Here is a 57,671-nt window from a genome sequence, read left to right on the forward strand (position 1 = left end):
CAGGCCAGTGGTCTTTAGAAGAGAAGCAGAACGATCTGGAAAGGTCGGCCATAGTGGGTGATAGTCCCGTATGCGTAGTGCTTTTAAAGATCCTTGAGTAGGGCGGGGCACGTGAAACCCTGTCTGAACATGGGGGGACCACCCTCCAAGCCTAAATACTCCCTGGTGACCGATAGTGAACAAGTACCGTGAGGGAAAGGTGAAAAGCACCCCGACGAGGGGAGTGAAATAGACCTGAAACCGGATGCCTACAAGCAGTCGGAGCCTCTTATGGGGTGACGGCGTACCTTTTGTATAATGGGTCAGCGAGTTTCTGTTTGCAGCGAGCTTAAGCCGATAGGTGTAGGCGTAGCGAAAGCGAGTCTGAATAGGGCGCATAGTTGCTGGCAGAAGACCCGAAACCGAGTGATCTAGCCATGGCCAGGCTGAAGGTGCGGTAACACGCACTGGAGGGCCGAACCCACGCCTGTTGAAAAAGTCGGGGATGAGCTGTGGCTAGGGGTGAAAGGCCAATCAAACTCGGAGATAGCTGGTTCTCCGCGAAATCTATTGAGGTAGACCGTCAGGTGTTGACCCCGGGGGGTAGAGCACTGGATGGGCTAGGGGGGCCCAAAGCCTTACCAAACCCAACCAAACTCCGAATACCCGGAAGTTTAGCCTGGCAGACAGACAGTGGGTGCTAAGGTCCATTGTCGAGAGGGAAACAGCCCAGACCACCAGCTAAGGCCCCTAAATCGTGGCTAAGTGGGAAAGGATGTGGGGATTCCATAACAACCAGGAGGTTGGCTTAGAAGCAGCCATCCTTTAAAGAAAGCGTAATAGCTCACTGGTCTAATAGAAACCCTGCGCCGAAAATGTAACGGGGCTCAAGCCACGTGCCGAAGCTGTGGGTGCATACTATGTATGCGCGGTAGCGGAGCGTTCCGTAGGTCTGTGAAGGAAGCGGGGTGACCCCTTCTGGAGATATCGGAAGTGCGAATGCTGACATGAGTAGCGACAAACAGTGCGAGAAACACTGTCGCCGAAAGTCCAAGGGTTCCTGCGCAAGGTTAATCCACGCAGGGTTAGTCGGCCCCTAAGGCGAGGGCGAAAGCCGTAGTCGATGGGAATCAGGTGAATATTCCTGAACCTGCCAGAAGTGACGAATGCGATATGTTGTTGGTCCTTAACGGATTGGACCGGCTTTTGGAGCATTCCAGGAAATAGCTCTGGCGTATAGACCGTACCCTAAACCGACACAGGTGGACTGGTAGAGCATACCAAGGCGCTTGAGAGAACGATGCTGAAGGAACTAGGCAAATTACTCGTGTAACTTCGGGATAAGCGAGACCCACATTTGGGCAACCATTTGTGGGTGGCACAGACCAGGGGGTAGCGACTGTTTAGTAAAAACACAGGACTCTGCGAAGTCGAAAGACGACGTATAGGGTCTGACGCCTGCCCGGTGCCGGAAGGTTAAGAGGAGGTGTGAGAGCACTGAATTGAAGCCCCGGTAAACGGCGGCCGTAACTATAACGGTCCTAAGGTAGCGAAATTCCTTGTCGGGTAAGTTCCGACCTGCACGAATGGCGTAACGACTTCCCCGCTGTCTCCAGCATCGGCTCAGCGAAATTGAATTCCCCGTGAAGATGCGGGGTATCCGCGGTCAGACGGAAAGACCCTATGAACCTTTACTGTAGCTTTACAGTGGCATCAGAGACATTCTGTGTAGGATAGGTGGGAGGCTTTGAAGCAGGGGCGCCAGTTCCTGTGGAGCCATCCTTGAAATACCACCCTGAATTTTTCTGATGTCTAACCGCGGCCAGTAAGCCTGGTCCGGGACCCTGTATGGTGGGCAGTTTGACTGGGGCGGTCGCCTCCCAAAGTGTAACGGAGGCGCGCGATGGTGGGCTCAGGCCGGTCGGAAACCGGCTGTTGAGTGCAATGGCATAAGCCCGCCTGACTGCGAGAGTGACAGCTCGAGCAGAGACGAAAGTCGGCCATAGTGATCCGGTGGTCCCGCGTGGAAGGGCCATCGCTCAACGGATAAAAGGTACTCTAGGGATAACAGGCTGATCTCCCCCAAGAGTCCACATCGACGGGGAGGTTTGGCACCTCGATGTCGGCTCATCACATCCTGGGGCTGGAGCAGGTCCCAAGGGTTCGGCTGTTCGCCGATTAAAGTGGTACGTGAGCTGGGTTTAGAACGTCGTGAGACAGTTCGGTCCCTATCTGCCGTGGATGTTGGAGATTTGAGAGGATTTGTCCCTAGTACGAGAGGACCGGGATGAACATACCTCTGGTGCACCGGTTGTCGCGCCAGCGGCACAGCCGGGTAGCTAAGTATGGACGGGATAACCGCTGAAAGCATCTAAGCGGGAAACCCACCTCAAAACTAGATCTCCCTGAGGGTCGTGGTAGACCACCACGTTAATAGGCCAGATGTGAAAGCGTGGTAACACGTGCAGCTAACTGGTCCTAATCACCCAATAGGCTCACTCTCACACTATCCTTACGGATAGCCCGTGCACAGAAATCATCCATAACCACGTCACACGCAAAACACCAAAACGCACCAACCGCATCCACACACCCTTATAGGGTAGTCTGGATGACCTGGTGGCCATGGCGGGGAGAGTTCCACCCGATCCCATCCCGAACTCGGCCGTGAAAACCCCCAGCGCCTATGATACTGCGGCTTAAGCCGCGGGAAAGTCGGTCGCCGCCAGGTCTTCCAGTCTACCCTCACAAAACTAAGCCAAAACAAAATCAGCACTCTCTCAACCGCGGGGTGGAGCAGCCCGGTAGCTCGTCAGGCTCATAACCTGAAGGCCGCAGGTTCAAATCCTGCCCCCGCAACCATCTGAACTTGCGATGCGAACGCATCACGAACCCCAGTCCCGAAACGGGCTGGGGTTTTCGTTTGTCCGCTGCCCGACGCCATCGTCAGGATGCCGGCAAGATCGCCCTGGACATCGATCTGTAAACCCTTGTCGGATGGCGTGAGGATGATCGCCTCGATCAGCGAGCGGATCACCTCGGCCGCCTCCTGACGTTTCTCGTCCAGCTCGGAATGCAGCATGTCGTGCAGGCGCGCGAGTTGCCGGTGGTAGAACTCCGCCATCTGGGGATGGAGCAGGGGCGGCGGCGCTTCGGCGGTGGTGAGGAACTCCTTGAGTTCCGCCTTGCGGGCTTCGAGCTTCGATCCGCGTTCTTTGACCGTTTCGATCGAGATCGCTTCCGAAAGGTAGAGGTCCATCAGGCGCTGGATATCGCGCTCGACCCGCTTCAGTTCTGATTCCGCTGCGCCGATGTCGGCTGACGCCTCCATGCGCAGGCGGTTCATCTCGTCCGTGAACGCGGTGCAGAACTCGGCGAACAGGTCCGGGTCCATGAGGTGGTGACGCAGGGCGTCGAGGACGCGTCGTTCCAGTTCCTCGCGGCGGATATTGGTCCGGTTGCCGCAGGTGCCTTTGTTACGTGCCGTCGAGCAGCCGAGTAATGTGCCGGAGATCATGGAATAGCCGCCTCCGCAACAGCCGCATTTGCTCAGGCCGGAGAAGAGATAGCGTGGGCGGCGTTTCTCTCGGAAATGGTCGGGTGATGATGTGTCGCTTGTGTTCCGGCTGGCGCTGACGCTGGCCTGCCGCGCCTTGACCGCGTCCCACAGATCCTGATCGACGATCCGCAGTTCCGGCACATCCTGGATCACCCATTCGGTTTCCGGGTTGGGGCGGGCCTGGCGTTTGCCCGTATCAGGATCCTTGATGAAGCGCTGGCGGTTCCACACCAATTTTCCGATATACATCTCGTTATTAAGGATGCCGGTGCCGCGCGCCCGGTTGCCGGTGATGGTCGAGAAGCCCCACGCACCACTGCCCGGTGCCGGGATGCCTTCGTCGTTGAGACGGAAGGCGATGGCGCGCGGCCCCAGTCCGGCCGCGAAGTCGCGGAAGATGCGACGGACCACCTCGGCCTCCACCACGTTGATGCTCCGGTCTCCCCGGATCGGCTCCCCATTGGCGTCGAGCCTGCGCACTACGTCGTAGCCGTAGGCGTTACCGCCGCCGGACTTGCCCAGTTCCACGCGCCCCCGCAAACCGCGATGGGTCTTCTCGGCCAGGTCTTTCAGGAACAGGGCGTTCATCGTGCCCTTGAGGCCGACGTGAAGGTGGGACACCTCGCCCTCGGAGAGGGTGACGATCCGCACGCCGGCATAGTTCATGCGCTTGAAGACGCCGGCGATATCTTCCTGGTCGCGGGACAGGCGGTCCATCGCTTCGGCCAGCACGATCGCAAAACGCCCGCGCTGTGCATCGGCGATCAGCGCCTGGATGCCAGGCCGCATTAAAGACGCGCCCGAAATGGCGTGGTCTGTATAGTCCTCGACGATGCTCCAGCCCTGTTTCTCCGCGTGGGTGCGGCAGACCCGAAGCTGATCGGCGATCGAGGCGTCGCGCTGGTTGTCGGAGGAATAGCGGGCGTAGAGCGCGACCTTCATGACGAGGCTTCCCTTACGGTCCGGAGCGGCGGCGCTGCTCCTGTTGCTGAGACCGGAACCAGTCCCGTGCCGCGCGGCTTGCCATGAGGCGGACCAGCGCAATCAGGCGCGGGTCGGGGGCATTGGGGCGGATGACAAGCCGTAATTCGGGCTCGGGCGGCCGATACGCCGGGGCAATGGACTGGCTGGGTTTGTCCGTCATCGTGGCTCTCTTCCGCGCATATGGCAAGGAAAACAGAGACACGATCCAGACAGATGATTGTTATTTCAATGAAAAATGGTAATACGGGAGGGCGTACCCGAGCGTGCTCCAGCGTGCGGAATCGTAGTCATGGGTAGTCCCGGATAGACGCGCGTCGCACAAATACTGGTGTATGGCGGCGTTACGAAAGGGAAGGGGGAGTCATGAACGATATGGGAAAGCCGTGCTTTCGGCGGTAAGGACTTGCTACCGATTCTGTGTCCGCAGCCACGATGGCTGGCTCCATGTCATGTCGGCTATCGTCCGCATCTCAGACATATGGTGCCCCCAATGGCTTTCCGCTTAGCGGACAAGAGTGGTTGCGGAAGGGTTAAGCAACGCAGCAAGCGCTCTTGTTCTAATGTTCCTGTGTGACTAACATCAGCCTACAATCACTTTTTTTGGTATTAGAACGAAGAAACGATATAATACTCTACAAAACCTGTGGGGACTTTTGTCTATCGACGACGATATTTGGAGCCAAGCGCCTAGCTTAAGTTTCGAGAACGAAGCTGCGGTTGAGACCCGCCTCGTCGTGCCGTTACTGCGTGCCCTTGGCCATAACGAGACGGACCATATAGTTCCCAAGTACCCAGTGATTTTCCAAGAGGGGCGGAAAGGGCGCAGGCCTGAAGCAGACTTCATCGTGTTTGCCGAGCGACCGCACTCGCGCGCCACTTCCCTCATAACCGTAGAAGCGAAGCATCCGAACGAAGAGCTTTCGGGAGGAAAGGAGCAGGGCGAATCATATGCCGCCAACATCCGCACGCCGCTCCTGATTATTACGAACGGGCGATGTATCCAAATCTGGCAATACCAGCCGACTTACGAGAGTGAACTAGTCCTAAACTGCTCGGTCACCGAACTCCCAGCACTGCGGGGTAAGATCGAAGCGCTTCTAGCTAGGGAGGCAGTCCTCGCTCACATACGAACGATGAGGCACAAGTCTTTCGGGGTTTGGGCCCGAGATCTCGGGGCATATGAGCGGGCGGAGTTCGAAAGAGGGGACGGTGCTGGAATCGCGATTTCGCGGAGGTTGAAGAACATGGATTCGGGTTCGTGCGAATTCGCCTCGACTGATCTTCTGACAAACTACCCCGATGGTGCAGCGCTCTTCGCAGCGTCAGGCTACGGTAAGACGACCTTAGCACGTGAATTGCGTCGACAAGCCTTGGAAAGGCGATGGTCCGGCGAGAGCAGCAAACTTCCAGTTGAGGTTTTTCTGCCTGATCTGGTGTCCCACCGAGAGAGCCTGGAAATCTTCCTTTATACAAGGGTGGCCGCGCACTGCCCTCAAATTAGCCTTTCCGCGTTCAGGGATTGCTTGCGCGAAGATGGGATTGTTCTCCTTGCAGATGGCTTTGACCGCGTCCCAGCCGAGCATCAGTCAGTTACCGAAAGCGCGCTTATCACATTTCGACGTGATTTCCCAAAGACACAGCTTTTTTTATTCACACGCGCGATTTCGCGCCCAGAGCGTTTGGCGCTGTCCAGCGTGGAACTTCTAGAGCTGAATGGAGACGAGCAACATGCTTTAGTCGAGCGCTTCTTGCTTGCAGAGAAGCGCACCGGCGCGTCGTTCTGGTATCGTGCATCGAGTATGCTGCGGGAGCTGTGTAGCCACCCACTTATTCTGCAACTGACCCTTCTGCTTTACAAGGAACAAGGTCAGCTACCGAGCCAAATTGAACCCCTGTTTCAGGCTTGGCTCGACCGCTTACTGCCGAGATCACTTCCACTTGCGCGCCGGACAGAACTTAAGAGATTGCTAACCTCTTTCGCGAACGCGACCGTCAACGGGCCACTTTCAGAAGATGCTGCGGTCGAACTCGTTCGGAGTGAGGGTTTCTCAGACAGTCTCTTGCAATCACTTCTCGACGCTGACGCCCTGACACAGAGAGGGGCGACGGTGGAACTCCAACACGAAGCGCTAGCCGATTACCTTCGGGCCCTTGATATAGTTAAACATACATTAGCCGATGTGACATTAAGACTAAAAAAGCTTCCTTTACTAGAAGGATCGCAACTGCCCGCTCTTCTGATGGCGGTCGCCAAGAGCGCAGAAATGCAGCACCTTATATGGAGAGAAGTTGTATCCGCCGACATCACTGCGGCAATGGGAGCATTACGGTATCGTGCGGACCTCACTCCGGATTCCAACGCGGCCGATCCTGCGGGACTCTCTCGAGACTGCCTTTCTGAAATCTTGCAAGGGATAGAGCTGCCTTTAGAGGTTTACGTCCCTCGTCTGGCGTCCCGGATCCAGTTTGATCTCGTGGGATCTGATACACAACGCTTGGGCATCATTGGAACCATTGAACCGAAGAGTGGCCATTTAAGCTATTCGTTTGTAGCATGTGGTCAAGGCGAAGACCAAGTTAAGGTTGGTCAAGCCGTTAATGCCAACTCTAGCTACGGTATGCATCTTACCGCAATGGGGTTAAGGCTCGACAGTGGCCGCCTCATTGGCATGAGCCACATTCGGGATGGTCTACTCACATTGGTAAAGGGGCGTCGCCTCGACGGCGGCATTGTTTGGGCGGAGGAAAGGACCCTCGGTCGATTGCGGCATCTCGTTCGCAATTATGACTTCCCCTACATTTCAGGAATGAGTCTTGAGCAAGCAAGAGATCTTCTTATCCAGAGTGCTGGAAGTTGGGTTGCGCCTGGCGCATTTCGAGCGGGTCAAACATTTGCAATTGACGACCTCGTGGCCGAGATCGAGTTTTTAATCACGGAAGGGCGAACGCACCTTAATCCCTGGTGGGGCACATGCGACGCTTTTGATTTGGGTAATCCAGAGGGCCGAACTCGACTGAGCGAACTTCTGGATACGTATTACCGGCGAATGCAGCTCGCGTACAGAGAAATTGTGGAAACCAGTTTCCCGCTACTTGCGTACAAACTTCCACTTTACCAAGTCATGCCGGTTCGGTACGAAATTGAGATCGAATCTCATAACCGGCGAGGTTATCCGTCCCAAACGCTTCATTGGCGGTGGATGCCTGTGGACACGTTTGACCAGATCGGTGCCACAGTTACCTTTCCCTCAAAAATATCTGACATGCGGTCGGCAGTTGCATTGAACGATTATCTACAACGCATCGACGAGGAACTCGCCCGATTAGGACGGCATGTTTCTAATCTGCGATACACGTGCGGAGAGGAGAGGCTCCCTAATTTTGTCCATGGCTTTTCAACATTCGGTGCAGCGGTGGATGAGACATTGGTTGTGCATGCTACCTCCGCTCAAATTGAAGAGGATCTGAAATTTTTATTTAGTGAATTACCCACGAGCGACCAAGAAGCTCTGGACCGTATCGGGATTGGAGGTGACTTACTCTTTTGAGTATGTCTATCAGAAAACAGATATACAGATTTTCTAGCTAAAAAGGGGCCAGACAGGCGGCAGACGCCTTCATACCAACCGTTCAGTCAGACGTCGTAGCTTCACGAGTTCCGCAATGGTGTCAGACGGGCGAAGACGTTGTCTCGCCATTCCTCAATTTTTGGAAGGAGGTGCGATAGTTCCGGCGCCTGCCCCTCCAACAAGACGGCTAACAGATTGGAGCAGGTATATTCTGCCCAAGGTGTGATTGCCTCGATCTGTTTAAGCGTTTTCAGGGCACTTCCCCTCAAATCAGCGTAGTCCGATTTGTTGATCGTCTCAATCCATTCTTCTATGTGCTTCCAGTAGTTCGCCCCCGCGTTGATCGCGGTGGCCAGCGACAATCCGCTTTTCGTCATTGGCGGTGCGTCAAACGCTTCCGCCATCCTGATACCGAGTCCTGTTCGCGTCGCCGTTATGTAGCGTTGGATGGCCACAAAGCCGTGTCCGATAAAGTATTCGGCACTGTCGCAGAGGCCATCCGTCTCGGGGTCCTGAGACGCAGCAATAGCCGCATTAAGTCGGGTCAGCTCAAGGTCGAGAAGGCGCAAATGTCTCCCGAGTAGAGAAAAATCCCCGTCGGCATAGCCGTCATCACTCTTAATAATCGTCGTAATGCTCATAACCGACCTCGGCCCGATATGCAGCCTCTCGTTCAGCCTTCAGTTGCTCTAGTGAAACGTCGATTTTATTAAAGTCGATGCTATACATTGGTAGTTGCCAGAGGTTGTAAAATGCGTGAACGTGACTTTCATTAGCCTGTTCTGTGACAAGTCCCTCCTTGTCCAGCCGTGCTGCAAGTCGGTGAGTCAGATTGCGCGCTTCCGAGTACCCTTGACTGTCGACAAAATTGACCGCCCTCCAAACGTCAGCCGTCGCCTGCACCCCCGCGCGCGAGAACAAGCCGAGGGCGCTGAGCGCCTCTGTCAGCAGCAAGGATATAGGTTTCGTCCCTATCATTACTTCTGACCATTGATGTGGATCACTCCATTGCGGCTTTCCGTCCTCGTAAACCTCTATGTCCGCATACATCGCGCTTTCGCGGCTGTAGAGCGCCCAATTTGGCATTATGTACTCGTTCATTCTCCCTTCGAGATAATGCCTCTGACGCTTCGTATCGACATATTCCTGTAGCTGGGTGACATTGACAGGCTTCCAGCTTTGGGCCTCGGCGTAGATCAGACGCGCAAGATGATCATAAAAGACCTTCTTGACGATGCGCCCAATCCGGCTGCTCAAGTGAGTAGATGGGCATCGCACTAAGTCGAGCAAAATGAGCGTCTTGGCCGCCTCTTCCTCCGCAAAGCATTCCAACACGCGAGCCTCACGCGGGGACCGATCAAGTTGGCGAGAAGCGTTCCAAAAACCTTGAGCGCTTTTGAGGATGATAGGCAAGCCTTCCGCGATGAAGTCGAGCCGTGCACTATATGACATCGTGCATAGGGCATGGGCTTGCCGATTACCATAAGAAGCTTTGATCATCGTAGGACCATATCAGGTTACAGAACTTCCACGTAACCTATTGCGCGCCTTTATGAATGCGCCGTGGAGCACCGGGGTAGTTAAATTGCGGACGTTCTTCTTTTCTGATCCTTCAAGTGAAAAGCGAGCAGATTACATTTCAGGACGTTGCTTTCTGTATCGAAGATGGATCGATCTGAGGCAGCGCGGTGGGTAAAATACGCTGGTGATAGGTTTCCGACATGAAGTCGATGAAGGCCGCGGCCGCGCTGACTGCGAGGCGAGCGTGCCGTGGCTCTAGACCTCGGTGCTTGCCGTCGCGACCATGGCCAGAACCGTAGAGGCTGCGAATTTCGGCCAAATATTGGGTGATTGTTGTCAAATTACGAAGTAGAAGACGGATCGTCTCGGCCCCCTTGGCTTCTTCCGAGATACCTTCCGGAACGAGTCGTAGCTCTTTTGTGAGAAGTTTTGTGAGTTCGGGTAAGCTCGCGGTCTTGGTGAATGGAACTTGCTGTCGAGTAAGGATCGACTTACAGCAGCTTTCAACCAAGTCTTTTGCAGTGCCTATAGCTAATGCTGGGTCAGCTTCGAACGCCACAACAAGACGTTCAATCTCTTTCTGCATCCAGCCTGCGTCAAGGGCATCGGCGACAGTTCTGGCACGGGAGACTGCTAATTGTCCCGCAAGCCCGGCTCTACGAGCAACGAAGAGCGGCCTACTTGCGATGCGTTCCTCCTCGACCAAGGACCAACCGTCCTGTCGGAGTTGGTCATTATATTGTGTAATTAGCCTTATCGACGCATCCTTGTCAGGTCGGACGACCGGATGGACAGTTTCGCAAAGGAAGCGCAAAAATACATCATCCGGGCCGCCTTGAAGACCTAAACGCACATCGTCATAGATCCAATTCTCGGACCAATCACAGTTGTTAACGCGATGCTGATAGATGTCGCCAGCCGCGTCTTTGTATCGGGAGTCGTAGGACGGCAACGCCTGTAGATCATAGATGCGTGCGAGGAAATCGACTTCGTCGAGGTTACCGCACCATCTGACTTTCTCAATCCGGAGGCCGTCGATAATGTTCAGCCGGGTTTGTCGTCTAATTCGAACACTGGGCTTAGCGGCAGCACCCGGCTCAGCAAGGCGTGGGACGATCTTGGCCCTATACCAATCTTCGCTATAGGGCTCCAGAACGGCTTTAAGGCGCTGGGTGATTTGCTCCTCGACGCCAGTCTTAGCGGCGCCAAGGAGCGCGTAGTCGGCAGCATCGATGGCAAGGTAAACAGTCCACGACTCGGTCCCACCGTTCCAGTTGTCGAACCCGGTCCGCTCAATGCGCGGCGCGGCCGAGCGCAACAGATCCGCGGCTTGGTTCATTCGTTCGGCGGCAAGCAGTTCTTCGACCGTTGCGAGATAACGGGCGGGGCTCTCAATCAAATCTTGCATATATCAAGTCTAAAGCATCGCGCTTTGAGTTTAAAGGAAATAGTATCTCATTGAATTCACTTCAATTTATATATCTTTTGGCCCCAGACCTAGCTGGTAGAAAAGGCCCTTACGCCGATGTCCGATATCTAACTCATTTGCCATACAGCGGACAATCTGCTCACCCCCCATAGCAGCCAACCCGAAACATAGAGTGTCGAAAAAAGCTAATGGCTCCGCCCTCGCGCCGACAAGGGTGCGCGTCAGCGCGCTGACGCCGTCCGATGGGGTGTCCCCGATCTTCCTGCGCTACGCTCCGTGCAGACCGGGAGATACACCGCGCACATCTTCCAGCGTCAGAGACGGAGTATTGGACATCGTCTTGCTTCCTCCATGACACCGCTCGAAGCGAAAGAGACGATGCTCTGCTGTTCTGTTTTGCGCTGGCAAACAGCGTGACGGCGCTGTCAGCGTCTTATGCTCTTACAGTGGCGGCAAGGATCATTGCTGGTCTTGCAGCGGGCGTTGCATGGCCTGTCGTGATCGGGTTCGCAGTCAGGATCAGCGACGGCAGGAATGTCGGGCGGGCCGTTGCAATGACGCTTGTGGGGAGCACGGTTGCGATGGTCGCGGGCTTGCCTCTCGGGACCATGATGGGGGGAGTATTGGGCTGGCGTGTCAGTTACGCGTTGCTGTCGGCTGTGGCGCTCGGCATTGTCGCATGGGTGCTGGCTATTCTTCCGTCTGTGTCCGGTCTGGAGGAAGAGCAGGCGTCTTCCATAAAACATGTCGCACGTATTCCGGGAATGCGGCAGGTGTTGCTGGTGACGCTGTTGGGCATCATCGCGCATTATGCTCTTTACACCTATATCGCACCTTTTGCCGGAATGCTGAGTTTGACGCATGGAACGACCGAGCCTGACCGCCGGCTTTCTCAATGTCAGCCACGATCTGCTTCAGCTGGCTTTCCCGGCGCGCACCGAGGACAACTTTTGCCCCCTTTGCTGCCAGTAACTTTGCCGCTGCTTCGCCAATCCCTGAGGAAGCGCCCGTGATGAGGACGACTTTATCTTTAACCATTTATGGTAACCCAAATGCGACGCCTGTGCTGATCCTTGCCGTGACACCGGGCATGCAATCCATGTCCCACCTGTATGATCTGGTGGTGACATCGGCGACAGCCAGCACCACAACCTCAACCGGTGCGACGGCATTCAGGAACCAGATTGCCAATTCTCTGGCGGGCGGGGCGAATGCTTCAACCGGTTCGGCTGTAGCGACCGGGGCGGAAACGCTGGTGCCACTGTCCGTCGTGGCTCGCATTGCCCCCAGTCTCGACCCGGTGGCGGTCACCCATATCGGCTATGCCAGTTCCGCCTCGCTGGCGCTGGAGCTGGCTCCCGGCGTCAGCCTGTCACAGGCACAATCCGTTATCGATCAGGAATGGCGAAATCTGCATCTGCCGGAGACCATAAACGGTGAACTGCAGAGTGATGAGGGTGACGTCGGCAAAAGCACCCATGACAGCGAGATCCTGATCGTCGGCGCTGTGCTGGCCGTCTATCTGACATTGGGCATGCTGTATGAAAGCATGTGGCACCCGCTGACCATTCTCTCCACCATTCCCTCGGCCGGGATCGGGGCGGTGATGGCACTGAACCTGTTCGGCCTGCCGTTCTCGGGCATGGCGGTCATTGCCATGCTGCTGCTGACCGGCATCTCGCTCAAGAACGCCATCCTGCTGGTGGATTTCGCCATCCACGCCGAGCGCGAACGCGGTATGACGCCACGGGACGCCATCCGCGAGGCGTGTCTGCTGCGTCTGCGCCCGATTGTCATGACCACCTTTGCCGCCGCTCTTGGCGCACTGCCTCTGGTGCTGATGGGCGGCTATGGCATGGAACTGCGCTAGCCGCTGGGCATTGCGCTGATCGGTGGCCTGCTCGTCAGCCAGGTCCAGACCATGTTCACGACCCCGGCTCTCTATCTGCTGGTGGGGCGATTGTCGCGGGAGAAACATGGTAAAAGCGTTTGATGGCAGTAAGGCGGGGATTTGAGACAGTCCGGTATTGGGCAGGCAGCATGAGACAGCCGACATCCTTACAACCAGATTGCTTCGCGCCTCAAGATTCCCTGCATCCAATAGGCGAGCCTGAAAGCCGCCATCGTCCATATATTGCGTAAGAAGGCAGACTATCACTACAGTAACTTCGGTTATCCATCTTGCGCTATGAATATTTATAAATCAGTAAAGATCATACAGGGAAGCAGAGCGTTCAAATGAAAATACTTAATATCTCCGATACACTCCCAGGAGACATAATTCTTTCGTCATCGAAGACACCTTCTTCGTTTGCTATCCGAACGCTCACAGGTAATTTAAAAGCATCACACGCCTTGATAGTTATAAATCCAGTAATATGGTTCGAGGCAGTAAAGCCAAATATTCGATACAAAATCATTGAACCCGTAATGGCAAGAGGTCAGTGTGGAGTTTTTATTGGATCACACCCCGGTAATGGTGAAAAATATTATGTATATAGATCAAGGAGTATTAATGGAACGTCAAAATATATTGATTTTGACGAAATTGCTCTAAATCTAATAAGGATGTTATCGATTTTTTACCTGCTCAATTACGCGGAACCAGAGCATTTTTTACCTCTTCTCAAATGGGGAATAGGCAATTTAAGCCCAATTAGAGCACTCGCTGAAGCGGCTCGACAATCTAAGACATCAGAATTCGATGGTGTTTTCTGTTCTTGGCTCGTGGCTCTCTGTTACGAGAATTTAGGCTTAGATTTTTTTCGAGAAGCCCCGCAGACTATCAGTCCTGCGACTATTGCGCGATCCGTTGAATTTGAATGTATCGGGGAATGTCAAAATAACGCTACCGTGCTCAATACAAACGAAAATATGAAAAGACTATTGCGCATTACGAGTGACGCACGCAATACACTGGCACATATCGATAGACACATGAGCTCAGTGAAGGATACCATTTCTTCTCTTCACAGTATTTTGTCGCATAGTTCCGATCAAACACTGACATATAATTTTAACAATGAATATAATTCTTTTCAACACGAATTATCATATAGTAATCTTATGAGAGCCCATTTTGACAATATAAAAGATTTCACAAGAAAAATGATCGAGCAGATATACCCGGAAAGCTACGAATGTATCTACAATACGCTCGGTTACGTTCCGAATCATTACAAATTTGATCGTAGAAAATGGAATGCATATTAATAGGTTTTTATGTATGCGCTCCAGCACCCAGATAATGTTTTATTGCGCTCGAGATGATGTGGGTGCTGGTGACTGTTATTGGATCGACCAATTTTTACTTTTTTATTTATGGATTGTTTTCGAAAACTAAATTCTTACCTAAGTGTCCAGAATGAAGACGATTGGTGATGTGTTGCTGGTGATTGGGCGCAAGTTGCGCTATCCTTAGATAATGGCTCTCGTACAAAACCCAATCTTATTTTCAACTTACTTCGACGTACCGGCGCAAACGATAACGGCTGCCGGTCTTATCGATCCTTTCCTCAATGTCGATGTGCCGCTCTTTATCGACCCAGTGCTGCTCGAAAAATCCAGTAATACTACGATTGCCACGTCGGCCATTAACCGTTTCCGCCGCCATTTCGAGGTGCTGGTCCGAATGCTGGCGATCTCAGGGGCCGAGAACGATGCCGCATGGAAGGGCGCTCGCCGCCAACTCGACCTGAGCGAGCCGCCTGAAAACGGCCTAGGCTATGGAGGAAGTGGACGCTCAGGTAGTTCACGCCCTCAGTACATCTGTGAGGCAATCCTGCGTACGAGCAAAGAAATCATCACGCTTGGCGCAAGAGACCCTGAGATGATCTCTTTAATGGGATTCTTCGAGGAAGATGTCGGGCCAGACACTATCAGCGACCTAACTACCACCGTCATCATGAATGACCTCGCCGCGATCACTGAAGCTTTCTGTCAGGCGAACGGGGTGCCGTTGTTCGAAACCGACATGGGCCATAAGCTGCCCCGGTTCAAAACGTTGTCCGGCCGCACAATCTCGATCGTGCTGGTGCCCGAAGACATTGTGCGCGAACTGCCGATTGCCAATGATTGGTCGGATATCGAGCGAGCCGCGATGGAGAATGCGCGCATCCGCGACCGGGTCAATAAATTTCTCGGCGGTATCATCCGGCCGACAGTTGTCGACCGTAAGCAGGCGCTGCGGAACGCGGCACTAGAATCACCGGAGGAATTCGACTTCTTCTTGGCAGCCGTGAAGGCAAATGTCAGCAACTACGATTCCAATTTAGACGCGCTCGGTTACTACCGGCTAAAGGGGATCGTTGCGGACGGGTTCCCAGGGCTGAAGCAGGCATCGGCCTACGACCTGAAGCTCGGACCTAACGAAATTATGCGAGTGGTCAAGGACACGGTTGCGCAGTTCAAGCGGCACGTGGAGGCAGGAAACCTGTGGGAAGAGCTTTGGCTAGGTGATAAGCCGAAAAAGGAGCGCGCTTCTCAGCTCATCTATTACGCGATCGCTGATGCTTTCTGTAAGGCGAACGACCTCGACATTTCGCCTGAGGCGAATATGGGCGGCGGACCGATCGACTTCAAATTCTCGAGCGGTTATTCGGCCCGTGTACTGGTGGAAATGAAGCGATCCGGCGGCACGGTTGTACATGGCTATGAGAAGCAGCTTGAGTTCTACAAGGTTGCTTCGCAGACCGAATTTGCCCTGTTTGTCATCATAGATTACGGCGATCTTGGTACGAAGCTAAGTGAAATCAAACGCATACGGAATGCACGTCTAGATGCGGGCGAGCGGGCGTCCGAAATCATTGTAATAGATGCTCAGCGAAAGGCGTCGGCAAGCAAGCGGCACTAAAGCCCGCAACGATCTTCCGAAGCTAGAAGCAGGCATGCTCGTGTCCACTTTTGGGTCAGATCTTTAATGCTTTCGATGTCCGATAAGAAGGCGAGTAACGCCTGTCTGCTTCATATTCCTTGAGCGGACAGGCAGTTCAGAAGGAGATAGCGGTCGGTCTGCTTTAGGGGCAGTGCAACCAGTTGCAGACCTATCTAACAATCCCGGTGCGGTTTACTCTATTGGCGAACTCTTTTCGGATTATAGCCAAGAGCCCCCAAATCACGCAGAGAAAGTCGAGCAGCCAGCCATGACATTGAAAAAGAAATCTCTTCTTTCATGCCGGATGCCTTACTATCCCGGCCATTATCATGACGTCCCAAGCATCATCTAGGACGTTCCGTAAAGCGTCGGACGGCTGTCAATGATATTCTTGTCGGCTCCAACCATCGTTGGGCGAATCCACAGCAACCTGCTTTCTGCCAGCGCCTTCCCAAACCGTTGATTCCGCCAGTGTCCTCGGCGCCAGTGACCAACGGCTGTCCCGCCGAGCGTCTTTCGCTTCTCGAATGACGTTCGATAGCCGCAGAAATTGATCCAGCGGCAACCGTCCTGACGTGCTCGCGCTTCTGCCATTTTTCTGGCTTTGCCCTTGGCCTGCCCGACTTTTTCATGGACACGCGGATCGTTTAGTCGTTTTTCCTGAGCGCGCTCGGGATAATTCAAGTAGCAGACGAGGTTGAACACCAGTCTCGTGACCTCCTTCAGCACCGTCGGATCGGAAATCACGTTGCGAAGATCGTCAGGATGCCCGTCTTCTTCTCTAAAGGTATCCATTGGAATCGCCGATCGACGACCGCGTTCGATGCCATCTCCAACCGTATTGCGGTGCGAGACAAAATCGTAGTGCGCACGGAGCGTTGGCTGGCCCAAAAGATCGGTCAATGAAAGTGACGCCGGAGCATGATTACGCCGACGGAACGTGAAATCCACCGTGAACATCAAGTATGAGCACCACTCACCCGAACCGCGGATATCCACCTTTTCTGCGATTTCATCCATCACCGCATCGGGATCTAGCAGGTATCGGTCGTAAAGCTGTTGGGCAGCCGTATTTTCGGCCAATAGCTTCGCAATATAACTGTCAAAGCTTGCAAAACTTTCTGAGTCGTCCTTACGCAGACTCTCCAGAGCGCCTGGTATTCGCTCAAGATCCGCCCATTGCTTCCTCTGCTCAGCGATCAGTTCGTTCGGAGGACGGGGCTTCATCCGGAGAGAGTCAACCAGGCAAATTTCAGCCGTGACATAGAATCCATCGATGACCCAGTCGCGATTGTAGTCGGGCAAAAAATGTCCCGGCGCAAGAGCGACATAGAACGTGTCGTATGGCATCCGCAGATTCTGGATGGGTAACTCATCCACGTCCGTATCGGCCAGCATTGCCAACAGGTCGGGCGCAAACTCGAATATTTGTTGACCATCGTGGCGCCAGTTTCGGAGCACCGAGCGCCAATTCTCTTCACGCAGGATAACCTCCCAGGCGGTTCTTTCCGGCACACCTTGAGGGAAATCGGCAAGAAAGGCATCTTCGTGAGGCGCCACCACCTGTCGGTAATAGTTTTCCCGCTCTGCGTCGGTACCGTCCGGCCTATTACTATCGACTGCCCAATAAGCATCGAGCCGAGGTTGTAAACCGCGCAATTCAGTTTCATGACGCCAAGCGTGCAACTGAGATAGCCTCACGGCCGGATTCTTCAAAATCGCCCCCAACAAAGATAGATTTAGCTCACTGCCGGTCTGCACTCATACCCAATAACAAATGTTCATCTTAATCGGAAATCGAGACGATACATCGCCTAAACTCTGCTAGAAAAACGATCGTATGCAGTAACACGAACAGTTTTTATATCTGCTTTGTATCGATATATTTCACGTAGAAGATAGGATATTTCTGCATCCTTTTCAGCGTCAGCAACATCGAAATACCAAGACCGGGGCTTGCCATTATCTTCGCCGTTCCAACGATATCCCCGAGCCTTCAGGAGATCTTTGAATTCGAACGGCGAATTTTCGGCCCAGATCCGCCAGGTTGGCAGGCGTGCACGATCCAGCAGCCTGACAAGAGCCGGAACGTGCATTCTCGGCAGTTCTTGCGCAAGGATTGCCGAGATAGACAAAGCCATCGACAGCCGACCATTTCCTGTTGGTCAGATCAAGCTGCTCGGCAAGCGCATAACGGAAGGTCGCCGGATTGAAGCGGCGTTCAACCACACCGGAGAAGCCGTTGGCATAGGGCAGGCCAAGCCGGTCCATCGCCGTTTCGTTGAAAAGGTCGTAGTTGGTGGTAAAAATCCACGGACGCGGTAGCGAGCGATCACGCAGGACCAGCTTTCTGTAGAATGTTTCGTAGAGCGTCCCGACGGTGCTGTCGCCATTGGCAAACGCTCCGTTCGTGCATTTGTCCCAGAGGAAAGCCTGCACCTTCTTAATGATCGAATTGACGACCTTCAGATTACCTTCCGCCTTCGCAAGCGTGCTTCGAGAAAGCGAGAACCGAAGGCTGAACAGCAGTTCCATCAACCGTTCAAGGTTGCGGGCATACTCTTTCCCGCCGATATCTATCCCCAACTCGTCAGAAAGGACTTTCCGTTCGACTGCGGTCGGGAACCCCGCCTCGTCGGCGGCCCGCGCCTTCGTGAACTCCTTGGCAAGAGGCACCATGGTCGGGATGCCAACCTCCCGCCAGTCATCGCCGAGCACGTCGTCAGTTTCCTTGACGTAATACGACGAACATCCTGCCCCAAGCAGGAACGCTACGTTCTTTGCATTCAGAGATTCCGACAACGCTTTCCTGACGACATCGGCACCGGCCGGCCATTCAAGATCGCCGGCATCAGCCTCTACGCCCCGCAGAAATTTGAATGTCAATTTCTCAGGCTCTTCTCCGTCGGAATCCGCCACGCCCCCCCCTTAGTTGAACAATACTTCAATATCCGCCATAGGCCGGAAAAGCTTCATCGGCTGATCTGAAAATGGTAAAAAACTCTCTCGCTCATAGAAGCGCTTCGCGCCTTCGCCCTTTGGCCGCCGTCGACGAATAGATCGTCGAGCCCGACGGTCTCGGTCAGACCAAGGCTCACCACGTTCAAGTGGATGCGGCGATCCTTAAGTATCACCCACAGCCCGCTTCGATTGGTGAAAATCTTCTCGGTAACGTCGCAGCGATGGTGGCCGACACGGAGACCGCGTCATACTTCACCTAGTTACTCAGCGCACCCGACCCTGGGCGGCTTCACGCGGTGTAAGCTCAAGCGTTCCTTTTCCGTCGACGTTTTGCCAAATGCGTTGCCGCGAGGCAGTTTGCGCTACGTTGGGCGGCGTGACACACCAGAAATGGTGCAGTTTCTGGCTGGCACGCTCGCCTAGTGCATCGGTGACGATGCAGATTCGATAGCTCCCATCGAGGAACTTCCCGCGTTCCTCGAGACGTATCTTGTCAAACTCGTTGGAGGTGAAATCTGCCACCACCGCGCTGCCGGACCGGCCCTTCACCTCGATGCAAAGCGTAGCGTCGCCTTGAACGGCGACGAGGTCATATCCCCGATTCGCTGTCGAGACGTCGTCAACGTTGTAGCCAAGCACCTTGAAGTGGTCGGTCACGATCCGCATCGCGGCACCTTCGATCTCCTTGCGCCTTTCCGGATCTGGTTGGAAGCGATGCCCCTTGCTTCCGGACTTCGGCGAGACGGCCTCCGCAAGCGGCAATGCTTTACCGGTCTCAATGAAATGACGGATGCGACGTGCGATCTCAGGCCCGACCTCTGCCTGCAGCTCAGGAAAGTAGACTGGGCTCTGGCCGGGGATACCCTTGTCGCCTTTCTTGCGCGGCGGGATCCAAAGAACCCGCTCCTCTGGCGCAAGCAGATGGCAATCCTTTTCATCCGCCTCGACCTGAAACGACAGCGTGTGCGGCTCATGCGAGTACGGATCGCGATAGGTCCTCGCTCGCTTCAGCGCGCCCTTGGGTTGCTGGCGATCACGATAGACCGTGGCGTTGTCGTACCACCCAACGACGATCCTCCCTCGACGAGGCGACGGATCCGGCGCGGTCCAGACGACCAAAACATTGTCGATGGAATCGCTCGTGGGCGTGGTCCCGAGCTTTTCGATGTGGAGCGAATTCTCAAGTATTTCGACATGCCCATAGCAGCGACCAGAGGTCGGCTTGAAATTCAGGACCTCCCCGCCCCATCCATTCTCCGCCGCCCACTTGAAGCCGCCCGCATAGAATCCTTCCAGGCTGCCGTCATAGTTATTGAGATGGATGCCGTGCAGCACGATCAACGGACGGTTCATTGGGTCACCCTTCGTATTACGATTAGACAAACCGGTATCTTGGCTAGACCTGCCCTGCAACAAGCCGCGACGGAATGGCAGAAATGCACCAAAACTCAGTCTATCGCGCTTAGCTTAGCAATATCCGCTTTCGCGGCATTACCATTAACGCTCGAATGTCCGACATGAGGCGTATCCCGTCAATCCGCCACACTCCCAACTGACGGATCCTCTGGGTTGGGACGATCAATCGCCCTTGGCCCCATAAACTGGTCGATTTGTGCTAAAGAAGGATATGTCTGACCGCTATTATTCTGATCTTCGCGCACTGTGCTGTATTATCGATCGCGGCAGTTTTGTCGCCGCTGCGAGAGAACTTTGTGTATCGCGTTCAACGCTCAGTGAAACGATCCGCCGACTGGAAAACTTTGTTGGCGTCCAGCTCCTGAACCGAACGACACGCAGTGTCAGCCCCACGCCCGCCGGTGAACGTCTCGCGGCGCGGTTCGGCGTGGCGTTCGAAGAAATCGGGGCCGCTATAAGCGAGGCCGGTGCAATGGGCGGCGAAATCGCTGGTCCGGTGAGAGTTCACGCCCAACGTCTTGGTTATGAGCTCTTCCTAAAATCGCTCTTGCCTGACTTTGTCCGACGTTTCCCCCGGATCAGCGTCGAGGTGCAGATCGATGATGCTAGCGTGGACATCGTACACGAACGGTTCGACGTAGGCATACGGCTTGGAGAGATGCTGGATCAGGATGCTATTGCGTTTCCGCTTCAGCCCGGTTTGCGGCAGATTGCCGTTGCCGCCCCGTCCTACCTTAATCAGCACGGGGTACCACTCCATCCGCGTGAACTCCGCGATCATCTCTGCATCGGCTTTCGCTGGCCGGGGCACGCTGCCTTGTACAACTGGGAATTCTACGAAAATGGCGTCTGGTTCTCCGTAGCCGTATCCGGCCCGCTGACCTTCAATGATCAGCGGGCCGCACTTGATGCCGCCGTTGCTGGTGCGGGCATTGCATTATGGGTTGAGAGCGAGGTCCAGCCGCTCATTGAGGCCGGCCATCTTGTTCCCCTGCTGACGGAGTATTCCGCCGCTTTTCCTGGCTTTGCGCTTTACTATCACCCACACCGTCATCGGTCGACTGCGGTGAAGACCTTTATTGCCGCCGTGCGCGGTGCAAAGAAGCCGTAACAGATTGTACCTGCCCAGCCGTATAACTCATCCCGAATATCCGGGATTAAACTTATGGCCCGGTCACTCCAGATAATGTCCTCGACATCACAGGAGGTTTGTATGGATCCGGAAAACACATCAGGAAATTTTGCAGGCAAAGTCGCGATTGTCACCGGCGCTGCAAGCGGGATCGGTCGCGCAACTGTGGAACTACTTCATGCGCGTGGAGCATCGGTTATTGCGGAAGACCGCGATCCCAGTGTCAACACTCTGGCCCGGCCTGGCATCGTCCCGCTCGTCGGGGACGTGACAGAAGAAGGCGCTGCCCGACTGGCCGTGGCAACGGCGGTCGAGAAGTTCGGTCAGCTGGATATTCTCGTAAATAATGCGGGCATCATCATCAACAAACTGGTGGTGGACATGACTCTTGAGGACTGGGACCGCATCTTCGCCGTCAATATCAGGGGCGTATTCCTGCACTCGCGTGAGGCGATGCGTGCGATGATCCCGAACGGTAGCGGAGCTATCGTCAATGTGGGATCTTACGCATGCTTTCAGGCATTTCCATCGATCGCAGCTTATGCCGCATCAAAAGGGGCTCTCGCACAGTTCACCCGAACCCTTGCAGTGGAAGCAATCGGTCATGGGATCCGGGTGAATGCCGTGGGCGCTGGAGATACCGTGACCAATATTCTCAACCATATTCATGCAGACGGCCGAGCAGCCCTTGCAGACTATGGCAAACACGCCCCCATCGGACGTGCGGCTCAGCCAGAGGAGATCGCAAGGGTGATAGCCTTTCTCGCATCTGACGAGGCCAGCTTCATGGTCGGGTCAATCACAATGGCCGATGGTGGGAAAAGCGTAGTTCTTCCCTCCTGATCAGATCATTTCCGCTTTCCACTCTCTCGCTGCTCGTCATGGCCACGTCTGCTTTGCGGAACGGGCTATGACCGAGCGGATGACGGGGATGAGGCGGAAGCGGACATAACTCTGGATGCATAAGCTTTACGCTTTGTGAGGGTAGGGGGCATTTATTTCAGTAAAAGGTCATGCGTGTGCCGAAAAAAGTTCATTAAAACAGCCTATTAATCCCGCTTTGTTCTCAACTTGCGGTTGCCGCAAGCTGAGAAGCAATCCTGCCCCCGCAACCAGAAATTACGTTTAATATTGAACGCTTAGGCCGCCTTACGGGCGGCCTTTTGCGTTTCTGCTCTACGCACAGGATGCGTATAGGATGCAATTGGGACTGAAAGCGCAGCGTAGTTAGAGCTCAAAGCGTGGCATTATCACGATAGCGTGATGTCCGTTCCAAGCCTCATTGCTCAGTGGAAATTGCGCGATCGGACGACGAGACGTTCACTGCCTGAGTCTATGCTGGCGCTGGTATCTACGGAGGATCGGTTCCCGACGTCCGCTAGCAATATTGACAGATCGGTGATCTCCTTCGCGACCAGATGCACGACGTCGCCTTCTTTCTGCAGCATGCCTTTCACGGCCAGCATTTGCCCGCTCAGCACCACCCGTCGGTTGGCGTCAAACATGTCCGGCCAGATGATGACGTTCATGTTGGCCGTCTCATCCTCCAGCGTTAGGAATACTACGCCTTCCGCCGATCCTGGTCGCTGCCGGACCAGCACCAGTCCCGCTACGGTGAGACGCTTCCCGTCCTTTGCCGCCAGCGCCTTACCGACAAACGGGGGCGGGACCGTGACCATTCTCTCCACCATCCCCTCGGCCGGGATCGGGGCTGTCATGGCGCTCGACCTGTTCGGGCTGCTGTTCTCGGGCATGGCGGTGATCGCCATGCTGCTGCTCACCGGCATCTCGCTCAAGAACGCGATCCTGCTGGTGGATTTCGCCATCCATGCCGAACGCGAACGCGGCATGACGCCACGGGACGCCATCCGCGAGGCGTGTCTGCTGCGTCTGCGCCCGATTGTCATGACCACCTTTGCCGCCGCTCTTGGCGCACTGCCGCTGGTGCTGATGGGCGGCTATGGCATGGAACTGCGCCAGCCGCTGGGCATTGCGCTGATTGGTGGCCTGCTCGTCAGTCAGGCCCAGACCATGTTCACCACGCCGGCGCTCTATCTGCTGGTGGGACGATGTGCACAGTGGGGGAAAGATAGAAGCGTCTGATGGCAACTATGGGGGGAGAACGGAAGGTCGACTTTGTGTAGGGCGATCGATAAAATCGGACATTTACTCATAAAACAGCCAAGCGTCAGGCAATTGATTCAGTTTGAGTGTTCGAACCTACATAGTTCGCCGATTGCCCTCCATAACCCGATATTGCCGCCGATCACCGCATATCTCGTGCAGTATAGCAAGCCGCCGTTTCCATGCTATTGCTTGATAACTGCTTACCCTGCCCGGCAGTACGGCAGCTTTCGACTACCTTTAAGACATTTAGAAGAGTTGATGTGAGCAACAGCTTATGCTGGAATATGTCACTCGGTTCGCACGAACCGACCGAGCGCAACGCAGAATCAATTTAGTCGAAGGGAAAAATGACAGGTGATCTCGAACTCACGAAAGTCGATTGCCGCCCTTGCCGAAGATTTCATTGCGCTATCTAAACAAGGCAACAACTGGTCGCATGGAGCCGACGGGCTTCAGTTCATGAGGGAGTTCGAACGGCACTCAGACAATTCCGAAGCGGGCGAAGAACTGGTGGCCGCTCTGGAAGAGCGCGGCGCGAGTTTGGTGGACTTGATACTTTCCCCGCTGGCGGAGTTGGCATTCACTCCGCTCGTCGTTATGCGCCAGCACAGCGTCGGGCACGGGGGATTCCACACCGGTGCGATGGGGCGTGGCAGTGCGCGCCTCCGTTGGGTTTACGACTGTGGCGCTTCTCGAACCGAGGGACTGCAGAGACTCTCAGAGGAGATCGGCATTTTGGCGGGCGAGCCAGGCGACGCGAAGCGGCGCATCGACCTCTTGTTCATTTCGCACTTCGATCGAGATCATATCTCCGGGATCGTGCAGCTGATGTCTGCGCTGGAGGTCGACACGGTCGTGATCCCGTATCTTGACGATCTCCAGCGTGCGATAATTCTCGCTGGCGCACTAGCGGACCGCGAGGAAGCGGGGGCTAGCGTGGCGCCGGGACTGACCCAGGCGCTGTTCGACCCGGTCGCTTGGCTGACTGAGCTTGGTGCGAAGTCGGTGATACAGGTTCGCCCGGGGGGACCGGGCTTTGATGGGGCCAGGCTTCTGAGTTACGGCCCCGGCGACGGGCCTGAGTTATCAGAGGACGTCGAAGGTGCGAAGCCTGTACTTGTTCGTCAGAGTGACGATGCGGTCAACGCCGCGGATGATCACAGTGTGGTCGACTCTGGTTCGGGTTGGATGGTGACGCATTTCGGTCGCCGGTTCGGGGATTGGTGTTTCCTCCCGTATGTAACGTCGGCTAAGCAGAGTGCGCGTGACGCGTTCAGAGCGGCGTTTGACGGACTGCTCGAGCGACGAGAGGACGAAACCATGATAGCGGCCTTCCATCGCAAGATGGAAGAGACAGACTTTCCGACCAAGGTTAAAGCTACCTACAAAGAGCACGAACTGGGCGACGCGAATGCAGTATCCATGTCGCTCTACGTCGGGCCGTTCCGGGATGGGGTCTACTTTAGCCGCAAGCCATTGCGGGCAGGCCAGAAAAGACACGAGGCTGGTCCCGGCTGGTTGCTAACGGGCGATGCGAAGCTTGCGCAGGTCGGCAGGCGTAACGACTGGTGCACTTTTTACAAGCCGTTAAAAAGCCGCATCGGCGCACTGATGCTTCCGCATCACGGCTCTCATCTGAACTTCCACGAGGATATTCTCGACATCGTGGAAGAGGATTGTCTCCTCTTCGCGTGCAGACGCGCGAAGTTGGGGGACCCCCTGCACGAGAACGTCTGGACGGTCGTTGAGCGCCGACCGGTCGCTATCGTATCCGACGACCGCGAGACATCGCTCATGCAGGTTAGCGGAGCCACAGTTCTAGAATATGCTGAGCGAGAGCTCTCAGACTTGGCTAAGGAATGGTGCTGACGCCTAGTTAGCCATATGTTTTCCCGAAACTCAGACTGTCGCGACGGCAGCCAATTACCGAAGGCGGGCTGAAGAGGGCTATGGCGTAGACGTAGTTCTCATCCGGTTCTGGCGCGCCTCGTCCGCTATCCGCCTTTTCCGGCAGAGCGTCGAATAATTCATGTCAGCTTTCGGGAAACTTTCCCAACCGCCAGGATGACCGACATGAGGCGATGGCCGCCTGTCTGCTTAATTCTTGAAGCCGACAAGCACATTTGGGAGGGAAGCTGACGGTCAGCTTAAGGTTGCATCAAAAGAAAAGCGGGCATACGTGAGAATGGTAATGAAGCTGGATTTCGATATCATCTCCTTAATTGATTATCAATAAATACCCTTCCCAAAACAGGAAAATTTTAAAACATTACGCCATATAGTAAAAAATGGACTACGGCGTGTCGTCAGTTAAGAAGGATGATAATTGAAGCGAACTGAACTGCTGCGAGGAAGGTCGATTTCAATTTGTCATAGCGGGTTGCAATAGCGCGGAACTATTTGAGTTTATTGAAGAACCTTTCGATCAGATTTCGCTCTCTGTAGAGCGAAATCTGTGTTCCGTTGTGTCGTTCTGTTGCGTCTGGGTGGAATGACCGGGGTAATCCCGCGTTCTGCCAGCCGATCGATCCGCCTGTCTGCGTCATAGGCCCTGTCGGCGAGGAAGGCATCCGGGTCGATGTTTTCCAGCAGCGGTTCTGCCCTGGTGATATCGGCATTCTGTCCAGGCGTGATATCGAGTTCCACCGGATTGCCCAGAGCATCGCAGATGGCATGGATTTTTGTAGTCAGTCCGCCTCGTGATCGTCCGATGGCCTGATCCGCACCCCCTTTTTCAAGGCTCCAGCACTATGCTGATGTGCCCGGACAATCGTGCTGTCGATCATCATGTATTCATTATCGTGATCTGCTGCCCGATAACGAAAGATCCTTTCAATCACGCCACTTTCGCACCAGCGGCGCAGACGACGGTGCACGTTTTTCCAGTCGCCAAAGCGGGCAGGAAGGTCACGCCAGGGGATGCCTGCACGGTAACGATACAGCACGGCTTCCACAAACAGACGGTTGTCCGCAGCCGTGTCGCCGACATGACCTTCACGACCGGGAAGAAGATCCTTTATCCGCTCCCACTGATCAACGCGTAAACCGTAGCGTCGCATCCGTCTGTCTCCCCAAAGAAGGGGAAACAATCAGCACAGAGAGACAGAAAGTACAACCCTCAGCCATCAGGATCAGCGGTTAACTGACGACACGCCGTAGTCTGCTCACAAAATTATGGGACGACTAAAGAACCTGATATAATAAACCTCTTATGCTTGGAGGACTCAATGGCATTTGATGCAAAGGTTTATCGAATCGTTATTGCTTCTCCCTCGGACGTCGAGGAAGAGCGCGATCTAGTGTCTTCTCTAATACAATCTTGGAACGATCTTTATTCAAGTACTCGAAAGACAGTGTTACTGCCTTTAAAATGGGAAACACATACCGCGCCCGAGTATGGAACTCGTCCTCAAGAAGTAGTTAACCGCGCAATCATTGATGAGTGCGATCTACTTGTCGGTATTTTTTGGTGCCGGATAGGTTCTCCAACGGGTGTTGCAGATAGTGGTACCCTTGAGGAAATTGAACGCGTCGGGAATGCCGGAAAACCTGTGATGTTATATTTTTCAAGGATACCTATAGAGCCTGACAAAATGGATTTTGCACAGTTTGAAAAACTGCAAGATTTCAAACAGAAAACTTACCCAAAAGGTTTAGTCGAGACTTACAGTCGTATTAGCGACTTTAGAGACAAGTTTTCTAGGCAATTAGAAATGAAAGTAAGGCAACTTCAGGACGCGGAAGCGAGTGGCAAATCACCACTGTCATTTACTTTTCTGTCTGTTGATGATGGAAGCCAGTTAGGAAACTTTGAGAAAAAATTCTACCAAAAACCAATTTTTAAAGATTTAGATTGTGTGCCAACTGAGCTTCGAAACGATTTAGATAAGCTGCTACAAAAGAAGATGCAGAGGGATTCATATATCCCTATACTTCTTGCTATAGAGAATACAGGATCAGTAGGCATAAGAAATACTTATGTAGAGTTTTATTTTAGAGCCGACTCATCTGAATTTATTTTAACAAACCGTCGACAGCTTGGATCTAGACGCGTTTCCTTCAATCTCCTATGGGGTAGCGAGAATGATGATCAAATCGACGAGATAATCCAGCAGTCAGAACCAGGCTCATTGCAAAAAATAGGCGAAAGTTGGCAGCTTTCCCAGTCGTGGGACGCCGTCCAGCCCCAACGGAAGCGAATCGTCAAGCCTGTCTTGTATATTTCTAGCCCTATATCATGTACTCTTGAGATCAGTGCTCGAATTTATAGCGATTCGTTCACTATCCCGCTCGTCCTAAATGCCAGTTGTCGTCTCGAAGTAACAAATGTTGATACTGAACTTTCGGAATTCATTCCTGATTGGAAAGAAAAAATATCCGACAAAGACAACATAGTTTCCGAATTGCTTATTCAAAGAGAAACGCACTGATAACACTAGATAAAAAGGCAGCCTCGTTAAATAAAATGGACAGGAGCTGGCGTGGTCATTAGAGCAGTATTCACCACATTTGTTAGTGTGAATATTTGCAGAATAGGCAATCTGGCTTCTACCCTACTGCATATAAAGTTTTGAACGGATAATGTCTCCTATGCGGAGATTACTTCTGCTTTGCTTATATCTGAGATGAGGGCGACTGCCGCCAGTCTGCTTAATTCTTGAAGCCGACTGGCAGATTTGGGGGGTGAGTTGAATGTCGATTATCGGGTAAAAATAACCGAAAGCCGCCATACACTGCGCCCATATTCATGACGCCTACCGACCAACATACGCCGTTCCGAAGCGGTATTGGGAATGTCCGCTTACGCCGATACCTGCTGTTCTCCGCCCTTCGAGCTGTAAGTCCAAGCTCGCTGAAGAGCGCCCATTCCGAGGACTAGGTAAGCACTTTAAGGCACGCTGTTCGGAAGGGATACTATGAGGAGATCGAAGACATCCTGATCCTGACCGTCTATCGGTGTTGTGCCTGCGCCTGAAATCCAACATGCTACGGTAGCCTGTTACTCAAAAAACGGTGAGTTACAGCCCCACGCGATGGTGTTGAAAAGGGAGTGAGTAAGTTGGTTTTTGACTTTTCGAAACTGGGAAGCGCAAAATCGAAGCAGGCTCCCACCGATCCTATCAAAATCTTCGAATCGCTACCTAGTTTGAAAGGGACGCCCAACGATCTGTGGCGCGGCCAGGATCGGGCGCTCTCCGGTTGGAACGACGTTAGGACTAAAAACGATGTCTTGATCTCTCTGAACACCGGCGCAGGCAAGACAATCGTGGGCCTGTTGGTTGCTCAAAGCCTAGTGAATGAAGGTGTCGACAATGTCATCTACGTTTGCTCGACCATCGACCTTGTAAATCAGACCTCAAACGAGGCCGACCGCATTGGGATCGATCACACGACACGTGTTTACAGCTCGTATTCGAACGAACTTTTCGAAACCGGGAAAGCGTTCTGCATCACTACCTATTCGGCGCTCTTCAACGGCCATAGTTCGATCAGAAAACGGTACTTCCCAGGCGCGATCATCTTCGATGACGCGCATGTCGCTGAGGCGACGTTGCGCAGCGCTTTTACAATAAGGATCGATATCCGGGAGCAGAAAGACCTGTTCGGCGAGATCGCCGACCTGTTCGAACCCCATTTCAAGGAACTGGGGATTCGCTCGCGTTTCCGGGACAGCCTAAGCCAGGAACACCATTCGACCGCCTTTGTGGCTCCTGGCGGCCTGTACGAGCGAAGCGAACGCCTGCTGGAGATATTCAATCGGTACAAGCTTGGCCAGCATGCGGATCTGAAATTTCCGTTTGCATGGCTAGAGGACAATCTCGACGCCTGCGCCGCCCTGTTCACACGGGGTGTGTTTGAAATCGGTCCGCCGTTTCTGCCTTCCCTCGCTCTGGATATTTTCGAGCAGCCACTTCGCCGCGTGTATCTCTCTGCCACGCTGCAAAGCCAGACTGAATTCGTCCGCGCGTTCGGGCGCTTGCCCAAGGCCACCGTCATGCCCTCGAACGATGCGGGTAACGGCGAGCGGCTAATCATCAACGGCCGCCGCGTAAAAAAAGGACTAGGACCGGCTTTCGTCAGCAAGCTTGTCGATACGCGTAAGGTCGTGATCGCGATCCCGGACTATAACTCCGCGACCAAATGGGAGGACGTTGCCAAACCGCCGGAAACGGAGGACTTCTCCCAGGAGCTTACTGAATTCAGAAAAGCGAAGCACGGTGCCTTCGCGTTGGTTTCTCGCGTGGATGGGATCGACCTCCCGCATGAAACATGCCGAATCATGGTGGTCGACGGGCTTCCATCGGGCATGTCTCTGATCGAGCGATTCCAATGGGAATATCTCCGCATGAAAAATGTCCATGCGGTCCGCGTGGCTAACCGTCTCGCTCAGCTTTTCGGACGGATCAACCGCGGCCGGAATGACTATGGCGCCTTTCTGCTTGAGGGGGAGGATATCAACAAGTGGCTGGACAACGACAGGAACCTGTCTTTGCTTCCGCCACTGCTGCAAAAGCAGGTCCACGTTGGAAGGGAAGTACATGATTCCGGCCAACTCGAAAGTCAGAAGGATGTCATTGCCTTGGTCGATTCCGTTCTCGGCCGGGACAAGGGATGGTTGGATTATTACGAGCGCGAGGTAAAACTCGGCGAACTAGACAAGGATCAGCTGGCACGGGCTGAGGCTGCCGAGCCGTTTCTCATTGAGGCAGCGTTGTCCGAAGCGCGCTACGCTGCAGCCATGTGGAGCGGCGACCCTGCCACGGCCCGGCGAGAGCTGGAAAAGACGGTTGATCAGACTGCAACGCATGATACGCCTTTAGGGGGCTGGCATACCCTGTGGCTGGGTGCCGCCTATGAGCGCGAAGGCGACCGAGATGCCGCGCTGCGAGAATATGCGATCGCGATGAAGCGTCTGGGCCGGTCGATGACGCTTCCCAGGGCGACAGTGCAGCCAGTCAAAAATGACGGGCAGGAGCTGAACGAATTCGGCAAGTCGATATGGGATTTGCTGAGCCATGCGGCTGGCGCGAAATACGAAAAGGAACTTGCGAAGTTCACCAAGCCCCTCAACCTCATTGACAGTGGCACGCCCAATCAAGCCGAAGCCGGCATGCGAGCGTTGGGCGAATTGCTCGGCTTAACCTCGACGCGACCTGACAACGATGAAGGCATTGGGCCGGACGTTCTCTGGCGGGATGAGAAGAACGCTCAGATGCTGGCGTTCGAGCTTAAAACTGACAAGGACGAGCCGGGCGCCTATTCCAAAGACGATATCGGTCAGGGTCACAACCACATCGAATGGCTAGAAAAGAACCACTCCGATTTCGAGCTTCTCGGTCTCCTCTTCGTGGGACCGGAGGGCGTGGCCAGCAATAAAGCGTCACCATCAGAAGAGATGGGACTGTGCTGCACCGCTAGCGCAGTGGCGCTGCGTGATGCAGTTCTCGCTCTGGTTGAGGACATGCGGAGAAAGACCCCGATGGAGCGTTTCATAGCCATAAAGACCGAAACGGACCGCCCCTACTGGAACTTGGAGAAGATACACGAACGCTTGCATGACAAGGAGTTGTGATCGTTAATCGGCATGCGTCAGCCTCGGAGGGAGGCGCTACTTAGTTTCTGGCCGAGTCCTGTCGATTGGTTCGGGCAAGATGAACGTGGTCATCGACGCCTCCTGCCTTGGCGCAATCCCACCAGCCTGCTAGTCACATTTCCGCGTTGCGAGGGCAGCGCCGGCCTTCACAACCCAACGGATCGAAAGCGCTCTCGGGGCACCCCGGTTTCCGAGGTGTCGTCGTTCATGTCCAGGCCGAGAGGTAAAGGCACCGGTGCATGTCGTTTCGTCATGTTGTGAAGCCCCGGCCATTTAGAGCGTTGCGACCTGACGTCGGCTTTTGGCCAACTCTGCCGCTCGATGAGCGGCCTGGGAACGGCGGCAATGTCCCAAACTCGGTCTATGACGGTTCGCCTAACAATGTCGGCTTTCGGAGAAGCACCATCACCAATTTGATGTCTGCCGTGAGGCGGAAGCTGACGTGGCTTTGGATGCATAAATTCTACGTTTTATGAGGGCAGGGGTGATTTATTTCAGTAAGATTTCATGCATGGGCAGAAAAAAGTTCAATAAAACAGTCTTTTAATCCCGCTTTGCTCTCAACTTGCGATTTTTGCAAGCTGAGAAGCAATCCTGCCCCCGCAACCACTGAGTTCCACAAAGGCCCGGCATTCGCCCGGGCCTTTGTCGTTTCAGCGCCTTTCTGCGCGGTGAAACGCAGAATGCGACCCAGCTCGCCGTGCAGGACCGCGAAGGACTCACCCCGCTTGCGGCCCGGTGTGATCACAATCTTTTCGATCAGCGCCCGTAGCGCCTGTGTCGCTTCCGGCCGGTCCTCCGGATCGTTGAGGGAGGCGGCGAGGCGTTCGACTTTCTGCCGGAAGATCTCCGCGACCTGCGGATGGATGTCCAGCGTGTTGTCATCCGCGTCTTTCAGGCTGGCCCTGAGTTCCTGTTCCCGCTGCCGCAGCTCGCCCAGGCGTTGCTTGATGCCTTCGTCGTAAAGACCATTCTCGATCGCATCGAAAATGCCTTTCACGCCTTTCTCGATCTTGCCCAGCTCGGTTTTCCAGGCGCTGATGCTGGCGCGCCGTTCATGATTCAGCCGGTTGGTTTCCTCGACATAGGCGCGCATCGCCTCGGCGGCAGCCTCCGGTGCGAGCAGCCTTTTCTTGAGGCCGGTCAGCACGCGCTCTTCCAGTTCTTCGCGACCGACGGTGATCCGTGCCGTCTCGGCCGTGGTTGGCCCCGGCTGCGCACCCGCGTCCCGCCGGGCCGGCTTCCACCAGTCATGCAGGCTGTCGCCCGAGCAGCCAAGCTTGCCACCAATCTCGCGACGGGCCGCTGATAAGCTCGGGTAATCCGAGCGATGCTCATCCAGAAGGCGCACGGCGCGCTCACGGAACTCAGGCGAATAACGCGATGTTTTCTTCTTCTCTACCATAGGGCTCATCCTCCGAGAGTTTTACTCTCCGGTAAACCCGGGGCAGTTCAGACTGACAAAGGCCGCCATTATTCCATGCCCTATTTCGGACGGGGGCTTGCTCTCTTTCAGAAGAAGGTTGAGCTCATCAATGGCTTCTCGGGCGGCTTTATGGGCATCCTCCCCGGTCAGCACCCATGATGTATCCAGATTGGCGCCCTCAGGTTTGTCGCGCATGACGCTCAGCCAGTTGAAGGACCCTTCTGCAATGAAGCTCTGCGTCATCAGCGTCTTCGAATGTAGGAGCTTGATGTCGTGCAGCCTTGCTCCCGTCTCCTCGAGTGCTTTTCTGCACGCAGGTGATGTTCCGTTGGAATAACCGGGAGCGTTGGGAGCGCGCGTCACGATATTGACCACGGCCCCTCTGCCAACGGCCTCGCGGATGCTATCCTGGAGTTCAGGTGCGTTGACGCCGGACAGGGACAGGAAGGGGGAGACAATGACAATTTCCTCGCCGTCTTTCAGGTCCGCGAGGGCTTTATCCAGTTGCGCGTGGTGCTCGCTTACGGATGACAGCCTCTTGCCACGGAGGATGAGAGACGTATCTGCCGCCCAGTTGCCAGTCACATCCCCGAGTTCATAGCCCTTGGAAAACAAGGCTCTCCCCAGAATTCCCAGGGCCGATGCAGGATTCCGCTCGAAGATTTCCATCGTGCCAATGACGACGAACGAATGGACGGCTCGTGAGATGGCGACGTTGAGAAGACTGCGCTTGCCATCCAGGAATCCCGTGCTCGCCTTGCGGTCGCATGTTGGCGAGAAGATGATGATGTCCCGTTCTGCGCCCTGCATGGCGTTGACCGTGCCGACCTTGATTTTCGAGATGTTCTTGTCCGTATGGGCCATGCTGAACTTGCGCAACGCCCGCCGGATGGCGTCTCTCTGCGGTCCATAGGGGGCAATCACCGCGACAATCTCGTTCACCGGCTTGTCGTAGAAGTCCTTCCATTCATCCGCTTTACTGACAATCCACCGCGCGATGGCCTCCGCTTCACGGGGATTGCGCTGACTGCGCCCCAGACGCTCCGACGTTCCATTGACATTGGCCCAAGCAAGAGGGGGCAGAGGAGGTTCCCTGTCCGGTTCTGCGGTCATGGGTTTCAGGCGGCCGTTATAAACGAGTTCGTTGCAGATCTCGATGATGTCCGGTCGACAACGGCGGTGCTCGGTCAAGAAGATGCCGGGAACAGGGCTGTCCGGTGAGGAGTGACTGGTGCCCGTCTGGGCCACGCGCATCACGGAGCCCATGATGTTATTGTTTCCCGGGGCGGCCGTGACGACGCGGGGATCAACCGGTCCGTCGTCATCCCAGAAGTATTCCTGAACGCCGGCCTTTCGGGCATTGCCAGTATCCGTTGCATAGGAACTGGTGACAACCGGCTCAATCTGGAAGACATCCCCGACCACAACGGCTTTCTTCGAGAAGGCCATGGCCGGGACCATTTGGTAGGGGGCTATCTGTCCGGCTTCGTCAACAATGAGCAGGTCGAAAAAACCTGCCATGAAACGTTCGACGAATTTGCCCTTTTCCATCATCGTGCATTTGGGAAACTTCGGAAGGCTGGCTGCCGTCACGATGAAGAGCGGTGTCAGCATCGCCCATCGACGATACATGGCCTCCATGGCTCTGCCGCCAACCTTGAACGGATAGACCTTGTTGTCGTTCTGCTCGAGCGCATCCTGAAGAGCCTGAACTTCAAGGACCCACCGACCTTCCCAGTAGCGCAAAGCATACTGGAACAGAGCGTAGCGTATTGTCCGGTCCAGGAAATCCTCGATGACATCTAGCCTTCCTGTCCAGTTGCTCTGGCGCCAGGGAAGTTTTTCTTCCGGCATGTCGAACATCTCGGCCCAGTCGGACGGTTCCAGAACCGTTTCAATGGACGTGCAGCAATCCTGAAGTTGCTGGAGTATCTGATGCTTGAGGGTGACGAGCTTTTCAAGCTCGCGACCGGCCAGAACATAGGAGCCTCCCACATAGTGATCGTACTCTGCTCGGGCGGTCTTGCTCACCAGGTCGGCAGCGGCAACCTCGCGTTCCAACTTCTGGACCAGGGTATCTCGAGCCTGACGCGTCTCTTCCCGGGATTCCCGGACTGTTGCGAGTTCCCTCTCGGCTGATGCCGTCATCTCATTGATGGCATTCATCCATTCGAGCTTGGACTTGACCTGAGCCTGCATGAGCGGCCGAAAGAAGCTGCCCTGTCTACCCTCGGCGACAAGCCTTTCAACATTCGCCCAGTTGCGTCCACTCATCAGGTTCGAAAAGAAACCGCCCTCCGGCAATGCAGCAATGAGCGCGACGGCATGTGCTCCCACCTCTTCGACTTTCTGCCCGGCAGCATGCACAGCATCATCACGCTGCTTCAGGAGGTCCCGGGTTTTCCGGTTCTCCTCATTGATCCTAGCGCGCGGAACGGCGGCAGCGGCCTCTTTTTCCTTGAGGTCGGATTTGAGAGCGTCTTCCCTTGGTCTGCGCTCCTGAAGAAGGGCTTCCCGTTGGGCGATGGCCTTTGTGATGTCGGGATATGTTCCATAGCCCGAGGCCACGTAAAGCTGATTCAGCTTTCTGGCTTCTCCAGCACAGACCTGCCCTGTTTCGACAAGCACTTTCATACGGGCGCGGATTTTCGCGATGCCATCTTCAACAAGGCTGATGTCGTGACGCGCCCCCTGAGGACCGTGACCTGAAAGGTGCTCCTTGCGGACTGGCGGAGTGACGCCCGGATAGAAAGAACTGTAGTAGCCGTTAATCCAAGCGTCACGGGAGGCCCAGGCATCGACCGTGTCCCGTTCACGTTCGGGGAAGCCTTTCCACTCCATCGTGCCCAGGCCTCTTCCCGGAGACGCGATCAGGTAGCCGGCTTTCAGAGCCTCCTTTTCTTTCTCTCCGGACGGGAAATACAGACCCAGCGCATCGGCACCCTCAATCCATCTTCTCGCCCATGGCCGGCTGTCCTTGGAAGCCATGGCTTTTTTCATGGCATCAATGATGTTGGTGACAGCCTGGTTGTTGGTCGAGGTCCCGACGATGACAGCCGGATCACCACCCTCGAGGGCACGTGTCACCAGCTCCGTTGCGACGATACCTTGCAGAAGTGTCGTCTTGCCGGTGCCCGGGGGGCCGTTCACGGCGAGAATGTCACCATCTTTCACCGAGCAGAACGCCGTCATGGCTTCAGACTGGTTGGATGACATTCCATAGGCGAAAGTCATCGTTCCCCTGGCTCGGCCCGCTGCAGCCCACTTCTGGGACTCATCCACGACGGCCGGTTCCGGTCCACCATCGACATACCGTGCGAGCAGAGGTGTTACGAGATCGGTGTCAGCCAGAACGGTATCGTAAAACCGTCGCTGATGGAGGGTCGCAATCATCCCGATGCTGGCCTCCGCAGGCTGAAGGGCCACGCGCTCCCAGAGTTCGTAGCCGTCGGGTAATCCGTCTTCTCCGGTCACTGCGTTCCAAAGCTTTTCCGCCCACTCCAGGGTCTTGCCGAGACTGCCTCCTTCAAACGGATTGAGCTGGAGCCAGGTGTCCATGGTGGCCAAATCACCAATCAGGACGTCACCATCCGACGGTTCGAGAAGCTCTCGATTTATCCAGGGCGGGGCATCCTTGAGCGGCTGGATGGTGCCTCCCGGACTGACGTTGACGAGCATGGCCATACAGAAAAGGGCAGGCTGTCTCGAATGCTCGGTGGAATGACTGACCTGTCCGAGAAGAATGCGGATACCGGCCATCGCGATAATGGAATCGTCGGGAGCCAGGTCACGGGAGGCAGGATGCATCTTTCTCAGTGCCTGGGTTTTGTCTGGCGGCAGCTGGCCTTTTTCAAAACCCTCTTCGTCAAGAGCAACCAGATTATCCCGGCTAAAGGAGATCTTCATCTGGGCATCATCAAGAAGAGCGGAATGCCAGTACGAAAGGACCGAATGATGGCTTGGCTTCGACGACATCCGTTTTAGAACCCTATGTAGTGACGCTTTTTGTTACAAAATGCCCTTTGACATGTAAACATATGCGTCCCCTAGGCTCAGGATTTAGTGTCAGAACATATGGTTGCAGTGAGGCAGATGACCAAGAAAACGACGGCTGGGCAAAGAAAGACACTGGAGAAATCGTAGCGCTTTACGAGATGTCTTTACCTGTGATGCCATCAAGGCTTGTTTCGATCTCGCGATGGAAAATCAGGGGGTGCTATCCAAAGTCGGGCCTTAGCCGTGCGATGCTGTGTCCGACCAAGATCCCTCAAAGCGCAAGCAACATCGCGCTGCTCATCGGATCGGATTGGTCTTTTATAGAAGAGAACGTGTTCTGCAATCACATTGAGTGGTAGACCTGCCTTCCGGTATTCGTCATGAACTTGGATCATCCGGCCTGATGTCAGCTGCGGAAGAAGGTCATCCAGTGTCAATGCATCAGACCAGAAGGATGTCCGGGCGAACAGCAATTCCATGAGTGAACCGCCTAGGGATTGGCGGAGACGTCCGCTTTCAAAAAAATTCCACCTAAACCCGGACCGACCGGTTTCCCCCCCTAATCTGCCTGTCCGCTCAGTGATGCAGGAGCAGACAGGCGGCAGTCGCCTTCATGGCAGACATCAAAGTGGGAATGGTTGTTGCCCGAAAGCCGACATTGTTAGGCGAACCGCGATATATGTCTTTTAGACTAAGGCCGCCTTTTCATAACGGCATTCATTAATGTCATTTTTCGGAGCAGAGCGCGAATTTAATTGCCTAAACTGAAAAATGGAGGGTGCGAAAACCCTCGTTTTCAACCGAGCCAGAATCATAATTCATTGATATTGTTATGCACTAAATGTGCAGAAAATGGGTTTTTCGAGCCTTCCAAATGGTATATTCAAAAATCAAGTAGTTTTATTAAGCCGTGGGGGGGGGAGATGTCACCAAGATTATGGAGATGGATAATATTCACTATTATCGTCTCGCTACTTCCTCTCGGAATTGATTATTTTATGGCCGTCTCTCGCGCAGCCAGTGGATCAATGCCAGGATTTGCAGAAATCATTGGCAAAGGAGAACTTTGTCTGTTGGCCGTTGCTTTTTCGGCGGTAGGCTTGGGTGAAATTCAGGGAGTAAATATAAAAGACGAGAATAAGGAAATTGAATTAACCGGATTATCAACAATAAATATCATATTAAGTATATCCTTGTATGTTATGATGAGGTCATCCATAAATCCTTTAACTATGCAGATAGTAACTTCTATTATTTTCTTTGTCAGCACGTTAGTTGTATCAACAAGCTGTATAGCCGTTTCGGAGATCGCTGATGTTTAATACTTTGGCAATCATAGGAATCTCTCTTTCGGTATTTGGAGCTATCACATCTCTGATTTCCGCTATAAAAATCAGGCGTAAAATGAAGGCTCTTGGAAATATACTGGATTCGAAAGCAGGTGAATTATCTCCCTCTCCAGACGTGGAAGATCCTGAGGGAAGAAATACAGTAGATCAGATTTCTGATGATGACGATGATCAAGGTGACCGCTGATGGCTGACGCACGTTTTATGCTGTTACAACTGCCTGGGCACCCAAAGGTGGTGATGGAGAGTATCCATACTGTCCTAAATAAGGCCCTTGACTGGATTGAGGTGGGTCCTAATAGTTGGCTTATTTGGACGTCGTCCTCTCCAGAGCAGTGGTACAAGCGCCTTCAGAAAGCTTTTGGAACAGATACGCGAAGTTTTATTTGCGTGATCGATCCCGAACAAAGGCACGGGCGAATGCCAAAAGTTTTTTGGCAATTTCTTGAGAAAAAGCGCTGAGCGCGAAAAGATATACAAAAATGTCTAGCGGCGAGGCCTATTCCGGATTTGCGATGTAAAACTGGTGCAGACGTTGTCGACCAGACCATTCGGTTAGAGCCTGTGACAACTTTCGGTACAACTTGCTGTTTAATATAGTGAGCCGCGTTTGTCGGTCGGCAGGCATTATGGAAATGAGCGCAGGCAATGGCTGCTTTCTATCATTTCTGTCCGAGAACCAACCTTCTGTTCGCCCCCACCATTACATTGAAAACCTGATACAATCCTCTGACAAGAAATAATTGAGGCCTAAGATATGGAGCGGAATGAGACTATAAAATTTCTGCAAGCTAAATTTTTGGAACATCGTGATCAACTTATACTGATGAAAGCCAATGCTCAGGCATGGGGTGGTTATGCTGACTGGCCTTGGAACGGACTTGTATTGTCGGCTGCGACCCGAGGCGGTTCGGCCCGCTGGGATCGGAACGTGAAACTACGCTACGATAGCGAATTATCTTGGCAAAGTCTCGAGGGCACTAGCGACGAAGAGCGTAAAAAAAGGTTTGAAACGGTTGGCCGTTTCTGGAGGAGGACTGCCAACTGGTTGGAGCGAGTATACCAGCACATTCTTGAACAAGGTGGCCCAGCCTCAATACGTAGGACGCTGGATCCAATGGATGCCACTCAAATTATCGCTTTTTGGAAACAATTTCCTGAAATTGGCGACAAATATGCCCGAAATATAATGATGGATATCTATGATCATCGATTTCGGGATGGCTGCTTTGCTATAGACAGCCGAATAAAGAAGTTGCTTCCCCTACTTGGCTATCAAGGTACCAACCACTACGAAGAACAGGAGGTATTTCTAGCCATTTTGGCGGCCGAAATTACGATTGAAGGATGGGAAATAGATCGCCTCTTATACCGAGAAAACAAACAGATCGCAAAGGCGCTGGCTTAAAATGCCAAGGCCTATTAAGGCAGTTCACTTCTGCCAATTACGATTCCTACCCATTAACAGACCTTCTACTTTCCCCTCCATACACGGAGGCTATCACAGCCTCTTCCAGGGCCATCGCTGTGCCGCTCAGAGCGACAATCTGGCAACAGCCTGCAGCGTGAGGAACGGCAGGTTGTGCGCTGCACTGTCGAACACCTGATGCGGCAGATGGGTCTGAACGGGGTGATCCGGGGCAGTTCAATCTCCAATACCCGCTTTTGACCTTATACGTTCCCGTAATGAGGATGGTGCTCTGAGGGGAAATTGATGTTTTTGTTCGATAATGAAACCGAGGTCGATCTGCTCAACAACGAGCCGATCGCCAGATCGATCGTCGCGCTGCTGCGCGACAACCCATCCAAGCCGATGACCATCGGCATCCATGGTGATTGGGGCGCCGGCAAATCGAGCATCCTCAAGATGATCGAAACAAGTTTCGCCGACTACGAAAACGCGCTCTGTCTTAAATTCAACGGTTGGTGTTATCAAGGCTTCGAGGACGCGAAGATCGCACTGATCGAGAGCATCGTAACGGCGCTGATCACAAAGCGATCCCTGCTTACAAAGGCCGGAGAAGCGGTCAAGGACATCTTCCAGCGTATCGATTGGCTGAAACTGGCGCGCCATGCGGGAGGACTCGCTATGACGGCGACGACTGGCATCCCGTCATCAGATATGATCGGTGGACTAATCGGCAAACTAAGCCATCTCGCCGAAGATCCGATGAAGCTCGCGACCAAAGAAAACCTTCAGGAAGCGGCCAATGAAGCAAAGGGTTTGCTCAAACCCTCGTCGAAGAAGGTCCCAGAGGAGATCAGGGCTTTCCGGAAAGCGTTCAACAGTCTCCTCAGAACTGCAGGAATCGACCAGCTCGTCATCCTCATCGACGATCTCGATAGATGCCTTCCAGATACTGCGATCGAAACCCTTGAGGCGGTTCGCTTGTTCCTCTTCACGGACAGCACCGCCTTCGTTGTCGCCGCCGACGAGGCGATGATCGAATATTCTGTCAGGAAGCACTTCCCCGATCTGCCGGACAGCACGGGGCCGCGCGATTATGCGCGCAATTATCTCGAGAAACTCATCCAGGTCCCATTCCGGATTCCTGCGCTCGGCGATGTCGAGACCCGGTCATATGTGACACTCCTTCTGGTCGGTGCCGAGCTTGGCGACGATCACGAGGGCTTTCAGAAACTGATCGCGAAAGCGCGGACAGCCCTTCGAGAGCCTTGGAAAGGCGGCGGCGTCGATGCCGCGATGCTTCGGGACAATCTAGGTAATCTCGACGAGAAGAAGGGTAAGGCAGTTATCGCCGCGCTCACGCTCAGCGATCAGATCGGCCCGCTGCTCGCTCGAGGTGCGTTCGGCAACCCGCGTCAGATCAAACGGTTTCTCAACGCTCTATTGCTCCGCGAACATACCGCTCGAAGCCGAGAGTTCGGTGACAATTTCAAACGGACTGTGCTGGCTAAGCTGATGTTAGCGGAGCGCTTCATCCCCCGGCTTTACGACCGCATCGCCAGCGACGCCGCTCAGGATGCGGATGGGATATGCCAGCGCCTTGAGAGACTGGAAACAGACCCAACGAGATCCAGTGAGATGGCGGAAAGTACGATTGTGGTTGAACCCGAGGATCCGCCGACACCGGCTGAAATTCATCAGGCACTCTGGGACCTCGCATGGAGCGGCTATGTCACCACAGATACGTGGGCTCCTCTGCGTGCTTATTGCGGCGGACCTCCCGTTCGACGTTCCCGTTCTTCTCACGTTTCCGGGCGACGCCGGCGCGGACTTCCCGATCGGGAAACAATCGGCATCGGAACGAGATCGAAAAATTCCTTTGCAACACTTGGTGATCAGGCACTTTCTGGGCGTTGGTCACTGATCCAGAATGAATCCTCCAGTGATACCGCACGAGCACTTGCAACGGTTGAGGAGCTTTTAGACCGCTACGGCGTCGTCACTCGAAACGCAGTCATGACCGAGAATAACCGTGAACCCTACGTCATCCGCCGCATGCTGACAGAAAGGACCGTGCGGGCGTCCGATGCGCGCGCCCGTTTCGTAGGGCTACCGCCTGCGTCTGGAGACCGATGCCAGCAATGTGCCGGTGCTCCGCTTCTCCCCTGATCCCAGCAAAGAAACTTATCCACATGACCTTGTGGATAACCATGTGGAGGACTCCTGATGCCCATCGACCTATCAGGAATCGGATTCTCGACCTATCAGGAACGGGAAATCCCTCTAACAATTTGGAATGAAAGGAGAAATTCGCGCTCCCTAAAGGTACTAAATATTATAACTATTCTGTACTTGTATACCGCGCTGGAGCGCGCGTGTGAGTCTTCGATGTTACCGACCATGAAGGATGGAACTACTGCGAAACCGGGATTGTGTGGGACCAGCAGGGATTGCGTGGGACGAAACCTGTTGAGAGACCGGGATTTTTTGGTTTTAACCGGGGCTGAGGTGGGTCAAAGCTGGCTGATGGTTTTGGATGGAACTAACTACGAAATTGGCCTTGAGGGGTATTTTCAGCCAGATGATTTGGAACCAACCCTGATTTTGGTGCCAGCCCTTCAAATGCCTTTAATGGCCTTTCAAAGGACTGATAGAACCAACTAATCTTAACGAGTTGATATGGCGCGTTCAATAGCCTGATGGAGCTGGGCGGCGACAGTTAAATCGGCATTTTCGAGAGCAGGATGATCTCCTGAAGAGTTTTTAATCAGGACTGTATATTTATACCAAGGTGCTTTTTTAGCTAGTTTATACCAAATGAAGGCAAAAATTATTCCAGGGATAACATAAAAGCAAAAGCCAACAATAACTATTATCCCGCCGAAGATTGCTAGCCAAACTTGAGCGGGATCAATTGCTTTTAAAATTGTTGTGCTTCCGATAGATGAAACGGAATAGCTTGCGCTTCCAATTTTAATTAGTGATTTATCTACGCTTATATTCCCACTTTTATAAATATATTCACCAGTGTCCATAAATATTTTCCTTATATTGAGGAGTTATACCGTCATAGCGCCGGAGCGCCAGACTACGCGGCCTATGATCTTGGCGGGGGTGCCGCCGTCACGGATCATCTGGCGGATTTCTGCGGCGTTCAGCTCATCTGTGGAGTAGCTGGGGTTGTCGCTGACGACTTCCACGTTTCCGTTAGCCTTCAGGCGCAGGCGTTTGACCAAGAGGCTATTGTCTATGCGGATGGCATAGATTGCACGCTCTTGATGCTTTCAACGTCTGTTCTGATAAGAACCAAGTCTCCATCATCTAAAGATGGCTGCATACTGTCGCCTTTTACAGTAAGAGCGCAAACATTTTTCCTGTGGTCAAGAACATCTATGGGCAAAATTCCCTTTGGTATACTCACAGATGCTTTTGCAATTTTACCATCAACGTCAATTCCATGCCCGGCAGACAGTTTTATGTCATAATTTGGGAAAGATATGTTTTCGTTATCTTTTGGCAATGCATAAGTGCCGTCTGAAATTGACTGCGGATCGTCACCAAACAGAAGCCATTGGAGACTTACGTTGCAAGCTGCTGCGATCTTTTCCGCGATACCTAGCTTCCATTCTTTCCCGTTCATGTAGGTGCTTAGGGTCGTTAGGCCAACATCCGCTTTTTCCGAGACTGCTTGGTTCCCCCCAGCCCTTTCTACGGCTGACTTCATGCGCAAAAAACGTGTTTGCGTTTCGCGGTTCGTGTCCGTTTCTGCGAAATGCGTATTTGCACCTGTGTTAGAATTATTTTCTGTAATCATATCAGGTGTTTACCCTCAAAGCAGAGCCGCAAATACGCATTAACAACTGCGAAGTGCTTTTTGCCTCTTGCTTGATATGCGTATTCTCACGGTGTTCACTCCCCGTTAGTTCTCACGCGGATTGACGAAAAAGAGAGCCCGGTTGCAGCCGGGCTGAAGTTAAGGAGAGTCTTATGGCACGAAAGCCAGACGGGTTGCACCCCGAAGACATTAAAACACGTTTGAGAAAGAAGTTTGGAACGCTGGCCGCGTTCGCAAAGCTGCATCGGCGTAGCCCCAGCACAGTCTCGAATGCGATATCCCAGCCGGGATATTCTGCTCCGCTTGAAAAGCTGATTGCCAGTGAGCTGGGCATGCAGCCGGAGAGCGTTTGGCCGGAGCGGTATCATATGGACGGAACCCCTGTTTCGTTTCGTGCTGACAGAACTCCTACCGCCCTGAGCTGCCGGGCGCACCGTCAAAATGAGGTGGCGGCATACGGAACAGATTCGCCACGTCACGGTTCAGGTCATTAATGACCTCGCACTCAACATAAAAATCCCGACGTAGGAAAGTTCGTTATCCGGTTGCGTGTCGGGCATGTTTTTGCCGATCAGAAATCGTAGACAGGACTGTTCATACGAACCGTAGGCATAACGCGAGCCACCATGAGGATCGGGCTGGCCAATATTATCTATAATATGCGTCGCTTTCTCCTTCTGGAGCGGATTAACGCCGCCGCGTAGAAATCCAGGGTATGAGACCCTCTCTCTGCTCAAAATGCAGAGTGAAAATCAGGTCCAGGAACCAGCAATCAACACACCAAAAACCCGAAATCAGGCAAAAGGGAAACCAATCAACGGTTCTTCGATCCCTCCACCTGGAAAGGTCTTTTGTCAACAGAACCTAGGCATAGAACTACCTTCCATCATTTTCGAAAAGAATTTTTAAACCCAAGATAACGAGAAAAATTTAGAGTGACATACACACCCATAAACTTTTATCGATAAATTTTCATATGAAAAAAATTGTTACAGCATCTATTTTTACATCAAAATCATTTTCAAAATCGCTTGAAAAGTACGATATCCCCCATTCCAAAATATCTATGCCAACATCTGTTACAATATGTTTGATATTTTTTCATTTAATTTTTGTATTATCGAAAGAAGAGTGTTTTGAAATAAATTAACTCCATCTATTTCTAAATTCTCATTACTGAAAATCGATTTATAGAACCTAAATTCTATACTTTTTATTTTATACTCTAAATTATAATCTATTCTTAAATTCGACCCTAGAGCGTATGTACATACACTACCTTTATCATCGTATAATAATGAATCAACAATTTCTATTTTGAAATTTTTAGCAATATCCGCAAGGTCCATTCCTTGCATAATATCGATAAATTTTTGAGGACGTAAAGAGTCTATAGAATAGAGTGGAACTTGAATAACTTTACTGAAAGGAGTCAATTTCATTTTTTTTATTTCCTTTTGAAATCGTTAACGTTTAAGTTATTTGAATAGTCCAAAATTTCTTTTATTGCATTGTCATATTTTCCAAACTGCTCTATTTTTTTTCTTGTACATTCTTAATATCATCAATGTCCATTTGGACAGCATCAAGAAATTTTCCTTCATCCATTAATTTTTTGCAGAATCAGAATTACCATAACTACTAGTTTTCTGATGATCTTCTGGATCCATTTTTATGGCTGGCCCGTCTTCTGAGCTAATTGGAACATCTTTGTAGCAACTTTTAGCAGGACAGTGATGACTATCAAGCCGATCTCTTGTCGGCTTAGACGTGTCTTTATGAGGGCCACCAGAATATGAGTCCTTATTACCTTTATTGGGCTCATCATCATGAGGCGGCAAAGAGTTAGCCCCAACAGCTTCAGCTGAGGAGGACTGTGATGTCAGTCCAGAATTTTGTTCGTCTTGTGCATTGGCGATAAAGAATGTTAACGTATTGCCTGCTACCTCAATAAAAAAATTAAAGAAAAACAATGGATTTAAGTATACGTCTCAATCAAGTTTCTCCTGAACTAGTTGAATATGGAGAAAGACTCACAAGCGATGAACGCGCTTTAATAGCGCGTTTAATTGCGAAATGGGCATGTAGTACTAGCCATTCAGAAGATTACCTTAATGATGATATTCAGTCATACTTCGAAACAGGAAAATTAATAAGCATAACAGAGAGAAGAGAGTTTGAAAAAACAATACAGCATATAGACAATAAATATTTCGATATAGTGGAAGATGGTGGACATATAGATGTTGAAAAAAAGCCAATGTATTGGTTCCAGAAGGCCAGATCATTAAATTCAGTGATGTATGCCATAGATTCTAAAAATTTAGGTTCTTTTTATGATTGCTTATATGAAGCCCTTGCCGCAACCAATGATGTAAAAAAAATAAAAGAGATATGTTATTTGACCGTGGAGAGATTGGAAAACCGATGATTGATGCCTTTGGCTCGTGATTCTAGGTGTTTGGTCCCGTGGTTTGATGGCTTGGACTGATGATGAATCTTTCTGGCTCTGAAGTCTATATTTTGCAGACATATTCGTAAGGGGGGAGGCCACTGAGGATCTTGAGCCTTCGCCTGAATTATAGGCAGCCATGAAGTCGTAATGGAAGCGTTTGACGGTTGCTTCCTTGATCGTCCGGTTCATCCGTTCAACCTGACCATTGGTCCAGGGATGATTGGGTTTCGTCAGGCGATGTTCGATCCCGTGAGCTTCGCAGATCATGTCGAAGCGCATGGGACGCGACCAGGCTGTATTGCGATTACGGGGATGATCAGCGAACTGGATCCCATTGTCGGTCAGGATGGTGTGGATCCGGTAAGGGATGATGCTCAGGAGATGTTCGCGGAATTCCCAGGCCGTCTTTCGATCAGCTTTCTCGACCAGTTGTGTGACAGCGAATTTGCTTGGCCGGTCAATGGCAACGAAGGGTACAGCTTGCCTTCAGCGGTCTGGACTTCCGCTATGTCGAGATGAAAGAACCCAATCGGGTAGCGTCTGGGCTTGTCTCCCTCGATGTCCGGCAGCCGTGAGATCTCGTGACACTGAAAGCAACGATGCAGAGCCGAGCGTGGCAGATGAGAAATGCTGGCCTGCAGGGCGTAAAGGCAGTCGTCCAGCGGCAGCAACGTATGCCGGTGAAACGCTACGATCATCGCTTCATCCGTCTTGGAAAGAACCGTTGATCGCGGCTCCTTGGGACCAGTTTTCTGATCTTCGACAGTCTGGCGCTTACGCCATTTTGCAACTGTTTTCGGGTTGATCCCGAACTCCTTGCTCAGCGCCGCGAGCGAAGCCTGCGATCGCTGTATTGCAGCTCGCACGGCGTGCGTGGTCGTGGCGTTCCCATGACGTATCTGTCCCATAATGCTTCCTTCCACTCTCGTGAAAATATCACACCATCAAACCACGGGACCAAACACCTAGGCCAGCATGTGGGGTCAGGTGCAATAGTGCTGTTTTGCACATGAAACAAGTCTGATCCTGCTCGGACTGAACCACAGCATTACAAAATATTCATATATAGCAAGGCTTGAACCGATAAGTCTGCCCGCTTGTTTGATTTGAGTGTTTGATGAGGTTTTCCCCCACGGCAGTTGCTATTGCAAATAACTCGCAGTTACGACATAAGCGCCAGACCCACCATCACCATATGAGTCCTAAAGATGAGTTTTCGTGCATTCTGCCTGAACACACTCTCAGTTTCTGGCCTGTTAATGGGCCTTGAGGTCTCAGCGGTTTCCATTGCTGTCGCGGCTAATGCAGACCTGGCTCCTCGTAATGCGCAACGGGCAGGAGGTTCCGTTGTTAAGTCTTCAGGCAGTCAGGCTGAAAAGTCTGATAAACAGGGGCATGATAACAAAAATCTGGATCAGCAAAGCCACGAAAACGAAAATATCGTTGTTACGGCAGCGCGTCAGAACCGTATGTACGTTTCCAGTGGTGGTGATCTTGGAGCGCTGGGAAAGAAAAAAGGTCTGGATGTGCCTTTTAATATCCGCAGTTACAATGCCAGTCTGATTTTGAACCAGCAGTCACAGACGCTGGGAGACGTTTTGCTGAATGATCCGACTGTCCGGACAACCACGGGTTATGGGAATTATGCCCAGCTTTTTCAAATTCGTGGTTTTACATTGTACGGGGATGATGTGGCCATTGATGGCTTGTACGGCGTAACACCACGCCAGTTGGTTTCTCCCCAGTTATATGATTCCGTGCAGGTGCTTAATGGTGCCAGTGCTTTCCTCAATGGTGCAGCACCAGGTGGGTCTGCCATTGGTGGAAACGTGAATCTTGTTCCCAAAATTGCAGGCACTACGGATATTACGCGCCTTACGGGTGATTATACGAGCAGTGGTCAGGGGGGAGGTGCTTTTGATATCAGCCGCCGCTTTGGTCGGGACCACACTTTTGGTTTGCGCTTTAACGCCGCTGGTATGGATGGAGATACCCCGATCAGGAACGAACGGCGTGATGACGTAGCACTTGGCCTTGCTTTTGACTGGCACAATGATGATACGCGGATCAACATGAACATGAATTACCAGAAACAGCAGGTTTTTGGTGGTCGCAGCGCAATTATCGTCTCCAGTCTAGCAACAACCATGCCAACACCCAGAACAACGGCACCGTCCGCCAACTGGGGGCAGCGTTGGGCTTATACGGATCTTGGTTATGTGTTTGGCACACTGAATCTTGAGCATGATTTTGGGTCCCACATAACTGCTTACGGCAAGTTTGGTGCGCAAAGTGGTAACGAAATGGGCAATTACGCCACCACCACACTTACCAACTCCGTTACTGGCGATGGCACAGTAGGCGCCATGGCAACCGCCTATAATGTGATGAACGAGGCAACGCAGGCAGGGGTGCGCGGGCACGTTACGACCGGTCCGATCAAACATGAACTGAATGCCGGTGGAGCCGCTACATGGGAGGCATCGGATTCCGCTTATGCCATGAGCCTGACATCACACGCGGGTAACATTTATAACCCTACACAGTTTACACCGTCTGAAAGTTATGCCCAAGGCAACATGAATGACCCCGGTCGCGTATCGTGGAACAAACTCTACAGCCTCTTCCTGTCGGATACCATGACATTCTGGCATGACCGCATCGCGCTTACGGGTGGCTTCCGGTACCAGAACATTCTGTCTAATTCTTTTGCCTATGGTACGGGGAGCCCCCTGTCGCATTATAATTCGGATGCTTTTTCGCCTGTTATTGGTCTTGTTATTCATCCCACCACGCATACTGCGCTGTATTTCAACCGTATTCAGGGGCTGTCGGCGGGGACGACCGTGGGGTCAACCTATCTCAATGCCGGTCAGGTTTTTGCGCCGTATCAGAGCACACAGTACGAAGTCGGCGCGAAGTATGATGTCGGGCGTTTTGCAGCCGGTGTGGCCTTCTTTCAGACGTCCATGCCTTATGGCATGACACAGAGCGTTTCCGCCAGCCAGTCCATCTATACTCAGGATGGCAGGCAGCGTAACCAGGGTATGGAGCTCACATTCAATGGTGAGATCGTGCACGGTCTGCGCTTTAATGGTGGGTTAACCTTGATTGACGCCAAACAGCTCCGTACATCAGGCAACCTGTATAACGGCAATACAGTTATTGGCATTCCCAACTACACCATAAACGGCAACCTTGAATATGATGTGCCCCTTCTCAAAGGTATGACACTTGTCGGGCGGGTGATCAGCACTGGCAAACAGCAGTTCAATAATGCCAACACGGCGCACTTGTCTGCTTGGTCACGCTTTGACCTTGGTGCGCGCTACACATTTCTGGTGGATAAAAAGCCTCTTACGGCCCGGTTTGAGGTTACCAATATTGGTAACCAGCGTTACTGGGCTTCTGTTTACCAGAGCAATCTTATTATGGGTGACCCCGAGACCTTCAAATTTTCCATAAGCGCCGATCTCTGACCGGCAGGAATGGTTTTAAACACTGAGGAATGGGTAGCTGCTCTGGGTGTTACCGGTGTGACTGAAGGCACACCAGACCCAGAGCCGGGACACCCCCTGCAATGGGCTGAGGGCAAGTATTTCATCACTGCGGGTGAATCTGCTTCGTTGTATGCTCACCAAGTTGTGAATTCCTATCGGTGATAGGCCCTACACTGTCGTCCAGCCGAATATTCCAAACAGCGTGCTGAAAGGCATGCCTCCCGTGAACGTCGATAGCGGGATACCTGCCTATGTGATACCGAATGAAAGCCTTCCAAATCTAACGCCGAATATCATGAACTATAGCCCAATTCTTGGTGTGCAATGAATAAGAACGCAGATATAATCATAGAAGTTAGGTTCAACACTCCCTCAGAGGGGGGGACGAAAATCATCGATAAGTGGTAATGTTTATTCCTGCCCGTTGTTGATCGATGGAGCGGCATTCGATTGTCGCATATTACTGGGTGATAAAAGGATTAAGCTTGGTCATACCTATGATCTGGAAGTCCATTTCCTCTTTCGAGACCTGGCGCTGCCACATCTCGCTTTTGGCCGTGCAATTTCGTTATGGGAAGGCAAAGAGATCGTGAACGGTAAAATCAAGGCAATTGTTGCTAGGTTGTAGTTACGATTTATCGCAGGATGATGGCTATTGAAGTGATGAGGACGAAGCCCCGGTAATTGGCGAGGAGCTTGTCATATCGGGTTGCGACATGCCTGAAATCCTTGAGCTTGATGAAGAAACGCTCGACGAGATTGCGTCCTTGTAGAGCGCCCTGTCATAGTTTTTGGGCGTTTTGCGGTTTGATTTTGGCGGAATGACTGGTTCGCCGCCGGCGTCTTCAACCGCGTCGCGCAGGTGATCGGCGTCGTATCCATTGTCGGCGATGACCGCGTCAGGATCGAGTCCTTCAATCAGGTCGTGTGCCTTTGTAATGTCGTTGCGCTGCCTGCCGGTGAAGGTCATCCGCACCAGATTGCCCAAAGCGTCGGCGGCAAGGTGGATCTTGCTGCTTAACCCGCCGCGAGATTGACCCAGCCCTTGGGTATCCGCTCGCCTTTGGCGATGCGTGCGGCAGCGGCATGCTGGTGTGCGAACGATCATACTGTCGATCATCAGCCATTTCAGGGATGCGCCAAAAATTCAATTATATAATTAATTTATAATTAGTTAACCTATCAATATTAACTAATTATAAATAATATTGGTGTAGAATAAACCAAAATCTCCATAGGGAGGTTTTGTGATGATAAGAGTATTTAGTTACAATCAAAGACATTTTCACGCTCCAACATATGAAAAAATGCTTAGAGCACGTGCTGTTGTTTTTTCAGGACGCTTGAATTGGGATGTTAATGTTGTAGATGGAAAAGAAGAAGACGAATATGACCGGGAGTATAACCCACTCTATTTCGTAGCAGAGCGGCCTGATGGTTCACACGCAACATCCATGCGTATCATCCCCACCACGGGGCCGACAATGTTGCGTGACAAATTTCATTCATTTTTTCCAGATTGCCCGGATATCTATAGTCCAACAATATGGGAAAGCACCCGTTACTGTGCAACATTACGACCTGGTGAGATACATTATACAGGTGAGTTAGCACGCACTCTGTGTCAAACGTGCCTCGAAAACGGAATTACTCATCTTACAGGTATCTTTTTTCGGCCAATGTTACGGATTTATGAGCGTGCGGGCTGGCCACCTGAACCTATTATGAGTGCTCAACTCGACGGGAAGATGATTACGCTTGCCACGTTTGATGTGTCGCAGGCGCGTCTTGACGAAATTAATAAAAAATTTGCATTGGCCGCTTAAAATCTTATATGCCAGCCAAGAACATCTTGGCTGGCCTTAATCGTAATGGTTCCTGACACACACAATGCGCTTCTTCCCCTAGGGGATACCCTTCTCGAACGCATTCAGTCATGCGAAAGCATCTCGACAATGCAGGAGTTGGCATTCGAGATCAGGGATAATAGTGGCGCGGCCCATCTTACCTACCACTTTCTATCCAACCCTTGGGTTAGAGAGGGAGGAGAATTGGGGGTCACGACATACCCGCTGTCATGGCAAATCTTATATACTGAAAAAAATCTTGTTCATTCAGATCCGGTAGTCCGTACTGCACTAACCAGCGCACTTCCTTTTTTGTGGTCAGAAATAAAGATACTTTCTCAGAAAGAGAAACGGGTCATGCAGCTTTTTTCTGAACAGAATATGGGCAAGGATGGAATGTCCATTCCGTTAAGAGGGTTACGTGGTGAAGTGGGTCTTCTGACTATAACAAGTCGCAATATCCATGATTTCGGGCAAGATCGGCGAAGGGTTTATGCGGCAACATTCTCTCAGATTGGTGCATACATGCATGAATGGTTTGCTAATTATGGAGGGCGTCGAGAGGCTCTGGCGCCTCCTCGGTTATCCATTCGCGAACGAGAATGTCTTGCTTACCATGGCGAGGGTTTGATGACGCAGGAAGTGTCTTACAGACTGAATATCTCTGAAGCGACTGTAAGACTTTATCTTGCGACGGCTCGGCATAAACTTTGTGCACAAACGACCTGTGGGGCTGTGGCAAAAGCAATTAAATTCGGGTTGATATAAGTTTAGCCCGTTTATAAATTTCATCAAACGCAGAAGATATGCCAGAAAAAACATTGATAGATTTAATACAGTTATAAATAAACAGCTGGTTTATAACGTTTTTGCTTTCGCGCCCACCGAGACGCAGAACGCCAGATACGTCATATTCCGAACTGACAGACAGCATGCACACCCAACTTGTAATACAGTTGGATGCTAGATATTTCCCCACTTGAAAACCAAGTGATGTGTTTTCTGTATTATCATTATACGGGATAGGCTCGAGGTCGAAATTTGTTATTTTACTACGTCCCTCGTGCAATGCACTGGCATAAAGCAATTGTCCTGTACTAATTGTTCCAATCCCGAGGTCCGGACTTAATTGGATAATGTTGGCTGCCACTGCTCCAGCATCCGGTGGTGAAATTTTACTCACTTCGTGCAAAACAAAAGCTGCCAGCTTAAGTGCAAACTCAGTTCTACGATTACTTTCGTGGTATACCATATCTATAAAATGGCGCCGACCGATCATATCTGTATTTTTGAGTACAGATGCCAAAACATCAATCGATTCAATAATAAAAGGATGAATTATTTCTGTATAAACATCTTTTTCGACATCAATATAGGAATGTAGCAAGGCGCTCATCGATATTCTCTCTACAGAAATATCAAATAAACTTATAATTTTTATACTCTTATATCTTCCCCTCTAAAATGACCTATCAATATCGCTAGATCGGCAAAAGGTTGGAACTGATCTAGAAAGACATAATTTGTTTCCATGCTGTTCTCTCAGACTCTTGTTTCAAGCAGACATTGCTAGAACACATGAAGAATGTCTTAACGGGAGATGTCTGAATGTTCTTATCGCTGTGATTTTTTGGAAGAAAATTTTTCGGAGATAGATATTTAAGAATGTCTTCTACCATTAATATTTTCAATATTATAAATTTAGAATTATTTAAGGCGCGATAAAGTGAATAAAAAATTACTGCTTTCTTCTATTATCGTTTTTTCTGAAATTTCTTTTGTTGCACATGCAGATTCTTCTGTATCTAAAGCCCCAACGGTCTCCCCTACCATCCAGAGTAATTTCGGAGCATGGAAAGCAAGCTGCACTTATGCTCCGGCAACCCGGGCCGCGTCATTGTGTATTGCAGCCCAACAGCTGACGATGCAGCAGGATGGCAAGTCAGTCGCACTGGGTATGGTTATTGTCGCTCGAGCTGCATCAACCAAGGAACCAATTACGACACGTCCATATGAATTGAGTCTTATGGTTCCACTCGGGTTTGACCTGACCAAGCTTCCAACGCTCACGATGGATAATGGTAAGCCTTTGAATTTACCTTATCTGGTCTGCAATGCTTCAGGCTGTCTTGCGACCACGCAAACAACTCTGTCCACCATGGCTGGTCTGAAAACTGCCAAAACAGGTCATATTCGTGTCACTCGTGTTCCTTCACAAGGAGGGGGCAGTGTAACAATAAATTATAGCATGAATCATTTTTCCGATGCTTTAGGTGCTCTCGAGACATGGGCTACGCAGAAAGCCCCTTCCTGAGCCGTCGCATAGTTCGGGCCGCAGCGTATGCGATGGCAGATTCTCACTGGTTTGGTCATCATGACTATGCCAGATCTGGCAATGGGGCAGGTCTCGGGGTTGCCCGGTGGGATTATGCCGGCAGGGCCAGGATCCGCACAGGATCAGTATCAGCGCTTTGAACAGCATCAAGAACAACTGGACGCTTTACCGCCGCCATCGGGTGATATTGATCTTCATAAACCCGCATCTCCAGCGCAGGGCTCCAGGGGATGCGTGACAATTCATAGTATTACTGTGGAAGGAATTTCACGGCTTTCTCAAGCAGATATCGGGCATATGACACAGCCTCATGTGGGTAGTTGCATGACTGTGCGAGATCTTAATAGCCTGATTGACGCACTGAACGCAGCCTATGTCCAGCAAGGATATATTACCTCCCGCGCTTATCTGCCAGAACAGAAGCTTTCCTCCGGACACCTCAGAATAGTCGTCATTGAGGGAAAACTGACAGAGCTCAAGCTGGAAGGGCGCCCAACCCGGCTGGCAATTGCCATGGCCTTTCCTGCTCTACATGGGAAAATCCTCAATCTCCGTGACCTGGAGCAGGGGATAGAAGCTATGAACAGGCTGAGCCACTGGGGGGCCCGCATGCGTATTATCCCCGGCGGGAAAGCAGGCACCTCAACTGTTGTGATCAGCGCGCCAAAGCGCGGTGTGCTGCATGGCCAAGTCTGGTTTGACAATTATGGCCAGAAAATCACGGGACAGGAAACAGGGCATGCCATGCTGACGGCAGAGAACCCCTTGGGACTTCTGGATCTGTGGTCAGTTGAATATGATCACTCACTCGTGGGCCAGGCCGGGCAGCGGGGAACATCCTATCTCTCCGTTAATGGCTCAATCCCTTTTGGTTATTGGACTGTTTTCGGTTCATGGTGGCACTCAGAAGATGAATACCCCCTGCGCGGCCTGAGCGATCTCTATCATCTTTCTGGTGGTCGGCGAGACTGGCGTTTGGGAATTTCACGGGTGCTGCTGCGCAACAGCCTTGGCATTACGTCTTTCCAGGTCAGTTACGAACGAAAATCATTCGGTTCTGAAATCAATCATACCGTGATTGATACTGAAACCGCGCGGCAGTCCTTCGTTAACCTGCAAGTCAGTGAATCTCTCAAAGGATGGGGCGGGGTCTGGTACATCACAGGCGGTCTCAAGGTTGCCGTAGCCGGGGCCGGGACGTGGTCCAACATTGCTCATCCTGGCTTGCAGGAGCCCCATTCGTCTTATCTTAAGCCTTCACTGGATATAGATGGGTATAAACCTCTTATGCCCAACGTGTTATGGCATACATCGTTACATGCTGAATACAGCACCCGAGACCAGTTTCCGACCAACGAGTTACAGGTGGGCGGGCCTTATTCAGTTCGGGGTTTCCTGGAACAGGTCCTGCTGGGTAACGATGGCGGCTATATGCGCAATGATTTTTCATGGCAGCTTCCATCGTTGGACCAGAAATGTGGGAAGTTCGCTTTTCTCTGTCACCATGTCATCGAAGGCACGCAGCTTTATGCTGCTCTGGACGTCGGTGTCGTGCGGGCGGGGTTTACTTCTTCGTCCATGCCTCCGGCACTTAAAGGCGGAGAAATGGCAGGGGGAGGCCTCGGCCTCAGGAAGACCACTGGTCCATTTTTCTGGAACGTCTCCCTTACACATTCGATCTATACCGGCCCTCTCCCTTCTGAAGGTTTGGTTACGCTGTTTCAGGTGGGAGCGAAGATGTAATGAATACGGCCTATAGGCATACTGTTCTCGAAATGCTCCCCAACACAACATTGATGCAGCGTTGTCTGCGTGTTCTGGTCGCAACCTGCCTGCTTTTTACGTCAACCATTTCAGTCGCATCAGCTCAGCAGGCAGAACCGCAGATCGTAATTGATCCGCATGCAGCAGGACCTGAGCCGACGTTGGATAAAACCCAGAATGGGATCGATCAGGTCAACATCGCCACTCCGAATACTGCTGGTGTGTCGCATAATGACTTTCTGGAATACGGGGTACCTGAACGTGGTGTCATTCTGAATAATGCTACGTCAGCGACAGAGACGAAGATCGGTGGCGCAGTTTACGGCAATAGTAATCTTAATGGCCATTCGGCGAACCTCATTCTGAATGAGGTGACGGGTTCCCTTCCAACTCTGATGCTGGGTTATACGGAAGTAGCCGGGCATCAAGCCTCGGTCGTTGTTGCTAATCCAAACGGAATTACCTGTTCAGGCTGTGGTTTCATCAATACGGCACGTGTCACCCTTGCGACAGGCAAGCCGGAGATGGATGCGAGTGGTGCACTCAAGGATATAGCTGTTCGGGGAGGTAACATCACTTTTTCAGGGCCGGGTGGGGATTTCACCACGGTGCCAGTGCTGGATGTCCTTTCGCGATCCGTGACGCTGAAGGCACAGGTGAATGCTCAGACAGCCAATATTGTAGCTGGACGTAACCGGGTTGATTATGGCACCAACGTTGCCCACACACTAGCTTCCGATGGGACAGCTACTCCCGAATTTGCCATTGATACGGCCGCCTTGGGTGGACTCTATGCAAACCGTATCTACATGGTGGTTAACGAAGCTGGGGCAGGTGTAAGGGTCGACGGCGCCATGGCCGCCAATGCCGGAGACATGACCCTCACCGATACAGGTGATCTGGTACTGAATGGTAATCTGGCTGCCAGCGATACTATTCAGGCTCAGGCCAGTGGTCAGATCACTAATGCCGGCAGCCTGCAGTCGGGTACCAGTCTGCAACTTGAGGCGGCCAATGCACTGGCTAATAGTGGCAGCATCAGTGCGGGCATAGCACTAACCGCACAAGCGGAAACAATCGGTAATAGTGGGACGATTTCAGCGGGAGGCGGTATGCTGTCTCTTGCAGCACAGGGCCTCCTGACCAATAGCGGTGGTATTGGCGCATCGAATGGTAGTCTGTCTGCCAGGGCAGCGTCTATCGCAAATACCGGAACAATCGCATCAAAGGCAGACCTGACACTGAACAGTGCCAGTTCTCTCTCAAATGTTGGCGGGAAGATATCGAATACGGCAGGCCTGGCTTCAATTGAAGCGGTTGACGCGCTGGATAACACTGGGGGGACGGTCCTCAACCAATCTGGCAACATGATATTATCGGCGCAGGATGTCACCAATAATGAGGGTGTCATTCAGGCTGGTGGTAATCTAACGGCAGCATTGGGCAGCTACAGCTCTAATGCTCACTCTTTCTTCACAGCAGAACAGGCACTGGCTGTCACAATGTCTGGCAATCTGGACAATGAAGGCACCCTTGGCGGAAGCACAGATGTCCTTGTAACAGCCGACAACCTCACGAATGCGGCGTCTGGTCTTCTGCTTGCGACAGGTGGTTCTCTCAGTCTGAACGTGGGTGATCGTCAAAGACAGGCAGCAAATGACAGTTTTCTGTTTGATGGCGTATCCGGCAATACAGTTGCCGGGACAGTAAGCAATACAGGTATACTTTATAGTGCCGGTGGAATGAGCCTGACGAGTACGGGGGCCTTTTCCAACGATAACGGTACGATCAGGGCCGGGACCGATCTAAGGGTTGCCTCGACAGCGTTGAGCAACACATTCGGGAAGCTTCTGGCAGGGCACGATCTCGGGATTAATAATAGCATTACCTCAGCACCGCTTTCTATTCTCGATAACCACAACGGCCTGATGCAGGCAGGAAATAACCTGGATGTTGAGACAACGAGCCTAGCCAACACGGCGGGAACTCTTCTTGGCATTAGCGGCGATGTGACTCTTGCAGCTAGAAGCTCCGGCGCAATGATGACAGCGCTCGATAATACATCTGGGGGTATCATTCAGGCTGGTGGAACTGTTTCAGTAGCTGCTTCCACTATCAGCAATGACGCTGGCAGCGTTCTGGCGCTGAACGGCGATATTGCGCTGAACGCGGTGAGTGCGCCCTCTTCCGCACTGTCCTTCTCTAATGTGGGAGGAGCAGTAAAAGCGGCAGGAAACCTGATCCTGGTGACGGGGAACTGGCGTGATGATGCCAATGGCGTCATGAGTTCGGGGAAAGATCTTTCTGTACAGGCCTCTGAAGACCTGAGGACCGAGGGCGTTCTGGTAGGAGGGCAGGGCCTGTACCTTGATGCAACAGGTCTGACGAATGCTGCAAGCGGGCTGATCGCGACCGAGAATGGCACGCTGGACCTTGTCCTGAATGGAACAGGCACAGGAGAGGGGCTTTCCAACTCTGGCCGGATCGAAACAGCGGGCACCGGAGCTCTCCTTAATGTCACGACACAGGGGAACATTACCAATAGTGGAACACTTGTTTCTCAGGGTGATGTTGCACTTGCAGCGCAAGATCTTAGCAATAGCGGTCAGGTT

At 52.5% G+C, this 57,671-nt stretch carries 38 protein-coding genes, 1 tRNA gene, 2 rRNA genes and 10 pseudogenes (2 of these 51 only partly in view); 30 read left to right on the top strand and 21 right to left on the bottom strand.

What is annotated here, in order from left to right; genetic code table 11:
* The 3 genes from ACSYTG_RS05580 to ACSYTG_RS05590 form a co-directional block, all read left to right on the top strand.
* Nucleotides 1-2,482, top strand: a 23S ribosomal RNA gene (locus ACSYTG_RS05580); it begins 259 nt to the left of the window's first position.
* A 112-nt stretch (nucleotides 2,483-2,594) separates the two neighbouring features.
* Nucleotides 2,595-2,710 (top strand): 5S ribosomal RNA (rrf, locus tag ACSYTG_RS05585).
* Between the two features lie 54 nt (nucleotides 2,711-2,764).
* Nucleotides 2,765-2,841, top strand: a tRNA-Met gene (locus ACSYTG_RS05590).
* On the opposite strand, the gene ACSYTG_RS05595 is transcribed toward ACSYTG_RS05590, so the two are convergent.
* Both ACSYTG_RS05595 and ACSYTG_RS05600 read right to left on the bottom strand, forming a co-directional pair.
* Nucleotides 2,798-4,480, bottom strand: coding sequence for a recombinase family protein (locus ACSYTG_RS05595; protein WP_489784134.1), 1,683 nt, complete (start codon nucleotides 4,478-4,480; stop codon nucleotides 2,798-2,800). The genes ACSYTG_RS05590 and ACSYTG_RS05595 overlap by 44 nt on opposite strands.
* Before the next feature lie 13 nt (nucleotides 4,481-4,493).
* Nucleotides 4,494-4,682 carry a hypothetical protein gene (locus ACSYTG_RS05600; protein WP_489784102.1) on the bottom strand — a complete coding sequence of 63 codons (189 nt, stop codon included), beginning with the start codon at nucleotides 4,680-4,682 and terminating at the stop codon, nucleotides 4,494-4,496.
* Between the two features lie 634 nt (nucleotides 4,683-5,316).
* Between ACSYTG_RS05600 and ACSYTG_RS05605 the strand changes: the two are divergent.
* Nucleotides 5,317-5,484 (top strand): annotated as a pseudogene (locus ACSYTG_RS05605) (hypothetical protein); the annotation flags it as partial.
* Nucleotides 5,485-5,766: 282 nt separating this feature from the next.
* Nucleotides 5,767-8,070, top strand: coding sequence for an NACHT domain-containing protein (locus ACSYTG_RS05610; RefSeq protein ID WP_489784135.1), 2,304 nt, complete (start codon nucleotides 5,767-5,769; stop codon nucleotides 8,068-8,070).
* A 101-nt stretch (nucleotides 8,071-8,171) separates the two neighbouring features.
* Here the strand turns inward: ACSYTG_RS05610 and ACSYTG_RS05615 are convergent, their stop codons facing one another.
* From ACSYTG_RS05615 to ACSYTG_RS05625, 3 genes are all read right to left on the bottom strand, one after another.
* Nucleotides 8,172-8,732: a hypothetical protein gene (locus ACSYTG_RS05615; RefSeq protein WP_489784103.1), complete on the bottom strand. Its 561-nt coding sequence runs from the start codon at nucleotides 8,730-8,732 to the stop codon at nucleotides 8,172-8,174.
* Nucleotides 8,710-9,591, bottom strand: a complete 882-nt coding sequence (locus ACSYTG_RS05620) for a hypothetical protein (protein WP_489784104.1) — start codon at nucleotides 9,589-9,591, stop codon at nucleotides 8,710-8,712. Before ACSYTG_RS05620 ends, ACSYTG_RS05615 begins: the two co-directional genes overlap by 23 nt.
* A gap of 139 nt (nucleotides 9,592-9,730) precedes the next feature.
* Entirely contained in the window at nucleotides 9,731-11,020 is a 1,290-nt protein-coding gene (locus ACSYTG_RS05625; protein ID WP_489784105.1) for an abortive infection family protein, read from the bottom strand.
* 263 nt (nucleotides 11,021-11,283) lie between these two features.
* Here ACSYTG_RS05625 and ACSYTG_RS05630 point away from each other — a divergent pair.
* Nucleotides 11,284-11,841 (top strand): annotated as a pseudogene (locus ACSYTG_RS05630) (MFS transporter); the annotation flags it as partial.
* Here the strand turns inward: ACSYTG_RS05630 and ACSYTG_RS05635 are convergent.
* Entirely contained in the window at nucleotides 11,840-12,079 is a 240-nt protein-coding gene (locus tag ACSYTG_RS05635; protein WP_489784106.1) for an SDR family NAD(P)-dependent oxidoreductase, read from the bottom strand. The pseudogene ACSYTG_RS05630 and the gene ACSYTG_RS05635 overlap by 2 nt on opposite strands.
* Before the next feature lie 82 nt (nucleotides 12,080-12,161).
* On the opposite strand from ACSYTG_RS05635, the pseudogene ACSYTG_RS05640 reads away from it, so the two are divergent.
* From ACSYTG_RS05640 to ACSYTG_RS05650, 3 genes and pseudogenes are all read left to right on the top strand, one after another.
* Nucleotides 12,162-13,034 (top strand): annotated as a pseudogene (locus ACSYTG_RS05640) (efflux RND transporter permease subunit); the annotation flags it as partial.
* A gap of 245 nt (nucleotides 13,035-13,279) precedes the next feature.
* Nucleotides 13,280-14,254, top strand: a complete 975-nt coding sequence (locus tag ACSYTG_RS05645; RefSeq protein ID WP_489784108.1) for a hypothetical protein — start codon at nucleotides 13,280-13,282, stop codon at nucleotides 14,252-14,254.
* A gap of 211 nt (nucleotides 14,255-14,465) precedes the next feature.
* Nucleotides 14,466-15,893, top strand: a complete 1,428-nt coding sequence (locus tag ACSYTG_RS05650; RefSeq protein ID WP_489784109.1) for a DUF8370 family protein — start codon at nucleotides 14,466-14,468, stop codon at nucleotides 15,891-15,893.
* Between the two features lie 369 nt (nucleotides 15,894-16,262).
* On the opposite strand, the gene ACSYTG_RS05655 is transcribed toward ACSYTG_RS05650, so the two are convergent.
* The 3 genes from ACSYTG_RS05655 to ACSYTG_RS05665 all read right to left on the bottom strand — a co-directional run bounded on the left by ACSYTG_RS05655 (nucleotide 16,263) and on the right by ACSYTG_RS05665 (nucleotide 20,228).
* Complete coding sequence (locus ACSYTG_RS05655; RefSeq protein WP_489784110.1) at nucleotides 16,263-17,615, bottom strand: AcrVA2 family anti-CRISPR protein; 1,353 nt, start codon at nucleotides 17,613-17,615, stop codon at nucleotides 16,263-16,265.
* 261 nt (nucleotides 17,616-17,876) lie between these two features.
* Nucleotides 17,877-18,833 (bottom strand): hypothetical protein, encoded by a 957-nt coding sequence (locus ACSYTG_RS05660; protein WP_489784111.1) that lies wholly within the window; start codon nucleotides 18,831-18,833, stop codon nucleotides 17,877-17,879.
* Nucleotides 18,834-19,139: 306 nt separating this feature from the next.
* Complete coding sequence (locus ACSYTG_RS05665; protein WP_489784112.1) at nucleotides 19,140-20,228, bottom strand: protein NO VEIN domain-containing protein; 1,089 nt, start codon at nucleotides 20,226-20,228, stop codon at nucleotides 19,140-19,142.
* Between the two features lie 274 nt (nucleotides 20,229-20,502).
* Between ACSYTG_RS05665 and ACSYTG_RS05670 the strand changes: the two genes are divergently transcribed.
* Together ACSYTG_RS05670 and ACSYTG_RS05675 are read left to right on the top strand one after the other, a co-directional pair.
* Nucleotides 20,503-21,402 carry a LysR family transcriptional regulator gene (locus ACSYTG_RS05670; protein WP_489784113.1) on the top strand — a complete coding sequence of 300 codons (900 nt, stop codon included), beginning with the start codon at nucleotides 20,503-20,505 and terminating at the stop codon, nucleotides 21,400-21,402.
* 102 nt (nucleotides 21,403-21,504) lie between these two features.
* Complete coding sequence (locus ACSYTG_RS05675; protein WP_489784114.1) at nucleotides 21,505-22,266, top strand: SDR family NAD(P)-dependent oxidoreductase; 762 nt, start codon at nucleotides 21,505-21,507, stop codon at nucleotides 22,264-22,266.
* A 443-nt stretch (nucleotides 22,267-22,709) separates the two neighbouring features.
* On the opposite strand, the pseudogene ACSYTG_RS05680 reads toward ACSYTG_RS05675, so the two are convergent.
* A pseudogene (locus tag ACSYTG_RS05680) lies at nucleotides 22,710-23,072 on the bottom strand (OB-fold nucleic acid binding domain-containing protein); the annotation flags it as partial.
* Nucleotides 23,073-23,094: 22 nt separating this feature from the next.
* On the opposite strand from ACSYTG_RS05680, the pseudogene ACSYTG_RS05685 reads away from it, so the two are divergent.
* Together ACSYTG_RS05685 and ACSYTG_RS05690 are read left to right on the top strand one after the other, a co-directional pair.
* A pseudogene (locus ACSYTG_RS05685) lies at nucleotides 23,095-23,526 on the top strand (efflux RND transporter permease subunit); the annotation flags it as partial.
* A gap of 378 nt (nucleotides 23,527-23,904) precedes the next feature.
* Nucleotides 23,905-25,419 carry an MBL fold metallo-hydrolase gene (locus tag ACSYTG_RS05690; protein WP_489784115.1) on the top strand — a complete coding sequence of 505 codons (1,515 nt, stop codon included), beginning with the start codon at nucleotides 23,905-23,907 and terminating at the stop codon, nucleotides 25,417-25,419.
* A gap of 437 nt (nucleotides 25,420-25,856) precedes the next feature.
* Here ACSYTG_RS05690 and ACSYTG_RS05695 read toward each other — a convergent pair.
* Nucleotides 25,857-26,609: pseudogene (locus ACSYTG_RS05695) on the bottom strand (IS5 family transposase).
* Nucleotides 26,610-26,777: 168 nt separating this feature from the next.
* Here ACSYTG_RS05695 and ACSYTG_RS05700 point away from each other — a divergent pair.
* Together ACSYTG_RS05700 and ACSYTG_RS05705 are read left to right on the top strand one after the other, a co-directional pair.
* Nucleotides 26,778-27,980 (top strand): DUF4062 domain-containing protein, encoded by a 1,203-nt coding sequence (locus ACSYTG_RS05700; RefSeq protein ID WP_489784116.1) that lies wholly within the window; start codon nucleotides 26,778-26,780, stop codon nucleotides 27,978-27,980.
* Nucleotides 27,981-28,600: 620 nt separating this feature from the next.
* Entirely contained in the window at nucleotides 28,601-31,123 is a 2,523-nt protein-coding gene (locus ACSYTG_RS05705; protein ID WP_489784117.1) for a DEAD/DEAH box helicase family protein, read from the top strand.
* A gap of 526 nt (nucleotides 31,124-31,649) precedes the next feature.
* Here the strand turns inward: ACSYTG_RS05705 and ACSYTG_RS05710 are convergent.
* Nucleotides 31,650-32,549 carry a hypothetical protein gene (locus ACSYTG_RS05710; RefSeq protein ID WP_489784118.1) on the bottom strand — a complete coding sequence of 300 codons (900 nt, stop codon included), beginning with the start codon at nucleotides 32,547-32,549 and terminating at the stop codon, nucleotides 31,650-31,652.
* 21 nt (nucleotides 32,550-32,570) lie between these two features.
* On the bottom strand, nucleotides 32,571-36,545 hold the full coding sequence (locus tag ACSYTG_RS05715) for an AAA domain-containing protein (RefSeq protein ID WP_489784119.1): 3,975 nt from the start codon (nucleotides 36,543-36,545) through the stop codon (nucleotides 32,571-32,573).
* Between the two features lie 776 nt (nucleotides 36,546-37,321).
* On the opposite strand from ACSYTG_RS05715, the gene ACSYTG_RS05720 reads away from it, so the two are divergent.
* From ACSYTG_RS05720 to ACSYTG_RS05745, 6 genes and pseudogenes are all read left to right on the top strand, one after another.
* Entirely contained in the window at nucleotides 37,322-37,888 is a 567-nt protein-coding gene (locus ACSYTG_RS05720; protein WP_489784120.1) for a hypothetical protein, read from the top strand.
* A complete protein-coding gene (locus tag ACSYTG_RS05725) occupies nucleotides 37,881-38,102 on the top strand; it encodes a hypothetical protein (protein WP_489784121.1) in 222 nt (73 codons plus the stop codon). The genes ACSYTG_RS05720 and ACSYTG_RS05725 overlap by 8 nt, the downstream gene beginning before the upstream one ends.
* Nucleotides 38,102-38,377 carry a hypothetical protein gene (locus ACSYTG_RS05730; RefSeq protein WP_489784122.1) on the top strand — a complete coding sequence of 92 codons (276 nt, stop codon included), beginning with the start codon at nucleotides 38,102-38,104 and terminating at the stop codon, nucleotides 38,375-38,377. Before ACSYTG_RS05725 ends, ACSYTG_RS05730 begins: the two co-directional genes overlap by 1 nt.
* A gap of 295 nt (nucleotides 38,378-38,672) precedes the next feature.
* A complete protein-coding gene (locus ACSYTG_RS05735; RefSeq protein WP_489784123.1) occupies nucleotides 38,673-39,323 on the top strand; it encodes a hypothetical protein in 651 nt (216 codons plus the stop codon).
* Nucleotides 39,324-39,629: 306 nt separating this feature from the next.
* Nucleotides 39,630-40,913, top strand: a pseudogene (gene qatA / locus ACSYTG_RS05740) (Qat anti-phage system ATPase QatA); the annotation flags it as partial.
* A gap of 636 nt (nucleotides 40,914-41,549) precedes the next feature.
* Nucleotides 41,550-41,987, top strand: a complete 438-nt coding sequence (locus tag ACSYTG_RS05745; protein ID WP_489784124.1) for a hypothetical protein — start codon at nucleotides 41,550-41,552, stop codon at nucleotides 41,985-41,987.
* 2 nt (nucleotides 41,988-41,989) lie between these two features.
* Here the strand turns inward: ACSYTG_RS05745 and ACSYTG_RS05750 are convergent, their stop codons facing one another.
* From ACSYTG_RS05750 to ACSYTG_RS05760, 3 genes are read right to left on the bottom strand one after another with little or no spacing between them, the layout of a single operon-like run.
* Nucleotides 41,990-42,358 (bottom strand): DUF6232 family protein, encoded by a 369-nt coding sequence (locus tag ACSYTG_RS05750; protein WP_489784125.1) that lies wholly within the window; start codon nucleotides 42,356-42,358, stop codon nucleotides 41,990-41,992.
* A gap of 24 nt (nucleotides 42,359-42,382) precedes the next feature.
* On the bottom strand, nucleotides 42,383-42,559 hold the full coding sequence (locus ACSYTG_RS05755) for a S24 family peptidase (protein WP_489784126.1): 177 nt from the start codon (nucleotides 42,557-42,559) through the stop codon (nucleotides 42,383-42,385).
* Between the two features lie 11 nt (nucleotides 42,560-42,570).
* Complete coding sequence (locus ACSYTG_RS05760; protein ID WP_489784127.1) at nucleotides 42,571-43,137, bottom strand: LexA family transcriptional regulator; 567 nt, start codon at nucleotides 43,135-43,137, stop codon at nucleotides 42,571-42,573.
* Nucleotides 43,138-43,310: 173 nt separating this feature from the next.
* Here ACSYTG_RS05760 and ACSYTG_RS05765 point away from each other — a divergent pair, with 173 nt between their 5' ends.
* Together ACSYTG_RS05765 and ACSYTG_RS05770 are read left to right on the top strand one after the other, a co-directional pair.
* Nucleotides 43,311-43,652 (top strand): helix-turn-helix domain-containing protein, encoded by a 342-nt coding sequence (locus tag ACSYTG_RS05765; protein ID WP_489784128.1) that lies wholly within the window; start codon nucleotides 43,311-43,313, stop codon nucleotides 43,650-43,652.
* Between the two features lie 33 nt (nucleotides 43,653-43,685).
* Nucleotides 43,686-43,862 (top strand): annotated as a pseudogene (locus ACSYTG_RS05770) (IS5/IS1182 family transposase); the annotation flags it as partial.
* Between the two features lie 375 nt (nucleotides 43,863-44,237).
* Here the strand turns inward: ACSYTG_RS05770 and ACSYTG_RS05775 are convergent.
* Together ACSYTG_RS05775 and ACSYTG_RS05780 are read right to left on the bottom strand one after the other, a co-directional pair.
* Nucleotides 44,238-44,600: a hypothetical protein gene (locus ACSYTG_RS05775; protein ID WP_489784129.1), complete on the bottom strand. Its 363-nt coding sequence runs from the start codon at nucleotides 44,598-44,600 to the stop codon at nucleotides 44,238-44,240.
* A gap of 165 nt (nucleotides 44,601-44,765) precedes the next feature.
* Nucleotides 44,766-45,131: a hypothetical protein gene (locus tag ACSYTG_RS05780; protein WP_489784130.1), complete on the bottom strand. Its 366-nt coding sequence runs from the start codon at nucleotides 45,129-45,131 to the stop codon at nucleotides 44,766-44,768.
* Here ACSYTG_RS05780 and ACSYTG_RS05785 point away from each other — a divergent pair.
* Nucleotides 45,131-45,589, top strand: coding sequence for a hypothetical protein (locus ACSYTG_RS05785; protein ID WP_489784131.1), 459 nt, complete (start codon nucleotides 45,131-45,133; stop codon nucleotides 45,587-45,589). The two genes, ACSYTG_RS05780 and ACSYTG_RS05785, sit on opposite strands and share 1 nt — an antisense overlap.
* Nucleotides 45,590-45,611: 22 nt before the next feature.
* On the opposite strand, the pseudogene ACSYTG_RS05790 reads toward ACSYTG_RS05785, so the two are convergent.
* Nucleotides 45,612-46,521 (bottom strand): annotated as a pseudogene (locus ACSYTG_RS05790) (DDE-type integrase/transposase/recombinase).
* Between the two features lie 300 nt (nucleotides 46,522-46,821).
* Here ACSYTG_RS05790 and ACSYTG_RS05795 point away from each other — a divergent pair.
* Nucleotides 46,822-49,092 (top strand): TonB-dependent receptor, encoded by a 2,271-nt coding sequence (locus ACSYTG_RS05795; RefSeq protein WP_489784132.1) that lies wholly within the window; start codon nucleotides 46,822-46,824, stop codon nucleotides 49,090-49,092.
* 656 nt (nucleotides 49,093-49,748) lie between these two features.
* Here ACSYTG_RS05795 and ACSYTG_RS05800 read toward each other — a convergent pair.
* A pseudogene (locus tag ACSYTG_RS05800) lies at nucleotides 49,749-50,251 on the bottom strand (IS5 family transposase); the annotation flags it as partial.
* 112 nt (nucleotides 50,252-50,363) lie between these two features.
* Here ACSYTG_RS05800 and ACSYTG_RS05805 point away from each other — a divergent pair.
* Together ACSYTG_RS05805 and ACSYTG_RS05810 are read left to right on the top strand one after the other, a co-directional pair.
* A complete protein-coding gene (locus tag ACSYTG_RS05805; protein ID WP_491706461.1) occupies nucleotides 50,364-50,939 on the top strand; it encodes an acyl-homoserine-lactone synthase in 576 nt (191 codons plus the stop codon).
* Nucleotides 50,940-51,068: 129 nt separating this feature from the next.
* Complete coding sequence (locus ACSYTG_RS05810; RefSeq protein WP_165926410.1) at nucleotides 51,069-51,728, top strand: helix-turn-helix transcriptional regulator; 660 nt, start codon at nucleotides 51,069-51,071, stop codon at nucleotides 51,726-51,728.
* Here ACSYTG_RS05810 and ACSYTG_RS05815 read toward each other — a convergent pair.
* Complete coding sequence (locus ACSYTG_RS05815; protein ID WP_489784243.1) at nucleotides 51,709-52,356, bottom strand: hypothetical protein; 648 nt, start codon at nucleotides 52,354-52,356, stop codon at nucleotides 51,709-51,711. The genes ACSYTG_RS05810 and ACSYTG_RS05815 overlap by 20 nt on opposite strands.
* 330 nt (nucleotides 52,357-52,686) lie before the next feature.
* On the opposite strand from ACSYTG_RS05815, the gene ACSYTG_RS05820 reads away from it, so the two are divergent.
* The 3 genes in view from ACSYTG_RS05820 to ACSYTG_RS05830 are tightly spaced (at most 60 nt apart) and all read left to right on the top strand, a layout consistent with a single transcriptional unit that may run on beyond the window.
* Nucleotides 52,687-53,274 carry an invasion associated locus B family protein gene (locus ACSYTG_RS05820; protein ID WP_491706448.1) on the top strand — a complete coding sequence of 196 codons (588 nt, stop codon included), beginning with the start codon at nucleotides 52,687-52,689 and terminating at the stop codon, nucleotides 53,272-53,274.
* A 60-nt stretch (nucleotides 53,275-53,334) separates the two neighbouring features.
* Complete coding sequence (locus tag ACSYTG_RS05825) at nucleotides 53,335-55,038, top strand: ShlB/FhaC/HecB family hemolysin secretion/activation protein (protein ID WP_491706449.1); 1,704 nt, start codon at nucleotides 53,335-53,337, stop codon at nucleotides 55,036-55,038.
* On the top strand, nucleotides 55,038-57,671 hold the 5' portion of the coding sequence (locus tag ACSYTG_RS05830) for a two-partner secretion domain-containing protein (RefSeq protein WP_491706450.1). The gene runs 6,264 nt beyond the window's last position; only the first 2,634 of its 8,898 coding nucleotides appear in the window; its start codon is at nucleotides 55,038-55,040; its stop codon lies beyond the right edge, outside the window. The genes ACSYTG_RS05825 and ACSYTG_RS05830 overlap by 1 nt, the downstream gene beginning before the upstream one ends.

It is taken from the genome of Acetobacter sp. ESL1128, assembly GCF_058505085.1.

What these genes read in the sequence shown, in the direction of transcription:
- ACSYTG_RS05595 (WP_489784134.1), bottom strand. Translation starts at nt 4,480, where the DNA reads ATGAAGGTCGCGCTCTACGCCCGCTATTCCTCCGACAACCAGCGCGAC.
- ACSYTG_RS05600 (WP_489784102.1), bottom strand. Translation starts at nt 4,682, where the DNA reads ATGACGGACAAACCCAGCCAGTCCATTGCCCCGGCGTATCGGCCGCCC.
- ACSYTG_RS05610 (WP_489784135.1), top strand. Translation starts at nt 5,767, where the DNA reads ATGGATTCGGGTTCGTGCGAATTCGCCTCGACTGATCTTCTGACAAAC.
- ACSYTG_RS05615 (WP_489784103.1), bottom strand. Translation starts at nt 8,732, where the DNA reads ATGAGCATTACGACGATTATTAAGAGTGATGACGGCTATGCCGACGGG.
- ACSYTG_RS05620 (WP_489784104.1), bottom strand. Translation starts at nt 9,591, where the DNA reads ATGATCAAAGCTTCTTATGGTAATCGGCAAGCCCATGCCCTATGCACG.
- ACSYTG_RS05625 (WP_489784105.1), bottom strand. Translation starts at nt 11,020, where the DNA reads ATGCAAGATTTGATTGAGAGCCCCGCCCGTTATCTCGCAACGGTCGAA.
- ACSYTG_RS05635 (WP_489784106.1), bottom strand. Translation starts at nt 12,079, where the DNA reads ATGGTTAAAGATAAAGTCGTCCTCATCACGGGCGCTTCCTCAGGGATT.
- ACSYTG_RS05645 (WP_489784108.1), top strand. Translation starts at nt 13,280, where the DNA reads ATGAAAATACTTAATATCTCCGATACACTCCCAGGAGACATAATTCTT.
- ACSYTG_RS05650 (WP_489784109.1), top strand. Translation starts at nt 14,466, where the DNA reads ATGGCTCTCGTACAAAACCCAATCTTATTTTCAACTTACTTCGACGTA.
- ACSYTG_RS05665 (WP_489784112.1), bottom strand. Translation starts at nt 20,228, where the DNA reads ATGAACCGTCCGTTGATCGTGCTGCACGGCATCCATCTCAATAACTAT.
- ACSYTG_RS05670 (WP_489784113.1), top strand. Translation starts at nt 20,503, where the DNA reads ATGTCTGACCGCTATTATTCTGATCTTCGCGCACTGTGCTGTATTATC.
- ACSYTG_RS05675 (WP_489784114.1), top strand. Translation starts at nt 21,505, where the DNA reads ATGGATCCGGAAAACACATCAGGAAATTTTGCAGGCAAAGTCGCGATT.
- ACSYTG_RS05700 (WP_489784116.1), top strand. Translation starts at nt 26,778, where the DNA reads ATGGCATTTGATGCAAAGGTTTATCGAATCGTTATTGCTTCTCCCTCG.
- ACSYTG_RS05710 (WP_489784118.1), bottom strand. Translation starts at nt 32,549, where the DNA reads ATGGTAGAGAAGAAGAAAACATCGCGTTATTCGCCTGAGTTCCGTGAG.
- ACSYTG_RS05715 (WP_489784119.1), bottom strand. Translation starts at nt 36,545, where the DNA reads ATGTCGTCGAAGCCAAGCCATCATTCGGTCCTTTCGTACTGGCATTCC.
- ACSYTG_RS05725 (WP_489784121.1), top strand. Translation starts at nt 37,881, where the DNA reads ATGTTTAATACTTTGGCAATCATAGGAATCTCTCTTTCGGTATTTGGA.
- ACSYTG_RS05730 (WP_489784122.1), top strand. Translation starts at nt 38,102, where the DNA reads ATGGCTGACGCACGTTTTATGCTGTTACAACTGCCTGGGCACCCAAAG.
- ACSYTG_RS05735 (WP_489784123.1), top strand. Translation starts at nt 38,673, where the DNA reads ATGGAGCGGAATGAGACTATAAAATTTCTGCAAGCTAAATTTTTGGAA.
- ACSYTG_RS05745 (WP_489784124.1), top strand. Translation starts at nt 41,550, where the DNA reads ATGCCCATCGACCTATCAGGAATCGGATTCTCGACCTATCAGGAACGG.
- ACSYTG_RS05750 (WP_489784125.1), bottom strand. Translation starts at nt 42,358, where the DNA reads ATGGACACTGGTGAATATATTTATAAAAGTGGGAATATAAGCGTAGAT.
- ACSYTG_RS05760 (WP_489784127.1), bottom strand. Translation starts at nt 43,137, where the DNA reads ATGATTACAGAAAATAATTCTAACACAGGTGCAAATACGCATTTCGCA.
- ACSYTG_RS05765 (WP_489784128.1), top strand. Translation starts at nt 43,311, where the DNA reads ATGGCACGAAAGCCAGACGGGTTGCACCCCGAAGACATTAAAACACGT.
- ACSYTG_RS05775 (WP_489784129.1), bottom strand. Translation starts at nt 44,600, where the DNA reads ATGAAATTGACTCCTTTCAGTAAAGTTATTCAAGTTCCACTCTATTCT.
- ACSYTG_RS05785 (WP_489784131.1), top strand. Translation starts at nt 45,131, where the DNA reads ATGGATTTAAGTATACGTCTCAATCAAGTTTCTCCTGAACTAGTTGAA.
- ACSYTG_RS05795 (WP_489784132.1), top strand. Translation starts at nt 46,822, where the DNA reads ATGAGTTTTCGTGCATTCTGCCTGAACACACTCTCAGTTTCTGGCCTG.
- ACSYTG_RS05805 (WP_491706461.1), top strand. Translation starts at nt 50,364, where the DNA reads ATGATAAGAGTATTTAGTTACAATCAAAGACATTTTCACGCTCCAACA.
- ACSYTG_RS05810 (WP_165926410.1), top strand. Translation starts at nt 51,069, where the DNA reads ATGCAGGAGTTGGCATTCGAGATCAGGGATAATAGTGGCGCGGCCCAT.
- ACSYTG_RS05815 (WP_489784243.1), bottom strand. Translation starts at nt 52,356, where the DNA reads ATGAGCGCCTTGCTACATTCCTATATTGATGTCGAAAAAGATGTTTAT.
- ACSYTG_RS05825 (WP_491706449.1), top strand. Translation starts at nt 53,335, where the DNA reads ATGACTATGCCAGATCTGGCAATGGGGCAGGTCTCGGGGTTGCCCGGT.